The 41477-nt window shown below is 33.9% G+C and carries 48 protein-coding genes and 1 tRNA gene; 26 read left to right on the top strand and 23 right to left on the bottom strand.

Translation table 11 applies throughout. The annotated features are described in order from the left end of the window. The 3 genes from K5781_RS06510 to K5781_RS06500 form a co-directional block, all read right to left on the bottom strand. A partial coding sequence (locus K5781_RS06510; RefSeq protein WP_297441959.1) for a 50S ribosomal protein L31e occupies positions 1-369 on the bottom strand: 369 nt, incomplete at its 3' end. Continuing rightward, the gene (locus K5781_RS06505) at positions 370-528 is read right to left on the bottom strand and encodes a 50S ribosomal protein L39e (protein WP_297441957.1); all 159 of its coding nucleotides are present in this window, start codon (positions 526-528) and stop codon (positions 370-372) included. Positions 529-565: 37 nt separating this feature from the next. Continuing rightward, complete coding sequence (locus tag K5781_RS06500) at positions 566-1114, bottom strand: CoA pyrophosphatase (protein WP_297441955.1); 549 nt, start codon at positions 1112-1114, stop codon at positions 566-568. A 74-nt stretch (positions 1115-1188) separates the two neighbouring features. Here K5781_RS06500 and K5781_RS06495 point away from each other — a divergent pair, with 74 nt between their 5' ends. Continuing rightward, positions 1189-1926 (top strand): 5,10-methenyltetrahydrofolate synthetase, encoded by a 738-nt coding sequence (locus K5781_RS06495; RefSeq protein WP_297441953.1) that lies wholly within the window; start codon positions 1189-1191, stop codon positions 1924-1926. Here the strand turns inward: K5781_RS06495 and K5781_RS06490 are convergent. Both K5781_RS06490 and K5781_RS06485 read right to left on the bottom strand, forming a co-directional pair. Then, a complete protein-coding gene (locus K5781_RS06490) occupies positions 1923-4421 on the bottom strand; it encodes a dihydropteroate synthase (RefSeq protein WP_297441950.1) in 2499 nt (832 codons plus the stop codon). The genes K5781_RS06495 and K5781_RS06490 overlap by 4 nt on opposite strands. A gap of 32 nt (positions 4422-4453) precedes the next feature. Next, positions 4454-5416 (bottom strand): homocysteine S-methyltransferase family protein, encoded by a 963-nt coding sequence (locus K5781_RS06485; protein ID WP_297441948.1) that lies wholly within the window; start codon positions 5414-5416, stop codon positions 4454-4456. Between the two features lie 107 nt (positions 5417-5523). Between K5781_RS06485 and K5781_RS06480 the strand changes: the two genes are divergently transcribed. Beyond that, positions 5524-6642, top strand: coding sequence for an MFS transporter (locus K5781_RS06480; RefSeq protein ID WP_297441946.1), 1119 nt, complete (start codon positions 5524-5526; stop codon positions 6640-6642). A 38-nt stretch (positions 6643-6680) separates the two neighbouring features. On the opposite strand, the gene K5781_RS06475 is transcribed toward K5781_RS06480, so the two are convergent. Further along, positions 6681-6980 (bottom strand): hypothetical protein, encoded by a 300-nt coding sequence (locus tag K5781_RS06475; protein WP_297441944.1) that lies wholly within the window; start codon positions 6978-6980, stop codon positions 6681-6683. A gap of 103 nt (positions 6981-7083) precedes the next feature. On the opposite strand from K5781_RS06475, the gene K5781_RS06470 reads away from it, so the two are divergent. Continuing rightward, positions 7084-7518 carry a universal stress protein gene (locus K5781_RS06470; RefSeq protein ID WP_297441942.1) on the top strand — a complete coding sequence of 145 codons (435 nt, stop codon included), beginning with the start codon at positions 7084-7086 and terminating at the stop codon, positions 7516-7518. A 38-nt stretch (positions 7519-7556) separates the two neighbouring features. On the opposite strand, the gene K5781_RS06465 is transcribed toward K5781_RS06470, so the two are convergent. Genes K5781_RS06465 through K5781_RS06455 form a run of 3 tightly spaced genes read right to left on the bottom strand, consistent with a single transcriptional unit; the run spans position 7557 to position 10106 of the window. Then, positions 7557-8315, bottom strand: coding sequence for an ABC transporter permease (locus K5781_RS06465; protein ID WP_297441941.1), 759 nt, complete (start codon positions 8313-8315; stop codon positions 7557-7559). Positions 8316-8320: 5 nt separating this feature from the next. Beyond that, positions 8321-9085, bottom strand: a complete 765-nt coding sequence (locus K5781_RS06460; protein WP_297441939.1) for an ABC transporter ATP-binding protein — start codon at positions 9083-9085, stop codon at positions 8321-8323. After that, positions 9072-10106: an ABC transporter substrate-binding protein gene (locus tag K5781_RS06455; protein ID WP_297441937.1), complete on the bottom strand. Its 1035-nt coding sequence runs from the start codon at positions 10104-10106 to the stop codon at positions 9072-9074. The genes K5781_RS06460 and K5781_RS06455 overlap by 14 nt, the downstream gene beginning before the upstream one ends. A gap of 132 nt (positions 10107-10238) precedes the next feature. Here K5781_RS06455 and K5781_RS06450 point away from each other — a divergent pair, with 132 nt between their 5' ends. From K5781_RS06450 to K5781_RS06390, 13 genes are all read left to right on the top strand, one after another. Beyond that, on the top strand, positions 10239-11438 hold the full coding sequence (locus K5781_RS06450) for an argininosuccinate synthase (RefSeq protein ID WP_297441935.1): 1200 nt from the start codon (positions 10239-10241) through the stop codon (positions 11436-11438). After that, entirely contained in the window at positions 11435-11602 is a 168-nt protein-coding gene (locus tag K5781_RS06445) for an alpha-aminoadipate/glutamate carrier protein LysW (RefSeq protein ID WP_297441934.1), read from the top strand. Before K5781_RS06450 ends, K5781_RS06445 begins: the two co-directional genes overlap by 4 nt. Beyond that, positions 11602-12459 (top strand): lysine biosynthesis protein LysX, encoded by an 858-nt coding sequence (gene lysX / locus K5781_RS06440; protein WP_297441932.1) that lies wholly within the window; start codon positions 11602-11604, stop codon positions 12457-12459. The genes K5781_RS06445 and lysX (K5781_RS06440) overlap by 1 nt, the downstream gene beginning before the upstream one ends. A 28-nt stretch (positions 12460-12487) precedes the next feature. Beyond that, entirely contained in the window at positions 12488-13534 is a 1047-nt protein-coding gene (argC, locus tag K5781_RS06435; RefSeq protein ID WP_297441930.1) for an N-acetyl-gamma-glutamyl-phosphate reductase, read from the top strand. A gap of 2 nt (positions 13535-13536) precedes the next feature. Then, positions 13537-14340: a [LysW]-aminoadipate/[LysW]-glutamate kinase gene (locus K5781_RS06430; RefSeq protein ID WP_297441928.1), complete on the top strand. Its 804-nt coding sequence runs from the start codon at positions 13537-13539 to the stop codon at positions 14338-14340. After that, on the top strand, positions 14333-15514 hold the full coding sequence (locus K5781_RS06425) for an acetylornithine/succinylornithine family transaminase (RefSeq protein WP_297441926.1): 1182 nt from the start codon (positions 14333-14335) through the stop codon (positions 15512-15514). The genes K5781_RS06430 and K5781_RS06425 overlap by 8 nt, the downstream gene beginning before the upstream one ends. After that, complete coding sequence (gene lysM, locus K5781_RS06420; RefSeq protein ID WP_179360415.1) at positions 15501-15920, top strand: HTH-type transcriptional regulator LysM; 420 nt, start codon at positions 15501-15503, stop codon at positions 15918-15920. Before K5781_RS06425 ends, lysM begins: the two co-directional genes overlap by 14 nt. Positions 15921-16037: 117 nt before the next feature. Then, a complete protein-coding gene (locus K5781_RS06415; RefSeq protein ID WP_297441923.1) occupies positions 16038-17204 on the top strand; it encodes a 2-isopropylmalate synthase in 1167 nt (388 codons plus the stop codon). 22 nt (positions 17205-17226) lie between these two features. Beyond that, the gene (locus K5781_RS06410) at positions 17227-17394 is read left to right on the top strand and encodes an alpha-aminoadipate/glutamate carrier protein LysW (protein ID WP_179360417.1); all 168 of its coding nucleotides are present in this window, start codon (positions 17227-17229) and stop codon (positions 17392-17394) included. Further along, on the top strand, positions 17391-18233 hold the full coding sequence (lysX, locus tag K5781_RS06405; RefSeq protein WP_297441920.1) for a lysine biosynthesis protein LysX: 843 nt from the start codon (positions 17391-17393) through the stop codon (positions 18231-18233). The genes K5781_RS06410 and lysX (K5781_RS06405) overlap by 4 nt, the downstream gene beginning before the upstream one ends. A gap of 3 nt (positions 18234-18236) precedes the next feature. Next, positions 18237-19364 (top strand): M20/M25/M40 family metallo-hydrolase, encoded by a 1128-nt coding sequence (locus K5781_RS06400; protein ID WP_297441918.1) that lies wholly within the window; start codon positions 18237-18239, stop codon positions 19362-19364. Beyond that, complete coding sequence (dph5, locus tag K5781_RS06395; RefSeq protein WP_297441916.1) at positions 19364-20401, top strand: diphthine synthase; 1038 nt, start codon at positions 19364-19366, stop codon at positions 20399-20401. Before K5781_RS06400 ends, dph5 begins: the two co-directional genes overlap by 1 nt. A 44-nt stretch (positions 20402-20445) precedes the next feature. Continuing rightward, entirely contained in the window at positions 20446-21063 is a 618-nt protein-coding gene (locus K5781_RS06390; protein WP_297441914.1) for an FAD synthase, read from the top strand. Here the strand turns inward: K5781_RS06390 and K5781_RS06385 are convergent. From K5781_RS06385 to K5781_RS06360, 6 genes are all read right to left on the bottom strand, one after another. Next, the gene (locus K5781_RS06385) at positions 21060-21743 is read right to left on the bottom strand and encodes a DUF120 domain-containing protein (RefSeq protein ID WP_297441912.1); all 684 of its coding nucleotides are present in this window, start codon (positions 21741-21743) and stop codon (positions 21060-21062) included. The genes K5781_RS06390 and K5781_RS06385 overlap by 4 nt on opposite strands. Positions 21744-21748: 5 nt before the next feature. Continuing rightward, entirely contained in the window at positions 21749-22891 is a 1143-nt protein-coding gene (gene dnaG, locus K5781_RS06380; RefSeq protein WP_297441910.1) for a DNA primase DnaG, read from the bottom strand. 133 nt (positions 22892-23024) lie between these two features. After that, the gene (gene erpA, locus K5781_RS06375) at positions 23025-23375 is read right to left on the bottom strand and encodes an iron-sulfur cluster insertion protein ErpA (RefSeq protein WP_297441908.1); all 351 of its coding nucleotides are present in this window, start codon (positions 23373-23375) and stop codon (positions 23025-23027) included. A gap of 91 nt (positions 23376-23466) precedes the next feature. Continuing rightward, entirely contained in the window at positions 23467-23868 is a 402-nt protein-coding gene (locus tag K5781_RS06370; RefSeq protein WP_297441906.1) for a CBS domain-containing protein, read from the bottom strand. 44 nt (positions 23869-23912) lie between these two features. Continuing rightward, the gene (locus tag K5781_RS06365; RefSeq protein WP_297441904.1) at positions 23913-24515 is read right to left on the bottom strand and encodes a hypothetical protein; all 603 of its coding nucleotides are present in this window, start codon (positions 24513-24515) and stop codon (positions 23913-23915) included. A gap of 24 nt (positions 24516-24539) precedes the next feature. Continuing rightward, complete coding sequence (locus K5781_RS06360; RefSeq protein WP_297441902.1) at positions 24540-24881, bottom strand: ArsR family transcriptional regulator; 342 nt, start codon at positions 24879-24881, stop codon at positions 24540-24542. A 95-nt stretch (positions 24882-24976) separates the two neighbouring features. Between K5781_RS06360 and K5781_RS06355 the strand changes: the two genes are divergently transcribed. Beyond that, positions 24977-25501 carry a plastocyanin/azurin family copper-binding protein gene (locus K5781_RS06355; RefSeq protein ID WP_297441900.1) on the top strand — a complete coding sequence of 175 codons (525 nt, stop codon included), beginning with the start codon at positions 24977-24979 and terminating at the stop codon, positions 25499-25501. Between the two features lie 55 nt (positions 25502-25556). Here K5781_RS06355 and K5781_RS06350 read toward each other — a convergent pair whose 3' ends face one another. From K5781_RS06350 to K5781_RS06335, 4 genes are read right to left on the bottom strand one after another with little or no spacing between them, the layout of a single operon-like run. Further along, complete coding sequence (locus tag K5781_RS06350) at positions 25557-26318, bottom strand: enoyl-CoA hydratase-related protein (protein ID WP_297441898.1); 762 nt, start codon at positions 26316-26318, stop codon at positions 25557-25559. Positions 26319-26354: 36 nt separating this feature from the next. Beyond that, complete coding sequence (locus K5781_RS06345; RefSeq protein WP_297441896.1) at positions 26355-28472, bottom strand: 3-hydroxypropionate--CoA ligase; 2118 nt, start codon at positions 28470-28472, stop codon at positions 26355-26357. Between the two features lie 42 nt (positions 28473-28514). Then, the gene (locus tag K5781_RS06340; protein ID WP_366848031.1) at positions 28515-29198 is read right to left on the bottom strand and encodes a type 1 glutamine amidotransferase; all 684 of its coding nucleotides are present in this window, start codon (positions 29196-29198) and stop codon (positions 28515-28517) included. 3 nt (positions 29199-29201) lie between these two features. Further along, positions 29202-29342, bottom strand: coding sequence for a hypothetical protein (locus K5781_RS06335; RefSeq protein ID WP_297441892.1), 141 nt, complete (start codon positions 29340-29342; stop codon positions 29202-29204). A 97-nt stretch (positions 29343-29439) separates the two neighbouring features. Here K5781_RS06335 and K5781_RS06330 point away from each other — a divergent pair, with 97 nt between their 5' ends. Next, the gene (locus tag K5781_RS06330) at positions 29440-29817 is read left to right on the top strand and encodes a toprim domain-containing protein (protein WP_297441890.1); all 378 of its coding nucleotides are present in this window, start codon (positions 29440-29442) and stop codon (positions 29815-29817) included. A gap of 2 nt (positions 29818-29819) precedes the next feature. Here the strand turns inward: K5781_RS06330 and K5781_RS06325 are convergent, their stop codons facing one another. Together K5781_RS06325 and K5781_RS06320 are read right to left on the bottom strand one after the other, a co-directional pair. Beyond that, positions 29820-31094 (bottom strand): Glu/Leu/Phe/Val dehydrogenase, encoded by a 1275-nt coding sequence (locus K5781_RS06325; RefSeq protein WP_297441888.1) that lies wholly within the window; start codon positions 31092-31094, stop codon positions 29820-29822. A gap of 70 nt (positions 31095-31164) precedes the next feature. Next, positions 31165-31548, bottom strand: coding sequence for a winged helix-turn-helix domain-containing protein (locus tag K5781_RS06320; protein ID WP_297441886.1), 384 nt, complete (start codon positions 31546-31548; stop codon positions 31165-31167). A gap of 110 nt (positions 31549-31658) precedes the next feature. On the opposite strand from K5781_RS06320, the gene K5781_RS06315 reads away from it, so the two are divergent. From K5781_RS06315 to K5781_RS06305, 3 genes are read left to right on the top strand one after another with little or no spacing between them, the layout of a single operon-like run. Beyond that, the gene (locus K5781_RS06315) at positions 31659-32384 is read left to right on the top strand and encodes an archaeal proteasome endopeptidase complex subunit alpha (RefSeq protein WP_297441884.1); all 726 of its coding nucleotides are present in this window, start codon (positions 31659-31661) and stop codon (positions 32382-32384) included. Between the two features lie 49 nt (positions 32385-32433). After that, the gene (locus K5781_RS06310) at positions 32434-33123 is read left to right on the top strand and encodes a class I SAM-dependent methyltransferase (RefSeq protein ID WP_297441881.1); all 690 of its coding nucleotides are present in this window, start codon (positions 32434-32436) and stop codon (positions 33121-33123) included. Further along, positions 33120-34268: an MFS transporter gene (locus tag K5781_RS06305; RefSeq protein ID WP_297441879.1), complete on the top strand. Its 1149-nt coding sequence runs from the start codon at positions 33120-33122 to the stop codon at positions 34266-34268. The genes K5781_RS06310 and K5781_RS06305 overlap by 4 nt, the downstream gene beginning before the upstream one ends. A gap of 2 nt (positions 34269-34270) precedes the next feature. On the opposite strand, the gene K5781_RS06300 is transcribed toward K5781_RS06305, so the two are convergent. After that, positions 34271-34585: a P-II family nitrogen regulator gene (locus tag K5781_RS06300; RefSeq protein WP_297441878.1), complete on the bottom strand. Its 315-nt coding sequence runs from the start codon at positions 34583-34585 to the stop codon at positions 34271-34273. Positions 34586-34710: 125 nt separating this feature from the next. Here K5781_RS06300 and K5781_RS06295 point away from each other — a divergent pair, with 125 nt between their 5' ends. After that, positions 34711-35058 carry a twin-arginine translocase TatA/TatE family subunit gene (locus K5781_RS06295; protein ID WP_297441877.1) on the top strand — a complete coding sequence of 116 codons (348 nt, stop codon included), beginning with the start codon at positions 34711-34713 and terminating at the stop codon, positions 35056-35058. Here K5781_RS06295 and K5781_RS06290 read toward each other — a convergent pair whose 3' ends face one another. Next, a complete protein-coding gene (locus K5781_RS06290; protein WP_297441876.1) occupies positions 35059-35835 on the bottom strand; it encodes a site-specific DNA-methyltransferase in 777 nt (258 codons plus the stop codon). 94 nt (positions 35836-35929) lie between these two features. Here K5781_RS06290 and K5781_RS06285 point away from each other — a divergent pair, with 94 nt between their 5' ends. From K5781_RS06285 to K5781_RS06270, 4 genes are all read left to right on the top strand, one after another. Beyond that, positions 35930-38440: a DEAD/DEAH box helicase gene (locus tag K5781_RS06285; protein WP_366848026.1), complete on the top strand. Its 2511-nt coding sequence runs from the start codon at positions 35930-35932 to the stop codon at positions 38438-38440. A 42-nt stretch (positions 38441-38482) separates the two neighbouring features. After that, positions 38483-39313, top strand: a complete 831-nt coding sequence (locus tag K5781_RS06280; protein WP_297441874.1) for an SDR family oxidoreductase — start codon at positions 38483-38485, stop codon at positions 39311-39313. Positions 39314-39388: 75 nt separating this feature from the next. Beyond that, positions 39389-41056: a DNA topoisomerase I gene (locus tag K5781_RS06275; protein ID WP_297441873.1), complete on the top strand. Its 1668-nt coding sequence runs from the start codon at positions 39389-39391 to the stop codon at positions 41054-41056. A 37-nt stretch (positions 41057-41093) separates the two neighbouring features. Continuing rightward, positions 41094-41208, top strand: a tRNA-Met gene (locus K5781_RS06270). Positions 41209-41477 lie beyond the last annotated feature (269 nt).

Genomic DNA, 41477 nt, shown 5'->3' with positions numbered 1-41477 from the left:
TGGTGCTTCTTTAGCTGGTTCTTCTTTCTTTGGTGCTTCTTTAGCTGGTTCTTCTACCTTATCAGAAACTTTTTTGGTTTCTTTTTCAGGAGTTACTTTAGATTCAGCATCTTCATCATATCTAGAAACAAGAACATAACCATCCTCAGTTTTACTCATTCTAACTCTAATTTTTCTTGGAGGATTACGAACTCCTTTTGACCAAACTTCATGAGCTAAATCTTCTTCAATTTTGATTGTCTCAACTTTCATGTGATGTTGAGCAAATTCTCTAATCATGTTAATTGCTCTTACAGATCTATGTTGGGATTGTGAAAGCTTTACTTTACCTAAATTAATTGTATAAACGCGTTCTAATTCTTGAGACATCTATCCTACCTCCACATCAGTTGATCTCCAAGCTCTGCGCTTTGGATTTGTTCTGACACTTCTCTTAGTTTTCAGAATAATCCATGCAGGTACTGCTGAAGCTTGCTTAGTTTTTTTAAGCAAACGAATTTTCCTTGGAGAGGACTTACGTGCAGCCATAGATTTTCAGGCACGTGGAGCTCTTTTTAAATGAATCTCAGGTGTTCAGGCAATCTTGAATCTGTTTTAAGATTCTAGCCGATGCTCCCCATACAATTTGGTTTTTGTATTCAAAGGTATACATTTCTTGTATACGATTATGATATGGATCGGGATCTTTTGTCTGAGTTTGTAAAAATGGCTCTAAAGGGATATGAAAAATTTTTTCAACTTCAGCATTTGCAGATAGTTTTGGAATTTCATTGACTATAGAAACAAAGGGGAGAATCATAAAACCAGAGTTTAACGTAACAACGGGTTCTAGTTGTCCAATTACTTTTGATTTTGGTATTTCCAATCCAATTTCTTCACTTGTTTCACGCAATGCAGTTTCTAAAAGATTCGAATCATTTGATTCAAGTTTTCCACCAGGAAATGAAATTTCACCAGCATGAAATGTCATATGTTTTGGTTTTTCAGTCATTACAACAATTGGCTCATTACCATAAATCACTACAAGTATTGATGCCAAACGATATTTGTCATCAAATTTAATTTCAGGATTAATAGTATTAGAAAGGCGAGACTTTAATTCATCCAATTTCATTGTGGTTCGTTCCTACTATTCCATATGGGTTTTGGTATTCAAAGGTTTTAACCAAGAAGAAAAGAAATCAGATTATGACTGTCAGATATGAAGCAAATCCGCCCAAAATTTTACCGAATATTGACACAAATGAATCAATTCAAAAATTTGTAGATAAGATTAAGATTATTTCAAAGAAATGTGATGCAATTCACTTAACTGAAAATGTTTTAGGATTTCAAAGAGTTTCACCTATTGAAGTAGGTAAAATAATTCGAAAAGAAATACCAAAGTTACCAATTACTGTAAGTCTCAGAGTAAGAGACAAAACAGAAAAAGAAATTTTTGAGTTTGTAAATAATTGTATTTCAATAGGGTTTTCAGGGATTTTAATTTTGATGGGAGATCCATCTCAAACAGGAAAAAAAGACTCAGGACAAATTCCAAGTGAGGTTGTAAAAAGATTAAGAGAGCAAGGAATAGATTCAAAGATTGATCTATACTTGTCAATTTCAAATAAACCAAATTTTTCAAAAATAAACAAAAAATTGGATGCAAAACCCAAAGGGTTCATGACTCAAGTTATACAAAATGCATCACAAGTTCAAGAATTATTTGAAAATCTCAAAGAATTTTCAATCATTCCAATTCTTTTGTACCCTTCACCTAAAAATGAAAAATCAGCAAAATTTTTGAATTTAGATTTGTCATCATATAGTCAAGAATTTGAAGAATTACTCAAAGTAACACTAAGTATTACTGGAGATGTTTTGCTTACTTCACCTAGCGATTTTAGTAGTCTAAATGATTTTTTGGAAAAATCAAAGGATTAGAGCACAAAATATTTTGCATCAGGATGATGCACTACTATTGCAGCAGTAGATTGTTCAGGAATGATTTGGCCTGATTCAGTTAAAGTCATTCCAGATTTTTCTGGTTTTAGTAATTTCCATACTAGATGATGTTGAGACACATCAGGGCAACTTGGAAATCCCCAGCTATATCTCAAGCCACCTTTTACAAGATTTAGTTCAGATTTAATTTTTCGATTTACCCATTCAGCTAACGCTTCTGCAACTTCAACAGCTAACCCATGAAGATAATATGCATCAGTATACTTGTCTTCTTTATTCCATTGTTCAATAATTTCAGCAACTTTGTTTCCAACAGTAACTGATTGTAATGCTACTACATCATCATCACCAAAATAATCAGTCAAACACAAATGTTCAGGTTTAGTAGAACGTGGAAACTCTAATTCGACGTCATTACCGTCTGGATTTTCAATAAGTAATTTCCTATCTTTGTTATGACATTTGAAATACCCATACACAACTTCAGGTTCAAAAAGTTTTTCTCGAATTATGCGTATTTTCCATTCAGACAATAATTGTTCATGGTCAGATTCAGATTCAGATCCAGCCTTTCCACGCAACCCCCAGGATAATTTGAATAGAGATTTTTTATCAATCATAGTCCAAACTTCAGCCATATTGATTTGATCTGATTTTAACCGAATTGGAACTCCAACATCTTTGGGGGTTGGAGGTAAAACTGGTTTTGTGTCACTTTTTGGGAGAGTGTCAGGGTCAATTTCTGCAGAAGATTTTTCTTTCCAGTTTTCTAGTTTTTCTTTCCATTCAGCTAAAAGTTTTGGTTTTTCATCTGAGATTAAAACATCCATTGTTTTAAGACCTTCAAACATAGTATTACAATAAAAAACACCATGTTCGTAAATTCCATCTTCTTTTGCAATTCTGTTAATGTAATTACTGTTAATTGCAGCACCACCACAAAGAATAGGAATAGTCATGTTGTTTTTTCTTGCATGTTCTACGAAGAATTTCATCTGTTTTGAAGTAGACACCAATAATGCAGATAGCCCTATTGCATCAGGATTTGTTTCGTCAATTTTTTCAAGAAATTTTTGTAGCGGAACTTGTTTTCCTAAATCATGTACGGTATAACCATTATTTTGAAAAATAGTTTTGACAAGATTTTTACCAATATCATGAACGTCTCCATAAACAGTTCCTAACACAAGTGTCCCCTTACTAGTTCCCTCTTCTTTGACCAAATATTTTTCCAATTCCCCAACTGCAGCCTTCATACATTCAGCTGATTTTAAAACAAATGGAAGAATTAGTTCGCCTGCACCAAATTTATCACCTACTTCCTTCATTGCAGGAAGTAAATCCTCATTGAGGGTTTTAATGGCACCATCATGAGTGACTTCGGGAGCAGCATCAAGAGACAACACACCATCAGTATTTTTTATTATATCTAATGTTCCAAGTTTTTCTGCAATAGATGAAACAACATCATTTTGAATTCCATCTTTAAGTCTGTTGACTATTCGAAAGTTTGCACGTTTTCCTGCAGGCCAGGAAGGATCTACATCTACTTTCTTTGAAATAGTTCCACTTTTAGGTCCAGCATTCTCAAAATATGCAATCAAATTAGATAAAGCATCAGGATAAGTATTGAAGATCAAATCTTCTGCAAGTTTTTTCTCTTTCTCATCAATCTCCCCATACGGAATAATCTCTTTTGCATTAACAATTGCAGTGTCAAGACCGACTTTAACTGCATGATATAGAAATACAGAATTCAAAATCTTTCGAGCATACGGAGCCAAGCCAAAACTAATGTTACTTAATCCCAAAGTAGTAAACGAATTAGGAAATTTTTCCTTAACCAATCGAATTCCTTCAAGAGTGTTTTTACCTGCGTCTAAAAATTCATCTTCTCCAGTAGCCAAAGTAAATGTAAGAACATCAAAAATAAATTGTTCAATTTTTAATCCATATTTTTTTCCAGTCTCATAAAGTAATTCAGCAGTATCAACTTTTTGTTGAGGAGTTTTTGCCATACCATCAGGACCAATACATAATGCAATTGCAGGTAATCCATATTTAGCCATAAGAGGAGCTAATTTTTCAAATCTGCTTCCATCACCTTCAAGATTAATGGAGTTGATGATTGGCCTTCCAGGAATTTGAGTAACAGCAGCTTCTATTACTTCAGGATCTGTAGAATCAATTACAAGAGGAGCATCAATTTCCAAACTTAGTCGTTTTACTAAATTTAACATAAATTCACGTTCATCAGCGCGTTCTGTGGTTGCAACACAAACATCAAGACAATGAGCACCATCTTCAACTTGGATTCGTCCTAGCTCAACTAAACCATCATAATCATCATCAAGAACTAATTTCTTTGCTTTACGAGATCCCTGAGTATTGATTCTCTCTCCAATAATCAGTGGAGCAGGAACTTGTTTTAGATCTACTGCCTTTAATGCAGAGCTAACTCTTGGAACTGTCAACGTAGTAAAATCACATCTGTTTTTCTAAATACTTAACCCTCGACAGAGTTGGCTTTTTCGTCAATTACTTTCCTTAATGCTCTGATATGTTCAGGATTTGTCCCACAACAACCGCCAATAATTCGAACTTTTTTGTATTCATTAAGAAAATCACCTAATGCATCACCCATTTTTTCAGGAGTCATCTTGTAAACTGCTTGTCCTCCATCATTTTCAGGCATACCAGCATTTGGAACTACCAAAAGATTATGCTCATTTTGTTCATCTAACCATCTAACACTTGGAGTCATTTCAATTGGACCAGTAGAACAATTCAATCCAAATACATCAATTCCCATATCAGACACTGTGGTATATGCAGCTTGAATATTAGTTCCCAACAACATTTTACCATATTGATCTAATGTAGTATTTGCAATAATTGGAACTTTTTTGCCAGTTTTTGAAAAAGCTTCGTGACATGCCTCAATAACTAATTTTACTTCCAATATGTCTTGGCTAGTTTCAACAAGTAATGCATCAACACCACCAAGAATTAATCCTTCAGCTTGTAACTCAAAGGCTTCTCTAATTTCATCAAGAGGTTTCTGCCCTAAATCAGGATCATTAGAACTTGGAAGATAACCAGTAGGACCCATAGAGCCAATCACATATCTTGGTTTGTCAGTATATTCATCACATACTTCTGATGCAAGTTTTGCTATTTTTTTATTAAATTCAATTGTTTGATCTCCAAAACCATATTCATCTAGCTTAATTTTGTTGGAACCGAAAGAATTTGTTTCAATACAATCAGCACCAGCATCTAAATAATTTCTATGGATTTGTTTTATCCATTCAGGATGTGTTATTACTAACCCATCATTAAATCCATCTTGATTGTTTGGAAAATCTTCAGGCTTTGGATCATGTCGTTGAATTTCAGTACCCATTGCGCCATCAAACAACAAAATTCTTTTCTTTAGTGCATCAAGAAAAGGTTCTTTTTCTGTCAATCTAAATTTAAGATATCTCTACACAGTTTAACTCTTTTCAGAAAAACCAGAGATGCAATATTGATACGTATATTGAAATTAGGCGGAAACTTATTTCATGTATATTTATGCAAAAGTCTCAAGTTAACAATTTAGTTCGTAGTGCAACATTTTTTCAGCATGCCGGAATCTCGATAATCTTTGTGTTTATGCCCATAATTGCAAAAGGAGTAACAGACTCTATTTTTGAAATTGGACTTTTGGTGGCATCATTTAGTTTTGCTCAGATTTTATCTGAAATTTATTTTGGAAGGCATTCAGACAAGAAAGGAACTAGGCTCAAATTCATTAGAATTGGATTCATCGGATGCGCAATTGCGTTTGGATTACACTATTTTGCAGATGATCTTGGTATGTTTTTCTTGGTTAGAATTGCCGCTGGAATTGCTAGTGGAATCATGATTCCTGCTATGATTGCATATACCTATGAAGCAAATATTGACAAAAAGAGAGCAGCCACAGTAATTTCATTTCATGCATTAGGATGGCTTGCTGGAATTGCAGCTGCTGGAATTGCAAATGATCTTAAATTAATTTTTGTGTTAAGTGCAGTATCATTTCTTATCGGATTACTTTTTACAATAAAACTACCAAATCCAGAACAAGTTAAAGAACTAACTCCAGGAACCACAAAAAAAGTAATTTCAAAAAACAAATTTCTTTTCTTGTCATTATTACTAAGACATATTGGGGCATCAGCTGTGTGGGTTATTCTTCCAATAATGATTGTGGAGAGACTTGGAGGTGAATTATATCACATTTCAATAGTATATGTTGCAAATACGCTAACAGCATTTATTTTAATGAATGTAATGGCAAGCAAGATTCATCTCTCAAATATCACTAAATTCAAAATTGGTATTGGTTGCACAACATTTGTTTTTGTTGGATTATCCATAGTTACAGAATGGTGGATGGCAATGCCATTTATGGCATTAGTTGGTGCAACATGGGCATTTTTGTTTATTGGAGGAAACTTTCATCTTATGGAAAACAATCCTCGTTCAACATCTACTGGAATCTTTAGTTCTACTTTGTCAATTGCAACAGTTGTTGGGCCTGTAATTGCTGGAAGTATCGCATATGCATTTGACTATGTATCAGTAATGTACTTTGCAATTATCATAATAGTTTGTGCATTTGCAGTATCATTAAAAATAAAAAAAGAAGAACCTCAATTACAATAAGGAATCTCTGTAAATTTTAATTAAAATATAGTTATCAACTATAGTTTTTCGCACAATCCACCTACTTTTTTCCAGCTTTTTCCACCCTTACTTCTACATTGAGTTTTTGTAACTTTTCTAGATAGAACACCTTTGCAATCTTTTTCAAGATAGCAAGTTCCCAAAGGAGTTTTAGTTGTTTTTTTACTTTTCAGGGGTTTTGTGGGATTAATTGTAGATTTGATTCTCCCCAATGCAAGAGAGGGAGATTTTTTTACAATACGTTTTCGTTTAGAAATCAGAGGTTTCTTTATTTTAGGAACTTTCGGTTTTCTGATTACAGGTTTACGTATCGACATAAATAATATTTCTTAATCAAGTATTAAAAAATTTGATGATTTTAAAAAATTCCACTAGAATGAATTTTTTAATTATTAAATAGAATAAAGAGACATAGAAATTATGAAAATTGAAAAAATATTGGTACCTTATGATGCAACTCCCAGTAGTGAAAAAGCAATAAAGAAAATTTTTGCATTAATTGAAAATCAAGGTTCAAAAGTGGTGTTATTATCATGTATTAGAGATAAAGCAACATTTGGTTTTTTTAAAACAAAATCAGATAAAAAAGAGATAGAACAGGAGAAGAACAAGGCAAAAAAATATCACGAAATAATAAAAAAAGTTGCTGAAAAACAAGGAATTTTGATGAATTCAAAAATTATCAAGAGTGATTTAGAATCACAGTCAATCATCGAATATGCAAAAAAGGAAAAAGTAGACATGATAGTTATGAGCAGATCAAAATTATCCACTCATGCGGAAAAAATGTATTACAACAGCACAGTAGATGCAGTTTTTAAAAATGCACCATGTCCATTTCTTTACATTCCTTAGAATATTCAGAGAGATACCAATTGGAATTATTTTCTAAATTATCGTAAGCCCCATCTAGACATTACTTTATTTTCTACTCTTTTGAAAAAGACTCCATCAATTGCAAGTCCAATTCCCATGATGACAACCATAATTCCAATTACTTGCGAGACATCATTTAGTGAACGGCCGGCATTAAGCAAGAATCCCAATCCTAAGAATGAAAACAAGATTTCGGCGCCTATAACGCCCCTCCAGGCAAATGCCCAGCCTTGCTTAAAGCCAGAAATCATGTATGGAAAGGCTGCAGGAATCAAAACGGCAGTAATTAATTGACTTCCCTTGGCACCCATATTTCTTGCAGCCTCAATAAAGTGAGGATCTATGTTTTTGACTCCAGTGTACGTATTGATGGTAACTGCAAATATGGCACCTATTGCAGTAACAAAAATAATTCCTCCATCAGTTAACCCAAACCAAAGTATTGCTAATGGAACCCAAGCTATAGAAGGAATAGATTGCAATCCTAAAACAAGAGAGCCAACAGTTTGATTGATAACTTCCACTCTTGCCATAAATATTCCAAGTACAATTCCTCCACCAATTGCAATGGCTAAACCAACAGATAGCCTCCACATACTTGTTGCAATTCCATACAACAGACTACCATCAGATATACCGTATGCCAAATCTTCTGCAACTTCATAAGGAGAGGGAAAAATATTTTCAGGCCATATTCCAACTGTTGCAATTATTTGCCACACTATGATAATTCCAATGTAAAACGCAATTCTATGTGGAGTATAGTTTTTTACCATCACAATCACTCTTTACTTTTTTTTACCTCAGGTCGTAGTTCTGATAAAATATCTTGTTGAAATTTTAACAAGGATTCATCTTCAGATATTCTTGGACGTGGGAAATTATTGTCAACTTCTTTTTTGATTACAGAGGGTCTGTTACTAAAAATTGCAACTTTGGTTCCAAGAACTGCAGCTTCCGAAACACTATGAGTGACAAACAAAATTGTCTTTTTTGTTTTCTCCCAAATTAATTGCATTTCAACTAACAGCAAATCACGAGTTTGTGCATCAAGTGCTGCAAATGGTTCATCCATTAATAACACATCAGGATCCATTACAAGAGCTCTTGCAATAGCTACACGTTGTTTCATTCCAGTTGAAAGTTGATAAGTGTAAGAATCCGCAAATTTGGTTAACTGCATCATATCCAAATATCTATGAGATATCTTAGCTCGTTCCTCTTTTGGAATACCAGCCATTTTTAATCCAAATTCAACATTATCTTGAACTTTCAGCCATGGGAATAATGCACCCTCCTGAAAAACCATGATTCTTTCAGGTCCAGTCTCAGTTACATTATGACCATCAAACAGGATTTGACCATCATCAGGTTTCTCCAAGCCTGCAACTATACGTAAAAAGGTAGATTTTCCACAACCTGATGGCCCTACTAAACATACAAAATCTCCAGCCTCAACTTTGAGGTTTACTCCACCAAGAGCTGTGAGTTTATGAGAATCATGGCGAAAATATTTTACAATATTTTTAGCCTCAAGTTTTGTCATGGATTATTTCCTCCTTTATGGAATTTGTATCAAAATAGTAAAAAATACCAGACAAATCATATCCATTTCTTCCAAGATATCCTAGTGCATCTGCCTTTTCAGCAAATGAATAAATTGAATCAGAGATAGGATCTGCAGTAATTTGAAGATTAGATAATGAGATATCTACTACATCATCAGATAAGGATTGACCTAAATGAGACTTTAAAAAAGTATTAAACACATTTCTAGTTTCGGTAGGATTTTGATTTATCCATGCAACTGTTTGACGATGGGATTCTAAGAGTTTTGATGCCAAAATAGGATTTTTTTCTACAAAATTTGTATTTGCAATTAATAGAACAGAAGCAAATTCTTGATTAGGCCAAAGGGATTCCTCATGGAATAATCTTTTTCCATTTAGTTCAGTTTCCAAAATTGTTGCCCATGGTTCTGCAACCCATGCTCCGTCAATATCTCCTTTTACAAACAATGTGTAAATGTCAGGGTTTGGAATATTATACACAATAACAGAGCCTCCCTTTTCAGCAGTTTTTAATCCATGTTCTGAAAGATAATGACGTAATGATACGTCTTGTGTATTTCCAATCTGAGGCGCAGCAATTTTCTTTCCAACAAAATCATCTACAGAATTTATTTCAGAATCAGGATGAACAATAAAACTTGCTCCACCACTTGCAGCACCAGCAAGAATTTTTACATTATGATTTTCAGAATTCAGAAATCCATTGATGGCAGGACCAGGACCAACATATGCAAAATCAACAGAATTAGCAAATAAGGATTCTATTGCCTGAGGACCATTATCAAAAACACGAGTTTCAATTTTTGTATGATTTCCAATATGTGCTTCAAAGAAACCTTTTTCCATACCTACAATCGGAATGGCATGTCCAATATTTGGAAAATATGCAATACGAATTTTTGTTTCAGATTCTGCATCAGAAGATAAAGTAAATGCTAGTATCGACAGCACAGAAATAGTCACAATACCTCCAAAAATTACCGATCGCGTTTTCATAAAACAGCGTTATATTTGGCTGTTAAATAATCATCGAATTTTAGCTCAAGCTAGTCATAAATTATCTAAAAATAATTTAATTTTTGGTCATCACAAAAGATAAATTCCAAAATACGACGGAAAAGATGTTTTATGACTCAAAAAGGAATTCTTGCATTTTCAGGTGGATTAGATACATCAGTTGTTGTGAAGTATCTTCAAGATGAACACGACATGGATGTCATTACAGTTACTGTAGATGTTGGACAAGGCGATGACTGGAAAAAAATTGCAGCAAAAGCAAAAAAACTTGGAGTAAAAAAACACTACAATATTGATGCAAAAAAAGAATTTGTCAAAGATTACATTTTTCCATCAATCAAAGCAAATGCTCTTTATCAAAAGAAATATTGTCTTGCGACAGCACTAGCCAGACCATTAATTGCAGAAAAAGTTTTAGAGATTGCAAAAAAAGAAAAGGTCACATCACTTGCACACGGTTGTTCTGGAAAAGGCAATGATCAAGTTAGATTCGACATTACATTACGTTCTGGTTCTGATCTTCCCATCATAGCTCCAATCAGAGATAAAAATTTGGACAGAGATACGGAATTAAAATTTGCAAAAAAACATGGGATTGAAATTGATACGGTTGCCAAAAAATTTAGTATTGATCAAAATTTGTGGGGACGTGCAATAGAAGGAGGAGTGCTAGAAGATCCATATAATGAACCACCAGATGATGCATTCATTTGGGTTAAAACAAAAAACTTACCAGACAAACCAACATACTTAGAAATCAAATTCAACAAAGGAATTCCAATTGGAGTAGATGGTAAATCAATGGGGCCCCTAAAACTAATTGAATACATCAACAAAAAAGCAGGAAATGCAGGTGTGGGAATAGTTGATCATATTGAAGATAGAGTAGTAGGAATCAAATCTCGTGAAGTATATGAAACTCCTGCTGCAACATGTCTAATTGAAGCCCATACGGATTTAGAAAAAATGGTTCACACTAAACATGAAAACAAATTCAAATCGATGATAGATGATGAATGGGCATATTTGGTCTATTCAGGACTTTGGCAAGATCCTCTAAAAACAGATCTAGACGGATTTATAGAAACATCACAAAAACCAGTCTCAGGAACGGTGAAACTAAAGATGTACAAGGGAAGTCTCAGAGTAGTAGGAAGAAAATCAAATAATTCATTGTATAGTCACGATATTGCAACTTATGGTGTGGAATCAACTTTTGATCAGAGACTAGCCAAAGGATTTGTGGAATTATGGGGAATGCAATCAACAGAAGCTAATAAATTACAAAAGAAAAGGTCAACAAAAACATGAACTGCCCAGAATGTGATGCAACACTAAACATCCCAGACGATGCCTCAGTAGGAGAAATTGTCTCCTGTCCTGATTGTGGCGCTGACTTTGAAATCGCAAAAAAAGACGGATCAAATGTTGAGCTTAAACAAGCAGAAACCGTAGGCGAAGACTGGGGAGAGTAATGTCAAAAGTTTGTATCGTGTTTGACCGCTTAAGAGCGGAAGAAAAGATGCTTCAGAAAGAAGCGTCTGAACTAGGACACGATGCATTAATGTTAGATGCAAAAATCACCCAAATTAATACAGACAGCAAAAAAGAGGATTATGGTTTAGGAGATGTTGTTTTAGAAAGATGTGTTAGTTATTTTAGAGGACTTCACTTTACTGCAAGTTTAGAATTCATGGATATTCCAGTTCTAAATAAATTTGAAGTTGCAAATATTTGTGGAAATAAAATGTTTATGACATTACTTTTAAAGAAAAATAACATTCCAACACCAAAAACATATTTTTCATTTTCAAGTGAAAGTGCAGCTGAAAATTTAGAAAAGGTAGGATTTCCATTAGTGATTAAACCAGTAATTGGTAGTTGGGGAAGAGGAGTAATGCCATTAAAAGATAAAGACACTATGGAAGCTGTTTTTGAAATTAGAGATATTACAGATAGTCCTCATGATAGAATATACTATTTGCAAGAATTAATCAAAAGACCACCACGAGACATCAGAGTAATTACGATAGGTGATGAACCTATTGCAGCTATGTATAGAAAATCATCAGGAGGATTTAAGACGAATATAGCACTCGGAGCAGATCCAGAACTATGTGAGATCACAAAAGAGATGGAAGATATGGCTGCAAAAGCATCAAAAGCCATGGGTGGTGGGATCTTAGGAATTGACATGATGGAAGATGAGGAAAACGGGTTGGTTGTACATGAAGTAAACAATACAGTAGAATTCAAAGGATTGGCAAGAGTTGCACAACGAAATATACCAAAAGAAATGGTAGAATTCGCCATAAACTACGTTAGGAAATAAATTATACTCCATTACGAGGAGGTTTATCATGAAAGTAGGTGTTGTAGGAGCATCAGGTTATGTAGGAGGAGAGACACTTCGTCTGCTAGTTAATCACCCAGATGTAGAGATTACCACAGTAACATCAAGACAACACGTAGGCGAATATTTACACAGAGTTCAACCAAGTTTGAAAGGATTTACCGATCTGACATTCTCAGAATTAGATTATGATAAATTAACAGATCAATGTGATCTAGTTTTCACAGCTGTTCCTCATGGAACTGCAACTGAGATTGTAAAAGCACTCTATGACAGAGGTGTAAAAATCATTGATTTGAGTGCAGATTATAGATTACACAACCAGGATGCATATGACAAATGGTATGGATGGGAACACCCACATCCAGATTATTTAGAAAAATCAGTTTTTGGTGTACCAGAATTACACAGAGAACAAATTAAAAATGCTCAACTAGTTTCTTGTCCTGGATGTATGGCTGTAACATCAATGCTAGCATTAGCTCCATTAATTCGAAATGACATTATTGATACTGAACATATTGTAGTAGATTCTAAAATTGGTTCATCCGGAGCTGGTTCAGGTTCAGGAACTGCACATGCAATGAGAGCAGGAGTAATTAGACCATACAAACCAGCAAAGCACAGACACACAGGTGAAATTGAACAAGAATTAAGCGAAATTGCAGGAAAGAAAATCCATGTTTCAATGAGTCCACATGCAGTAGATGTAGTTCGTGGAATTTTATGTACTAATCACACATTTATGAAAAAAGATATTGAAGAAAAAGAATTGTGGAAACTATATCGTCAAACATATGGTGATGAGAGATTTGTCAGATTAATTAGAGATAAAAAAGGATTATACAAATTCCCAGATCCAAAATTCTTAGTTGGTTCAAACTTTTGTGATATAGGATTTGATTTAGATGAAGATAACAACAGATTGATTGCATTGTCTGCATCAGATAATTTGATGAAAGGTGCAGCAGGTTCAGCCATTCAAAACATGAACGTAATGTGTGGTTTTGATGAAATGGATGGATTAAGATATACACCATTAACTCCTGTTTAGAAATGATTACTATCAAAATTGGTGGAAGTGTAGTAGACGATTTACATTCATCAACAATTTCAGATATTAAAAAAATAGCTGAAACTGAAGGGATAATTATAGTTCATGGGGGTGGAAAAGAAGTTACCAAAGTTTGCGAACAGCTTGGAAAAGAGCCAAAGTTTGTTACATCCCCAAGTGGAATCAAAAGTAGATACACAGACAAAGAAACTGCAGAAATATTCACCATGGTAATGTCAGGCAGAATCAACAAAACCATTGTTCAAATGCTTCAAAAAAATGGCATTAATGCAATTGGTCTTTCTGGAGTAGATGCCAAAGTGATTCAAGCAGATAGAAAGAAAAAATTGCTAATTATGAATGAAAAAGGAAGAAAACAAGCAATAGATGGAGGATATACAGGAAAAATTAAAGAGGTAAATTCAAAATTCATCAGATCTCTTTTAGAGCAAGGTCTTACGCCAGTGATTTCACCCATAGCAATGAGTGAAGAATCAGAGTTTCTCAACATAGATGGAGACAGAGCCGCAGCATATGTTGCAGGCAAGGTAGGATGTGATAAAGTATTATTCATCACAAATGTTGACGGATTATTGATGGAGGATAAATTGGTTCCAAAACTTACATTGGCAGAAGCAAAAGAAATCAGGCCAAAAATAGGACCAGGTATGGAAAAGAAAATTTTGGCATCAACTGAAGCATTAGATATGGGAGTAAAAGAAGCATTGATTGGTAATGGTCAAAGAGAAAATCCAATATCATCAGCTATTGCACATGATAATTGTACGGTGATTGAACATGAGTGAAGATCAATTTATGGGAAATCTTTATCAGAGATTTCCAGTTACGGTTGAAAAAGGAGTAGGATCTCATGTATGGGATACAGATGGAAAAGAATACATCGATTGCATGGGAGGATATGGAGTAGCTTTAGTAGGTCACAAAAATGAGAGAGTCAATAATGCAATCAAAGAACAAATCGACAAAATAATTACAGTACATAGTTCTCTGTATAACAAAACACGAGAAGAATTTTTGTCCACACTAATCGGCTTAGCACCAAAAGGTCTAACACAAGTTCATCTAAACAACAGTGGTGCTGAAGCAATAGAGGCAGCCATGAAGTTTGCAAGAAAATTTACGGGAAAAACCGGAATGATTGCAATGAAAGGATCTTACCATGGAAAATCATTTGGAGCATTATCATTAACATTTAATCCAAAATACAGAAAAGCATTTGCACCACTTGTAGAGAAAGTTTCATTTGCATCTTACGGAGATATAGAATCTTTACGTTCAGTCATAGATGAAGATACAGCATTTGTAATCTTGGAACCAATTCAAGGAGAAAGTGGAATAATTGTTGCTCCAGACGGATTCTTACAAGATGTTAGAAAATTATGTGATGAAAAAGGAATTGTGTTAATTTTTGACGAAATACAAGCTGGTCTAGGCAGAACTGGACGATTATGGGCATGTGATCATTGGAATACTGTTCCAGACATACTATGTCTAGCAAAAGGAATTGCAGGAGGTGTGCCAATGGGAGCAACTCTAGTAAAACCAGAAATCTTATCTTCAATTAACAAAGGAGAACATTCATCCACTTTTGGCGGAAACCCGATATCTTGTGCTGCAGGGATTGCAGCACTAAAAGCAATTACAGAAGACGGATTGATTGAAAATTCCGAAAAGATGGGAAAAATATTCAGAGAAGGATTAGAAAAATTAAAAGAAAAACACACGATGATTAGAGAAATTAGAGGCAAAGGACTAATGATCGGAGTTGAAATGAAATTTGAAGTTAAAGATATCCTAATGGGGTTAATCAAGAAAGGAGTTCTAATGTTATATTCTGGAAGAAATATTCTAAGAATTCTTCCACCATTAGTGATATCAGAAGACGATGTAACAAAAGTTTTACATGCTCTAGATATAGTACTAACTGAAGAGGAAGAAAAAAGAAATGTACAAGGATAAAGTTGATGAAAAGATTATTGGATATCTAAAAGAGGATTCTAGAGAATCGTTTGTAGATATTGGTAAAAAATTAAAGTTATCAGAATCAGCGGTAAGAAGACGAGTAAAAAATCTTGTAGATAGCGGAACCATCAAAAAATTCACTTTAGAATTAGGTGAAGAAAATACAACCAGTGCAATTGTTTTAGTTTCAGTAGATTCTGCTACAGACACTTCCAAAGTATCACTAAAACTTGCAAAATTAGACGGAGTTAAAACAGTCTATGAAATTACAGGCCAATACGACATAACTACAATAATGAGTGCAACAAGCATTACAGAAATCAACAACAGTATTGACGCATTAAGAAAAATTCCAGGCGTTGTAGATACAAACACCGTCATAATCTTAAGAAAAATTATCTAAATACGACTTTCGTTTCATAATTTAATTTCCAAACTAATTTAGGATCATAATTAGAAATTTCTAACGAAGATAGTACGAATATGTTTATATCATCAATTTTAGGTAGCGATATCAGTAATGAAAGATCCGAATCACTATGCAAATCTGTATAATGCATATGAAAAAAATCCAAAGAGAATTAGAATTCTTGATAGCACTCTAAGAGAAGGAGAGCAACACCCAGGTGTTTCATTTACAAATAAACAAAGAATCCAAATCGCATGGATGTTAGATTATTTCGGAGTGGATCAAATTGAAATTTCACCAGTAGTATCAAATGATCATAAAGAAGCTACTAAGACAATTATCAAACAAGGACTAAAGGCAGATATCGTATCACATGGACGTGCTTTAAAACAAGATATTGATATTTCGTTAGATTGTGATGCCAAATGGTGTGCAGCATATTTAGGAATTTCAGACATTCACCTAAAAGAAAAATTACGAATTTCAAGAGAAGAAGCACTTGAAAGAGCTGTTGAAACAGTAGAGTATGCAAAATCACATGGACTCAAAATTAGATTTACCGTTGAAGATGGTAGTAGAGCAGAACCAGAATTCTTACTAAAAGTTTGTAAAGCTATTGAAGAAGCAGGAGTAGACAGAATCAGTCTTCCAGATACAGTTGGTATTTTACGTCCGATTGGAATGTATAATTTTGTTAAAAAAGTAAGAGAAGTAGTGGACGTACCATTAGATGCCCATGTTCATAATGATATTGGTTTTGCAGTTGCAAATGCTTTTTCAGCATGTGATGCAGGAGTGGATCAAATTCATACAACCATAGATGGGATTGGAGAAAGAACTGGAATTCCTCCATTAGCAGAAGTTGCAGTGGCATTGACCTACCTATACAAGTCTCCAAATGATTTCAGATTAGACATGTTGCTTGATTTATCAAGATTAATTGAAAATTACACATCCATCAAACCATATGATTCAAAACCAATTGTAGGTTCATCAGCATACAAACATAAAGCAGGAACACACCTAGCAGCAATTCTCAAGAATCCAGCAGCCTATGAACCAATTCCGCCAAGAGCAGTAGGGAATAGAAGAAGAATAGTATTTGGAGAGCTGGCAGGAAAAACAGGTGCTGCATATTTGATGTCATTGTTAGGATTAGAAAAAGATGAAGAAGGTGCAAAAGCTGTTGCTGCAGGACTAAAAGGTCTGAGAATGGGAGATCTTATAGAAATTCCACTAGAAGATAGACTTGAAAAAAAGATAATTAATGATAAATAAAGAGGAGTAATGAAGAGAAAATATGTCAAAATGTGAAGAATGTGATGCAGATATTTCCATTCCAAGTGATGCACTTGAAGGAGAAATCGTAACATGTCCGGAATGTGGCGCAAGTTTTGAATTAGCTAAAGGTTCAAATGGTTTCGATCTAAAGCCTGCCCAAACGGTTGGCGAGGATTGGGGACAGTGAATCCTGACGTTACCATTCTTTACGATACAATCCGTTGGGAAGAAAAAGCTCTACTAGAAGCCGGTAAAAAAAAGAACATTAACATCCAGATGGTTGATTGTAAAAAATTGGCAATAGATTTAGAAAAAAAACCTGAAGACTATGGAATTGTAATTCAAAGATGTGTAAGTTACTACAGAAATCTACATTCAACTGCAGCACTTGAAGGAATTGGTGTTAAAGTAATTAATTGTCTTAACACAGGGGTTTTTGCAGGAAATAAATTATTTACACATATGTTGTTAAAAAAATTTGGAGTTCCAACACCAGATGCAACAGTTGCATTTTCAAAAGAAGCTGCATTAGAAGCATTAGATTCACAAGGATACCCCAAAGTAATCAAACCAACTGTTGGTAGTTGGGGAAGATTGATTTCAAAATTAAATGACAGAGATTCAGCCGAAGGCATTATTGAAAGTAGAGAAAATATGTATCCAATATACCAAGTTCATTATTTAGAAGAGTTTGTAAAAAGACCACCACGAGATATCAGAGCTATAATGGTAGGAGATAAAATAGTTGCAGCAATTTATCGTTCATCTAAACATTGGAAAACAAACATGGCACTTGGAGGAACAGCTGAGCCATGTAAAGTTACACAAGAGATGGAAGAAATGTGTATAAAGGCAAAACATGCAATTGAAGGAGATATCGTAGGTGTAGATTTGATGGAAAGTGATGAGAAAGGATTAGTTGTACACGAAGTGAACAATACAACTGAATACAAAAACACAGTAAGAGTCTGTGAAGTAGACATTCCTTCCTTAATGCTAGATTATGCACTGAAGATAGAAAAGTAAGAATTGGACACTCATTTTACAGTTACACCAAGATTTGCAGTAAAGATGTTAGAGAAAGCATTGAGACTCTATACACCATCTCTAAGTGAAAAACCAATGGCAGAATTTTTAGCCGACAAATGTGATGATTTAGGTTTTGAAGATATTCAAATTGACGAAGTCGGAAATATGATAGCAAAGAAGGGTTCAGGATCTCCTAAAATTATGTTATGCGGACACATGGACGTAGTTCCTGGAAAAGTCAAAGTAAGAAAAGAGGGAGATTCTCTATATGGTAGAGGAGCATCAGATGCTAAGGCTCCACTAATGGCAATGTTATTTGCTGCAGCATCAATCCAAAACAATAATGGAACTATAATTTTTGTTGGTGCAGTTGATGAAGAAGGAAATGCAACAGGAATCAAAAATTTAGTTAAGAAAAAAATGGATATCGATTATGCTGTTTTTGGAGAACCAAGTGGGATCAAACAAGTAACAATTGCATACAAAGGAAGACTAGCAATCAATCTCAAAATCAGTGTTCCAGATAGTTCTCATGCAAGTGCACCTTGGTTATCAAAAAACGCAATTTTAGAGTCAATGATTTTTGCTAGAGAATTAAAAGACAAGTTAGAAGCAAATCAAGAAGATAGAACTAAAGGGATGTTATTAACTGCCACAATGACAGAAGTCAAAGGAGGAACTAGTCACAATGTTACACCTAAAGATTGTGAAACAACTTTTGATATCAGAATTCCTGTAGATATGAATTGCAAATCCATTGAACAAAAAATTGCAACTCTAGTAAAAGAAATTTCGCAAGAAAGAGAAGTTGAAGCATTTTATTCAATTTTGGATGAAACTGAACCATTCGAGGCTCCACACAATTCACCATTGGTTAGAGCATTCACTCTAGGAATAATGGAAACTGAACATTCCAGACCAACTTTAATCAGAAAAACAGGAACAGGAGACATGAATGTTCTTGGAAATCAATGGGGAATTCCAGTAGTGACATATGGTCCAGGAGATCCACACGAGGCACATACTATTGATGAAAAAGTTTCAGTGGACGAATATCTTAGAGGGATAGAAATTCTAAAGAAAACACTACAGCATTTAAAAAGACTTCATGACAAAAAGATGAAGTAATGCTGTGGTTTGTAGGTTTAGGAATTTCGGGATTTAAATCAATTCCAAGTGAAGCATTAGACGTGTTGCTAAAAGCAGATATTGTATACTTGGAGCAATTTACCAGTCCAATTGGAAAATCAGATTTAACTAAAATCAAGAATTCAACAAAAGGAGAATTCAAACTAGCAAAAAGATGGCTTGTTGAAGACGGCAGGGAAATTTTAGAAAATGCAAAGAAAAAGAAAGTGGTATTATTAGCATATGGTGACCCATACATTGCCACTACACATATAGAATTGAAAACTAGAGCTATGGAAGAAAAAATTAAAACTCATTCAATTCATGCATCATCTTCTCTTACTTCAATGATTGGAGAATGTGGTTTGCATTTTTACAAAGTTGGAAGAATTGCAACAATCATGAGTGAGATGAAATCATTGACGACCCCATACTATGTAATATACAAAAACATCATAGAAGGAAACCACACAATACTTCTTTTAGAATATAATCAGGACAAGGATTTTTTCTTAGATCCTAATGATGCCTTAAAGGGGTTATTAGAAACTGAAAAAGGACAGATTAGAAAGGTTATCAGTTCATCTACATTTGCAATAGTAGCATCAAGAATTGGATTCAAAGATCAAAGCATCATATCAGGTAAAATATCCAGTTTAAAAAAAATAGATTTTGGAAAACCTCCACATACAATAATTATTACTGGAAGATTACATTTTACAGAATCAGATGCATTGAAAATATTTGGCAAATGTATAGATGAACCATTTGATAATACAGAAAAAACAGAAAAAATTTCAATTCAAATGATGAAAAAATATGTTCCAATGGTCAGGGAAGCTCTTGATGAAGTTAAACCTCTATACAAAGATCAGAAAGAATTTCAAGATATTTTAGAAAACGCCGAACTATATGTAAAAGATGCAGAAAAATTTCTGGAAGATGGGCAAGATGAGGTAGCTATTTTGAGTATTGGTTATGCAGATGGTCTTGTAGATGCATTAAGAATAGCAAAAGGCCTTGATCCCAAGATGTAATTTTTAGCGATGAATTAAAGAGAGGGACAGAAATACAAAAAATATTGGAACAAACAGAAAAAACAATTCTAGTCACAATGTATACCTGTCAAATTGAGGGTAAAAAGCCAATTGATGAGATAAAGAAAAACACGATACTTTCTGAAGACATTATTAATTCAAAGATTGATGAATTAATCAAAAAAGAATTGGTAAATGAAGATAGAGAAACTCTCACAAATGCAGGGAGAAATTCATTATGTGTAGTTTTAGCTGGAGGTGTATTTGACATCATTCATCCAGGACATATTTACACCTTGAATGCAGCAAAAGAATTAGGAGATGTGTTAGTAGTAGTAGTAGCAACTGACAATACAGCAGTGAAAATGAAGAAGAGAAAACCCCTTCATACACAAAAACAGAGACAAGAATTAGTCAATTCATTGTCAGCAGTTGATCTTTGCTTAATTGGACAAGAAGATGATATTTTCAAGACTGTAAATCATGTGAGACCACAAATTATTGCACTTGGATATGATCAAGTTCATCAAGAAAAATTCATTACAGAAGGGTGTAAAAAAATAAAACTTGACGCCAAAGTTGCAAGATTGCAATCTCCTATTCCTGAAAGCTCTAGTTCAAAAATTCAAAAAGAATATGGAGAATCTATCCACGGAATTTAGGAATTTATCGGAATTTTTATTGAAACTTTTGATCCATCTTTTAACTTGGCGGTTTTTCGTAAACAATATTTTGATATTAATTCAATTATAGAATCATCATGATGTGTACGTTCAAGAATAATTAATTCACAAATTGTAGAATTATTTAGTTTAGCATTAAAGCATTTTACCCATCCATAGGTTCGTTTCCCATCAGAGAAACTCTTAATTTTGATCCCATTCAAAGTTTCAAATTGTTTAATGGCTTCTTGGTGAATTTTTTGATCTAATCTAACGTTTAATGTTCCAGGATACGGAACATATCCAATTTTTGATTGAAATTGTTTTGTATATCCCTTTAATCCCATGTAATATGCTCCTTCACCCATTCCAGAAACCAAAGTACCTTTCAATTCAACGTAAGAAGGAGATGAATCAAGGCTTTTTTGTAATATTGCAGACAATTTTACCATTTCAGAAAAACCTTTTGATGTAATTTTTACAGAAATATTTCGTCCATTAATTATACGTTCAATGAATTGATTTTGTTCCAATTCAAGAAGATGTTTGGATGCAGCCTGTTGTGATTTTTTGATATTTTTTCCTAGAAATGAAGTAGTTATGGAGACGTAATTGTATTTAGCTCCCTTTGAAAGCAGGTAAGACAGAGTTAGGAGGTGCTGAATTTTTAGTTCAGTCATCTATTCTAAGATACGCCTAAGTCACTAAAGGTTTTCAGTTTCATTCCATCAGAGTTTGATAATTTTGCAACTCTGTGTCCAATAACGCATTCAACACCAGCATTTTTGGCACCCTCTAAAAGTCTCTGAGTGATAATTCCATCCAATAGAAGATATTTGATTCCAGATTGGGATGATAATTTACTTACTACTTCACTGATTGGAACTTTGAAAATTTCATTTTCATCACTGTCTAATGCAATGGCTTCAAGAGTTTCATTTAGATTTGGAAATATTTTTGTGGCCATTTCTGCAACAGGTTTATCATCTTCACTTTTTAGCGCAGGTGCAGGTTTACCATGTTTAATTTCATCAGCAATAGGTCGCAGTATTTCGTCAATTCTTTGAGGAGTTAATTCTTCAACTTCAACGCCAGAATCTGCTTGAATTTCATAATCTAAAGTAACAAAGGATTTGAGTTCTTTTAGAATAAATCCACCAGATCTGTCACCGTCAAGAAAAGCAACTACAGTATCTTTAGAATTACACAATTCTTTAATAGATTCATCAATTTTTGCACCTTCAATTGCAAGTACATTGTCATATCCTGCTCTCAAAAGATTGATTACATCAGCTCTTCCTTCAACAAGAATTACCCAATTGGAATCGGCAAGACCTGAACTACATGTTAGTTTTGAAGGACCATATGTAGATAATTTACCACTGTCACCTTGGTGAACATCATTTAACATGCTTTCACCTTCACTTACGGTTTTAGTTGCCCATTTTTGTTTGATTTCTTTTGCTCGTTTAACAATATCGTCTTTCTTTGCTGCTCTTACATCATCAATAGCTTCTAATTTGAATGCACAATCAAAAGGTCCTACTTTGTCAATGCTTTCAATACCTGCAGCAATTAATGCACAAGTATCAATATCAGTACTCATTGGAATTAATGCATCGCCACTTGTAGTATTAGATGTGGATTTTGCGTTTACTTCAATACGACCAACTTTAGAAACTCGTTGCAGTTCATTCAGATTCATCTCTGGGCCTAACAGTCCTTCTGTTTGGCCAAAAATGGCTCCGATTATATCTGCTCTTTCAACAAGTCCATCGACTTCATAGGAAAGTTTAACGTGATATTTGACAATTCCTGATTGAGGCATAAACTATTCATCTCCTTTATTATCATATTTTGAGGTTCTACCTGCGATATATGAGGGTATCGCAAAAATTTGTATTAAAAATATGAAATAGCAAACGCTAAGATAAAATCTAAAAATGAAAAATAATCTAGTTTTATTCTGTGCTAAATGAGTGACCACACGAACAGGATTTTGTAACATTTGGATTGTTAATTTTGAATCCAGAGCCCATTAGGCTTTCAATATAGTCTACGTTTGCACCTTGCAAATGATCAACGCTGTAGCTGTCAATTAGGAGTTTGACTCCATTTTCTTCCAAGACAAGATCATCTTCTTCTGGTGCTTTTTCAAAGCCCATCCCATAAGATAGACCAGAACAACCGCCACCTTGAACATATACTCTAAGATATTCAGGAGATTCTGCTTCTTCTTTCATGAATTCTTGGATCTTTTCAGCTGCTTTTGCTGTAACTGTGACCATCTTTTGTGTTTGCTCAGTTGCCATTATAAACAAAAATGATGGTTCAAATTATAATAAGTTTTTCCCACCAGACATACTAGTAATTCAAGAAATGAGATTAATTTCAACCTGAATTTCAGTGATCAGCTATATGTTTAACCAAATCACTAGAGGTTAAAATTCCAACCACTTTATCATCATCAATTACAGGTAATTTTCTAACATTTCTAGTGGACATCAAATCAGATGCCACCCACAAATCAGAATTTGGATCAATGGATATGAGAGGAGAGGACATAATTCTTCTAACAGGAGTGTCAATAGGATAAGAATGAGCTGCAATCTTTATTGCAAAATCTCTATCAGTGACAATTCCTACAGGTAAATTATTTTCTAAAACTACAATAGAACCTACTCCTGTATCTTCCATCATCTTTGCTGCATTAGTTGCGGTGACTGATGAATCAACTGAGACAATTGAATTACTCATAATTTGTTTAACCCAAGTTTTTTTTTGGATAGGATCAGACGAATTCATGGATTGATTTAGGTAAAGTAATATTTCAAATGAGGAATTAAATTTCAGTAATGATAATCATGCTCGTTAAAATCAGAACCTAATGATACAGATAAGATAACAGTTGTTTCAGTAGTTTGAAATTTCAATTCTTTTTCAGGTAAGAAACTTCTAAAAACTTGAGTAAGTAGTTGTTCTGTAAATACAGACCATTTCAATCCCAAATCATGTTGAATTAAAAATATATGAATATCACCTTCGACTCTATGATCAGAATTCATTCCAGATGCTCGCATATAATCTTCTAATGTTTCAATACATCGTTTAAGATCATAACCACCTTTGATAAATAAAACAGTGTCTTTGATCAAAGGAAACATCAAAGTGATAATTTCATCAATATCTTTGCCATCTAATTCTCCTCCAAGAGACTCTAGAATTCCTTTGGGAACTGGAATCATCCCAATCTTACTTGAAAATCTATCCCATTGAACATACTTTTCTAAAATCTGTCTAACAAGAACATTTTGTGAAATTCCTTTCTGTGTAGATTCAGTTTCTAATTCAGTAACAAGTTTTTCTGGAAGGCGATATGTAATACTTCTAGTAGATTCTTTTTTAGAAGAATGTATTTGTCGCTTTGTAGAAGTCTGATTATTGTCCATCATTTTATTCTACAGTGACTCCAAAGTTTAATCTACACGTGAAGAATTGGGTACAAGTTCAATAGAAGTTATTTCTAAATCACATTTTAGAGAAATAGATTTTACTTTACTCTTGTACAGAAAGTATTTTTTGCCATCCTGATTTATGGAACCAGAAATTGCGAGTAATTTTGCATCATATAGGGTCTGAAGTCTTCTATATACAGTACTAATAGGAATCTTTTTTTCACTAGATATTTCCATAGCAGATTTTGGTTTTTCTAAAGTATTATGGAGGATTAATTTACAATATTTGTCAGCAAGGATTTCCAAAATTACTTGCTTTCTTTCATCATCCATTATCTTTTGGGATTGAATTAGTTCTTGCATGAAAAAACAGGTTCAAAATTAGTTATAATGAATTAGTCTGCAGTGCAAGACAATGTATACTCATGGGATAAATCATTTCACAGACATTTTTGAGTATGAAACACAGATCAATAAAAATATCAATTATAACAATGATATTTTCAATTCTACTAGTTTCATTAACAGCTAATGAGGCAGCTGCAGAATCAGTTCCAGAATGGGTAAAAAATAATGCATTATGGTATGGTCAAGGAGATATTTCTGAGACAGAGTTTCTCAATGCAATAAAATTTTTGATAGAAACTGGAGTAATAGTGATTGAATCTGCCGAAGATGTTGTTGCAGAAATTATGGAAGCAGAGATCATAATTCCTAATGGAAATTCAGATGTATCAGGTAGTGGATTTTACTTGCCACTGAATCTAGAAATAAGTGAAAATACCAAAGTGACATGGGTAAATGATGATTCAGTTCCTCATAACATCCAAAGTCAAGACAACATGGGAAAAGTAAGTGATTTGTTCAATAGTCCCCCACTTCAAACAGGAGACAGATTTGAGTTCACATTTGAAGAAAGCGGAGTTTACAATTATTATTGTTCATTCCATCCATGGAGAGTAGGAGTAGTTACAGTAAAATAGAGTTTCAAAAACTCTAATTTTTTTAATAAATAAAATAAGAAAGAAATTTGAATAGCTATTTTTTTGACTTGTTAACAAATGCGGTCATGCGCTCTTCTCTATCAGGATGAGTAAAGCAGTTTCTCCAAGCAAGAAGTTCTAATGCAAGTCCAGTGTCAAGATCTGCATTTCTTCCTTTGTTAATTGCAACTTTGGACATTAAAACACCCATAGTAGAGTTTCCAGCAATTTGTTGTGCCATTTTCAAAGCTTCTTCTTGTAATGAAGCAAGCGGAACTACTTGGTTAACTAAACCAATTTCTTTTGCCTCATCTGCTTTGACCATTTTACCTGTGTAAACAAGTTCCTTTGCCTTTGCTATTCCCACAATTCTCATCAATCTTTGTGTACCACCCCATCCAGGAGGAACACCAATTGTTACTTCTGGTTGACCTAGTCTAGCAGTATCAGCTGCTATTCTAATATCACAAGACATTGCAAGTTCACAACCACCACCTAGTGCAAAACCATTAACTGCTGCAATAGTTGGTTGTTTTACCAATTCGACAGTTGCAGTAACAAGTTGACCTGTTTTTGCATATTCAACTGATTCATCTGCAGAGATTTTTGACATGTATTCAATATCTGCACCAGCAGAAAATGCCTTATCTCCTTCACCAGTCAAAATGATAACTTTGACATCATCATTATGGTTTAGTTCTTCAAAAGTTTTGATTAGTTCTTTTGCAACATCAGTATTCATGGCATTGAGTTTGTCAGGTCTGTTAATCTTGACAGTGCAAATGCCATCAGAAGTAGATGTAGTAACTAGTGACATAGTAATTTTTCAAGTTATGAGAAACTTAAATGTTATCTATTTTTTGGATATTTTTCCCCATTGATGCAATGCAGATGCTGCTGCAACCCAAGTTCTAAGATCTTGGTACACTGGGACATTATGTTTTTCAATTAATTTAATCATTTTTTCAGTATATGGTCCACCATTCCCTCCAGCCAAAATTGGTTTCTTTCGTTTCTTTTGGAAATCTGCTAGATAATCAACAATGGTTTCTTCCAGTGGATCATCTTGGAAAACAAACCAAGGCATTGCAATATCAATATTTTTTTCATCCATAAATTGTTGAATAACAAACCTATAATCATCAGCAGTTGCACCGCCACCTACATCTGCAGGATTTCCATTATGGATAGGAACAGCAGGTGGGAAGCGAGATTTCATTTTCTTAAGAAGATTTGGAGACAATTTTCCTATTGTAAGACCGAATTTTTCTAATTGGTCAATTCCGCCAATCATAGGTCCTGCACCATTACTAGTCATAGCAACTTTGTTACCTTTTGCAGCTGGTTGCCATGCTAATGCCTTTAGAACTCCAGCTAGTTCTTGATAACTATCAACTGAAATAATTCCTGCTTGTTTGAATGCACCCATAATGATTGCATTTGAGCCTCCAAGCGAACCGGTATGTGATGCAGCTTGTTTTGCTCCAGCAGCAGTTCTTCCACTCTTCCAAATGACAATAGGTTTCTTCTTCTCTTTCATTACACGTTTTGCAACATTGATGAATTTTCTACCATCGCCAAATCCTTCAACATATAATCCGATAACTTTGGTTTGAGGATCATTTGCAGCATACCAAATCATATCTGCTTCATCTACATCAGAACGGTTACCAAAACTAATCATCTTAGATAAACCAAATACATCGGCACTTTCCAACATACTAATTCCCATAGTTCCACTTTGTGAGAAGAATGCAACTGGACCCAATTGAGAACGTACCATTCTTTCCTGTCCTTGGAATGCACAGTCAAGACGATTGGCTGCATTAAACATTCCAATACAGTTTGGACCAATAATTCGAATTTTGTATTTTTTAGATAATCTTGCCACTTCAGCCTCATATGCCGCTCTTTCTCCACCAAGTTCTTTTCCTCCACCAGATACAATCACAACACTGTGTACTCCTTTCTTTGCACAATCTTCTAAAACAGGAGGAGTCATAGACAAGTCAACTGAAACTACAACCAGATCAACAGTTCCAGGAATTGCTGAAACTGATGGATAACATTTCTGTCCAAATATTTTATCGGCTTTTGGATTAATTGGGTAAACTTTTCCTTTAAAATCATAATTTACTAAACTATCTAAAATAGAATTTCCAATTTTTCCAGGAGTTGCAGATGCACCAACTAATGCTACAGATTTTGGAGTGAAGAAAGTCTCCATGTTGTCTTTGTTTGGTTTTGCTTTTGAGATAGAATTTTTCTTTATCTCTTTATTTAGAATAATTTTTGCGTCAACTACAAAATGTGATTTTGGATATACGATTACTGGGTTAAAGTCAATACTGTTAATATAATCTGCATTTTCTACGCCTAATTTGCCAATGTTTACTAACATTTTTGCAACCATGTTAGTATCAATTGGCTCACTACCTCTGAATCCTTTAAGAAGTTTGGAACCCTTTAGTTCATTTAACATTGATTTTGCATCTGAAGTTGTAATGGGCAACATTCTAAATGCAACATCCTTCATAACCTCAGTCATGATTCCACCCAGTCCAACCATAATGATAGGACCAAATTGAGAATCATTTTGAATTCCTACAATTAGTTCAACTCCTTTTGGAACCATTTTTTCTAAAAGAATTCCTTTAACAGTAACTCCTTTCTTTTTAGAAAGTCGACCATACATGTCATTAAAGGTCTTTTTTACATCGTTTACATTATCTAAACCAACTTTTACTCCACCAACATCAGTTTTGTGTAAAATTTGTGGAGAAACTACTTTCATTACAAGTGGAAAGCCAATCTTCTTGGCTTGTTTTGCAGCTTCATCTGCAGAAGTAACCAATGCATAAGGAGGTACTTTAACACCATACGTTTTGAGAATAGATTTGGAGGACTCTTCTGTGATGACTTTGTGATCAGTTTGAATAATTTCATCAAAAATTTTCTTGACTGCAGTCATCGTTCGATCGATAAAATTAGATTTAACTATATTAAACTTTGGTCAAAGACCAAATGCAAATTTGAAATTGTTGTAAAAATTATTCATATTTGATTTTACCATTGAAATATTTTCAACAATATCTGAACGAATTTTTTGAGGATCGATGTATGGGATTTTTTGTAATTTCTCTTCAGTATTATCAAGCCACAAATTGACCATATCCTCATTGACTTCTAAATGAAATTGTAGACCTATTGCACTTTTGAATTGAAATGCCTGATTTGGATAATAATCAGATGAGGCCAATTTAATTGAACCCAATGGCAAATCAAACGTATCACCATGCCAATGAAATACAGTAAAAGGATTTTTGAATCCTTTGAAAAAAGGAGAATCATTACTAATTTTCAGATCATTATAAAATCCAATTTCTTTTCTTGGTCCACTATACACTTTAGCACCAAATGTTTTAGCAATCAACTGTGAACCCAGACAAATTCCTAGCACAGGAATATTTTTTTCAACAGAATTTTTGATTAACTGTTGCTCAGTGCGAAGATACGGTAAATCATCATTTGCACTTTCGGGGGCACCTAGAATCACAACTAAAGAAAAATCTTGATCAGGAAGTCTTTCATGTTTAGCATTTACGGATGTAATTTCAAATCCGTCATTTTGTAGCAGTTCGCCCAAGTATCCAGAACCCTCAATCCGAGTATTTTGTACTAGTAAGACCTTAGACATTTTTTAAACATCTTGTCCTGTAACTACCCATTCAAGACATCTAAGGACACCTTGATAGTATTTCATGGCATCCATTGATTCAGACTTTACTAATCTTTCTTCAATCACTTTTCTATATTCAGCAATTTCTATTTCAGTTTTCATTTAGCATCATTAGTTTATCAGAATGAATTAATTTATTGTTTTTTAACATGATGTTTTTTAACATGATGTATTTTAACAGAGATAAAGGAATTAAGATGTGTTAATATCAGAACAAGAAATTTTAGAATTGAAAAATTTTGTATTTGATTTAAACACTTTGAAAAACAGCATAGTGATTGTTGAAGGTAAAAGGGATTCAAATGCATTAAGAAGAATAGGATACAAAGGTAAAATTTTAGAATTTCACAAGTTTGCAGGAATGGTAGATTTTGCAGATTTTGTTGCAAAATATGAAAGAGTGATTATTCTTTTTGACAGAGATAAAAAAGGGAGAGCATTAACAGCGAAAATAATTCAATTATTACAAAGAAGAACAAAGATAGATCTGTCGTTTAAGAGAAAACTTCGTAAAATTACAAAAGGGAAAATAATGTTTGTTGAACAATTAGTAAATTATGAAGATTATCTAGCTTAAGACTATGGCCAAATGCCTTTTTGATCAAAGGCTTCCAGCACTCTTTCAACGGCCAAAACCATGGTTGCCTTTCTCATGTCAATTTTGTGTTTTTTACTAAGGGCATAAGCATCCTTGAATCCTTTTGTGATATTTGCTTCCATTTTGTTTGCAACCTCATCAAAAGTCCAATAGTAACCCATGTTATTTTGTACCCATTCTAAATACGAAATACAAACACCTCCAGAATTTGCCAAGATGTCAGGAATTACTAGAATTTTTTTTTGATAGATAATAGGATCTGCTTCAGGTAACGTAGGACCATTGGCAGCTTCTGCAATGATTTTACATTTGAGATTCTTTGCAATCTTTGCATCGATTTGATTCTCAAGTGCACCTGGAACTAGAATATCACATTTAGTAGTAAGTAGTTCTTCAGTAGAGATTTTTTTACTTCCAGGAAATCCAACAACAGAACCTTTCTTTTGTTTATGAGCTAAAATTGCACTTGTTTTAGCACCTTTAGGAATTGAAATTGAACCTTTAGAGTCACTAACAGCAATAACTTTTGCACCCATTTTTTCAAGATATTCACCAGCAAATGTTGATGCATTTCCAAAACCTTGTAAAACTACTTTTGCACCTTTCAAATTAACTTTCAATGTCTTAGCAGCTTCTCTAACAGTATATGCTGCACCTAATCCAGTAGCAACATTTCTTGCAAGAGAACCTCCCATGGAAATTGGTTTACCTGTAATCACACCTGGAGAATATTCATTACCATTTAGTTTACTAAAAGTATCCATGATTTGTGTCATCTCTTTACCTGTTGTGTAAACATCAGGAGCTGGAATGTCTTTGTTGGGACCAATTATTTCAGAGATCTTAAATGCAAATCCACGAGTTAATCTATCAAGTTCTGCTTCACTGAGTTTTTCGGTTTTAGGATTAACATAGATTCCACCCTTTCCTCCACCAAGTGGAACGTCAACAATAGCACATTTCCATGTCATCCATGAAGATAATGCCATGACTTCTCTTTCCATGTACTCAACTCCACCTTCTGGATTGAAGTAACGAATACCACCTTTGTATGGACCTCTGTCATTGTTATGTTGACTTCTAAAACCTGTGAAAATTCTAATTTTACCATTATCCATCTTTACTGGGATTTTTACTCTCAAAACTTTGTTAGGAATTGCAAGATATTCACGAATTCCTTTGTCCTTTATTCCTAGTATATCACATGCATCATTAACTTGTTTTGTTGCATTTGCAAATGGATCATTCTTGACCAAGATAATTTTGAAAACGGAGCATATTATATTAAGTTTAGTTCATAAAATCAGATCGCAAATTAAGAAACTATCACATGTAAATTTTGGTGTGATTCATCTTTCTATCTAATTTGTCAATTGCTTCATCAAGTGCTCCAATATTTATCTCCAGGAAATTAGACAGATGAAAGATAGCACCATATTTTTCACCTATTCTTGAAACCATGTTATTTTTTTCTAGTACTTTCATGTGATGTTGGATTGCCTTGTAATCAAGATCTAATTCTTTAGCCAATTGATGAGTATTGTATGGTTTCTCAAGAAGGTGAATGATTATTCGTAATCTTGTAAATCCTCCCCTTGTACTTGTAAACAAATACAACAAAAGCTTCCTAGTCTGTTTATCGGTTTTTCTTTGCTCTGAAATCTGTTTTGACTTGATGATTTCTTTGAATTCTAGTAGTTGGTTAACCATATTTCTTGAATTAATTTAGTCAATTTTGCTTAAAACAGTATTTCCAGATCTCATCCAAATTCAGGCAGGACAATTACCCTTAAATTGACTGAGAAAGAACTCGTGATATTATGATGGCATCACGTGGGTATGATATGACTCCAACCATGTATTCTCCAGACGGTAGAATTTACCAAGTTGAATATGCTATTGAGACCGTAAAAAGAGGAACTTTAGCAATAGGCATTGCCACTAAACAAGGAGTAATCATGGCAGTTGAAGAAAAACCACGAACTTTACAAACTAGCAATGTTACTCAGAAAATTTTTCAAGTTGATTATCACATTGGAGTTGCAGCAGCAGGTTACATTCCAGATGCACGTGTTCAAGTAGATGGTGCAAGGTTTTTCTCACAAGGAAATAGAATGACATATGATGAATCTGTAGAAGTTGCAACAGTTGCTAAACATTTAGCTGATCAAGCACATCAGTTTACACAATATGGAGGAGTGCGACCAAATGGAGTCTCTATGATCATTGCAGGAATTGATCAAAAAGGAGAATCAATCTATGTGACTGATCCTAGTGGAACATATGTTCAATTTGCAGCGATTGCAATTGGTGCAGGTTCTGATGATGTTAATGCATTCTTGGAAAAACATTACAACAATGATTTGAGTTTAGAAGATGCAGCGTCTTTGGCAATAGCAGCAATTAATCTTAAAACAGAAGCAAAAGAAGGAATTAATCATATCAAAATGGCCAAAGTTACATCTGAAGCAAAAGTCTTTGAGAAAGTTTCAGAATCGGATTTACAAAATTATTCTCAAAATTCATCAAAGTTTGCTTCACAGTAAACTCTTTGATTTGAAAACTATTCAAACAAGTATACTGAGACGATAGATTATGGGTTTAGGAAGTTATTGGGGAGAAGTAATGGAAGTACTTCGAGAAATCATTCCAATTTATGATAAAGTAAATTCAATTATTTCACTAGGTAAAGACAAAGAACATAGAGTTAGAGGAATTTCAAAAAGAGTCCTTCCAGGAAACAAAATCTTAGATGCAGGGTCTGGTTTTGGAAATATGTCTAAAACAGCTTCAAGACTTACAGGGGGTAAGATCTCAATTACACTATATGATCCTCTGGTACCCATGTTAAAAAATACAGGTACATTTTTTGAGAAAACTCCAGACATGGCAAATGGTGTTTTTGAACATATTCCATTCAAAGATGAAGAATTTGATGCGGTATTATGCGGGTACTCATTAAGAGATGCAATTAATCTAAGAATAGCAATTTCTGAAATTCACAGGGTGTTGAAGAAAGGAGGAAGATTTGTGATTGTGGATTTAGGAAAACCAGATGAATCATTCTTCAGAGCAGGAGTTTCATTTTATCTCAGATGTATTCTGCCGATTCTAGCATTTGCAGCAGGGGGCAGATTAGGATTAAAATTTGGAACTTTGTATGGAACATACAAAAGATGGCCACAAAATAAAAAACTGGAAAGACTAATTCTTGAAAAATTTTCAAGAGTAGAGTTTGAGAAAGATCTTATGGGCGGAGCAATAATGGTTGCCGCATACAAATGAACAAAGTTCTCATACTAATCAATATCACAGGTTTAATCATTGGAATTTCATATGGATTACATGGTCCAATTCTTCCAGTATTTGCAAAAAATATCATAGGTGCAACATATTCTGAATTAGGATTAATCGGATTAACAAATTTCATCCCATACATGTTCATTCCTCTTTTTGTAGGAATTTTACTTGATAGATTCAACAATGGGTATTTGTTATCTTTAGGAGTTGCAATAAATTCTGCATCGATCTATCTTCTGTCAATAGCACAATCAGTTCCAGAAATAATGGGATTTAGAATCATGACCGGAATTGCTCATGCATTTTTTTGGCCTCCTTGTGAAGCAATTATCTCAAATCAAAGTTCGGAGCAAAATAGAGTAAAACACATCTCATGGTTTACAATGTTTTTTGTAATTGGGTTTATGGCAGGGCCATTATTAGGCACAGTTTTGCTGGAAGGATTGGATACAACATATAGAATTCTGTTCCAAATTGCAGCATTTATCCTCGCTGCAGCAATAATCACCTCTCTATTAGCATCACAAAAGAGCGTAAAAAAACATCATGAAAGATTTTCATTTTCATCAATTAAGGAAATGAAACGATTTCCCGAAGTAATTATTTTGTTGATATTTTGTACTTCATCTTTTGGAATTATTCTAACAATATATCCAGCTTTTCTCAATGACAACGGAATGTCTGCATCAGACATTTTGTTATTGTATTTTATTTTTGGAATCTCACGTGTGGCATCTCTTGCACTGGTAGGAAAATTTGCAAGAAGAACGAGTCAAACGTTGATTGCAGGAACAATAGCAGTTTCTGCAGGATTGGCACTATCAGTCGTTGCAGATTCAATTATTACTTTTGGAATAGCTTTAGTTTTGATGGGGTTTGGATTTAGCATATTTTTCCCATTAACATTAGAAATAATTTTGAGTAAAACACGTAAAGGAATTTCAGGTAAAATTATTGGTGCATATGAAACAATATTTGGTATGGGATGGGCTATAGGACCAACCATAGGAGGTCCCATTACACAGTCATTTGGAAATGAAACACCATATGTTGTCTTTTGTATCATAGGAATTGGTGTTTCACTATTTGCAATAAATGCGAGAAAGAAACTAGAACCACAGAGAATCTAAAATTAGATATCCATTGTTCCACGTTTTTTAGTGCAAAGATCAAGTGCATCATCAATAGGAGTCACAAAGACTTTGCCATCTCCTTTAGTTCCAGTACAAGCAACATTTGCTATTGCATCTAAGATTTCATCCAGTTTAGGATCATCAACAACACAGATTATCATATCTCTGCTGAAGAACTGTCCAACCAAAGGAGGATCCTGAGCACCTTGCCCTTGAACTTGATGTACAGTTACACCGCCAACACCAACTTTTTTGATTGCAGCAATAACTGCATCTTTTAAATCAGTTCGAACAATCGCTTCGATTTTTTTCATAAGAATTCATAGTTCTGAATTTATTTAAATCAATTAGTCCTTCTCAGTAATGATATTCAATAAATTACTAATTTAGGCATAGATTGAGACATTAGGTTTAATTTCAAATTAAAGATCATCAAAACATGTTAGAAAATTCACTAAACATTGGTGGAAGTGAATGGATGATTATAATTTTTGTAGCGCTGGTTTTGATTTTGGGAACAGGTAAACTTCCAGGAGCAGCAAAGAAAATGGGAAAAGCAGTCAATGAATATAACAAAGCTAAAAACGAAATTCAAGAGCAGATGAAAGAAGTCACAGAAGAAACTCCCAAAATTTCAGGTCCAGTTGAATCAGAACGTGAGAAATTAGAAATGATTGCAAAATCAGCAGGAGTGAAAATTGAAGGCAAGACAGATGATGAGTTGCGACAAAGTATTGCTTCAAAAATTGGTCAAAAAAGAACAGATGAAGTAGAAGAGAAAAAATAATTATTTTGACTTTTTGATCCTGTAACTATCAGTATCAAGTCGTTTTTTAGCAAATTTGTAATAATCTGGAACAATTTCAAATCCCAGAAACTTTCTCTTAAGAGACTTGCTTACTACTGCCACTTGTCCAGAACCAAGAAATGGATCAAATATAAGATCATTTTTTTCACTTGAATATTCTAATAATTTTTGAATTATTTCAGAAGGAAGTTTCGTGGGGGTTTTTTCATCTCCTGTCCAGTATTCCCTTTTGATATTCCAAACATCTTCTTTGTCTTTATAATGAAGGCTGCGTCCATCTTTAGTTTTATCATCTTTTTTGAATCTAGTAAAGGGAAAGAATTTTCGTTTCTTATCATTTTTACAAACATAAAGACAGTGATAGTGGGAAGTTACAAATTTTCTTTTAGTAACAACACCAAATTGGTATTTCCAAATTATATGATTTACAGTGGTAAATCCAACATCATCCAATACACGTAAAATATCCTTTAGATTATTCCATCCAGAAAAAACATACATGCTTCCAGAATCTTTTAGAATTCGATATACCTCACTCATCCAATCAAATGTAAAATCATAATAGTCTTGAGGCTTTATCTCATTATAGCCAGATAATACTCTAGACGAGGTTCTGTTATAATTTGCCTTTTTTGCCTTAAAATCAATAGCGAATGGCGGATCAGTAATGACAAGGTCAATTTTATTTTTAGGAATTAAACTCATTCCTTCTATACAATTTTGATTGTAAATTTTGTTAATTTCTATTTTTTTCATTTTTAAATTCAACACTCCGTCCTATCTTAATAATGTCATGGGTCATAAACCTCATCAACCAATAAATCATGAATCTTCTCTAGCTAAATAGATCTTGAAATTTTCATGTCCCAAATGCAAATCAAAAATTGAAATCCAAAAAACATTCAACAAAAAAATGCACGTCTCATGTGAAAAATGTGGGATCGAGGATTTGTTGGAATTCTCAAAAAATGTAGACGAGGTTTTTCTTGAATTCTTATCCAGATTCGACAAGGGATTAGTCACAAAAGAAGGATTGTCTGAAGGACTAAAAGATGAAGGAATCGTAAGAGGAGAAAGCGAAATTAAAGAAATGATTGGCAAAAACAAGCCAGACAAAATCACTGAGGAAATTCTTTATTCAAAAAAAGATTACATTTCACAATACAAAATATTGAGTAATCCTGAGCCTAAAATGGGCTGTAAAGTAGAAGATTTAGGACTAGATGAATCAATAACACAACATCTCACAGAATTAAAAATTGAGCAATTTTATAAATTCCAACAAGAAGCAATTGAAGAAATTTCATTTGGAGAAAATGTGATCATAGAAGCACCTACAGCATCTGGGAAAACTGAAGCATTTTTGATTCCCGTTATTCAAAGAATAAAAAAAGATGCAAACGAAGGAAATGTTTTTGCAATTTTTGTATATCCCACAAAAGCATTATCACGTGATCAATATCCAAAAATCCAAAAATTTGCAGAAAAAATTGATGTTGAAGTAAAAGTCTTTGATGGAGATACTAAAATAAATGAAAGAAGAGAAATAATAGACAATCCTCCTCAAATACTAATTACAAATTTTGATGTACTACATTATCACATGTGGCACCAAACAAAGTTTTCAACATTGTTAACATCAGTTAGAATTCTTGTAACAGATGAAGCCCATGTATATTCAGGAATTTTTGGAACAAATGTACATTACATCATAAAACGATTAAAGAGGATTTGTACTAACAAACTACAATTTGTCGCAGCATCAGCAACACTTGATGATGCAAAAGAATTTTGTCAAAAATTATTTGGAGAAAAAATGAATAAGATTCAAGGTTCGGGCAAAAAAGGAAAAACAGATTTTGCAATGTTATTTCCATCTCTTCGAACACAAAGGGCACTTATGGTAGAATTAACAAAAAAACTCACCCAGAAAAATCATAAGACAATGGTGTTTAACAACTCTCATCTAAACTCAGAACTTCTAGCAATGCAGGCAAAAAGACAAAAAGTAAACATCAAAGTTCATCGAGCTGGTTTAATGGCAAATTATAGAACATCAGTTGAGAAACAATTCAAAGAAGATAAACTGCAAGCAATTTCATGCACACCTACGCTTGAATTAGGCATAGACGTAGGAAATGTCGACTGTGTAATATCATCAACAATTCCAGTGAATAGACTAATTCAAAGGATAGGAAGAGCTGCAAGAAAAGGACAAAGAGGATATGCATTCTTAGCATTAGGAAATGATCCGATATCACAATATTACAAAAATCATCCTGATGATTATTTTGAAGATATTGAAAAAACATACATAGATCCCAAAAACCCCTTTGTGGAAGAATTTCAGGTTTTAGCAATGGCATGTGATAGACCAATATCAAAACATGAGCTTAAAGAACACCAAGAGATTATAGAACGTCACATCATAAATGAAAATTTAAAAGAATTCAATAATAGAATAATTCCAAATTTTGATAAAATTAATTCAATGCTAAACGAATACAGCATCAGAGGGATTGGAAAATCAATTGATATTTTCTTAGATGGAAAAAAAGTTGGAGACAGAGTGTTGCCAATCGCATTAGAAGAATTACATAAAGATGCAATCTATTTTCTAGCTGGAATTCGTTATAGGGTGAAAGAATTTGATTATCCAAAAAACAATTATGTAGAATTGGAAAGAATTCCAAGAGATTATCCATACTATACAAAGTCATTAACTGAAGAATGGCCAACAATTGAAACCATCTACGAGAGAAGAAAAGCTAATGGCATAGAAATTGCGTTTTGTAAATTACATATTGAGAAAAAAGTATACGGTTATGTCAACATAGAGTTAGGGCAAGAAATCACTCAGGGAGAAAAAGTTCAACTAGACATCCCATTAGAATATGATTTTATTACAAAGGGAATTGTATTTCATGCACCAAGACCAATGAAAACAATGGATGAAGCAGAAGATGAAGAATATACTGAAGCTAGTGGATATCATGCAACAGAACATGTAGTAATTGAGGGCAGCAACATGATAACAGGAGGGGTTTCTCAAGATTTAGGAGGCATATCATTAGGCACCTCAGGCTTAATTTTCATTTACGATGGAGCAATTGGAGGCAGCGGAGCCAGTAAAGCCCTTTACGACAGATTTGAAAAATCATTAGAAAGAAGTATGTTTATTGTCAAAGAATGCCCATGCAAAAATGAATCAGGTTGTCCCAGATGTACATTTTCATACAGATGTGGAAACAACAATGAATATCTTCACAAACATTCAGCATTAGAGATTTTGGAGCGGATAAATGATGGAGAGAAAACAGAATTGGTTGATCCTCTTGAAGGAGACAAGCCACTTGTGTAATTAATCAAAATGGGATAAATATAACAAGAATTTACAATCAATATGGAAAAAGTTGCTCTTGTCACAGGCAGTTCATCCGGAATCGGTTTAGAGACTGCGTTATCACTAGCAAGAGAAGGATATCATACATTTGCAAGTATGAGAGATGTTAAAAAATCAGGAGAGTTAAAACATGCAGCAGAAAAAGAAAATCTTCCAATAGAAGTAATTGAATTGGATGTAGATAAAGAAGAATCAATCATTTCTGCAATTAAAAAAATCATTGAAGATAGTGGAAGATTAGACGTACTAGTTAACAATGCAGGATATGGTCAGTTTGGATGTACTGAGGATCTAGCAGTAGATGATTTTAGAAAACAGTTTGAAACAAATTTTTTTAGCATTGTAAGAATAATTCAAGAAGTTGCCCCAATTATGCGAAAACAAAATTCTGGCAAGATAATTAACATCAGTTCAGTTGTAGGACGAATGGGATTACCAGGTTCTCCAGCTTATATCAGCTCAAAATTTGCATTGGAAGGATTAGGAGAATGTCTAAGATATGAGCTTGGTCAATTTGGAATCAAGACCACCATGATAGAGCCAGGAGTTATCAAAACAAACTTTTTTAATTCAATGAAAGTTCCAGAATCAAAAATAGATCCAAAATACAAGACATTAACAGACAATATTTTAGCAGGACTGAAAATGATGGTAGAAATGGGAACTGCGCCTTCGCAAGTAGCAGATGTGGTTATGAAAGCAATTCATGATGATGAAATGTTGCCTAGATACGTGGTAGGTACTGATGCTGCGATGTTTATGGAGGCAAAAAAGATGAAAACAGACCTAGAATTTGAAAAATACATGAGTAAAGAGCTATTTCCTAGCTGACATCGTACTTGTACGCTAAATTGATATACAGATAGGATAGAATTTCATCAAAGTCCACAATTTTAGTGAAATGATATGAAATGGAAAACTCTGCAACATAATGGAATTTTGTTTCCGCCTGCATACGAGGCTCAAGGAATCAAGATCAAGATAAAAGGAGAGACAGTAAATCTTGATCTAAACCAGGAAGAAATGGTGTATCAATGGGCAAAAAAGAAAGACACCCCGTATGCACAAGACAAAGTTTTTCAGAAAAACTTTACAGCAGATTTTGCAAAAACGTTAGATTCTAAATTTAAAAAAATATCTTATGAAGATATTGATTTTTCAAACGCATACAAAATTGTTGACAAAGAAAAAGATCTCAAAGAGATGATGAGTAAGGAAGAAAAGAAATCCCTTGCTGCAAAAAGAAAAGAATTACGAGAAAAATTAAAGGCAAAATATGGAATCGCCATCATGGACGGAAAAGAAGTTGAAGTTGGAAATTACATGGCAGAACCACCTGGAATATTTATCGGAAGAGGAGAACATCCACTGAGAGGAAGATGGAAACCAAGAGTTACTGCAAAAGATGTCACATTAAACCTTGGAAAAGAAGCCAAAGTTCCAGAAGGGAAATGGGGAAAGATCATTCATGATAAAAATTCAATGTGGTTAGCTAGTTGGATGGACTTTCTTACACAAAAAAGAAAATACGTCTGGCTGGCAGATACTGCAGGACTAAAACAAGACAGAGACAAAGAAAAGTACGAAAAAGCTGTTAAACTTGCAAGAGAAATTGAAAAAATCAAAGACAGAATTGTCAAAGACATGAAAAGTAAAGATCCTAAAATCAGTAGGATTGCTACTGCATGTTATTTAATTTATAGAACTGCAATGAGAGTGGGAGACGAGAAAGATCCAGATGAAGCTGATACAGTAGGTGCTACAACCCTAAGAAAAGAACATATCAAAATCACACCAAATTCCATTGAATTTGATTTCCTAGGTAAAGATAGTGTCAGATGGCAAGAGACAGTAGTTGCAGAAGGTCACGATAAACAGTTTCATGAAAATCTCAAGAAACTAGTTGAAAAGAAAAAACCAAAGGATGAAATTTTTGACGATATCACATCAAGACATGTTAATCAATACTATTCTAGTATTGTAAAAGGTCTCACGGCAAAAGTGTTCAGAACATATCTAGCAACAACAGTAGTCAAAGACTATCTTATCAAACACGATAATATGAAAGGCAAGACTGCAACTGAGAAAATATACCATGCAAAATTGGCAAATCTTGAAGCTGCTATGATGTGTAATCATAAAAGAACAATTCCAAAAACATTTGAGCAATCATTACAAAAGAAACGAGATACTCTCAAAAAGGTAGAAAAAGATCAAGTTTGGAAGAAAACACAAGAAACTCTCAGAAAGGTAGAATCAAGTGAGCCTAAAACAGAAACTCAAAAGAAAAGCAAAACAAAAAGAATCAAGACATTAAATGAACAAATTAAAAAGCAAAAAACAAAACACAAAGAAAGACTGGAAAAATTAGAGTTGCAAATCGATTTATCTGAAAAAACTAAAGATTACAACATCGGCACATCTTTAAGAAATTACATTGATCCACGTGTCTTTAAGGCATGGACTGATGAAGTTGGTGCCGAATGGGAAAAATTGTACACATCAGCACTACAAAAGAAATTCCTCTGGGTAAAAAATGAGAATGCGTCTTGGAATGAAATAAAACAAAATTAGAATCATTTAATTTCCCAAATTTTTAGGCATTAATTATGCCGGGGTAGCTCAGCCTGGTTAGAGTGCCAGTTAAATTGGTAAACTCTAACGGTTCTCCAACTAAGGCAATACTCATAATCTGGAGGTCGCGAGTTCGAAACTCGCCCCCGGCACACAAAATTCTACAACATCAAGTGCAAGATCTCACATTACAGGTTCAAAACTATGCCAAACTATGCCATTTTTGGAAAATACATAGTTTGAAACCCAATCAGAGTATACAACTATGCAAAACTAGGCAGTTTTTTACGGTATCAAACTAAAACTTCAACACCGCAAATGAGTTCAACTTCATGTGGACTCAGTTATTGTTTTGGGGATGAAAATGGACGCAGATAGACATGAAAGTTATTTTTCATCATTTACTACAAAATATCTCACA

Source organism: Nitrosopumilus sp., from assembly GCF_025699255.1.
In the GTDB taxonomy this organism is placed as follows: Archaea; Thermoproteota; Nitrososphaeria; order Nitrososphaerales; family Nitrosopumilaceae; genus Nitrosopumilus.
The sequence above is the reverse complement of the archived record's forward strand: the minus strand, read 5'-3'. Positions and strand labels throughout refer to the sequence as shown.

Coding starts and splice junctions, on each gene's coding strand:
- K5781_RS06505 (WP_297441957.1), bottom strand. CDS start 528: ATGGCTGCACGTAAGTCCTCTCCAAGGAAAATTCGTTTGCTTAAAAAA.
- K5781_RS06500 (WP_297441955.1), bottom strand. CDS start 1,114: ATGAAATTGGATGAATTAAAGTCTCGCCTTTCTAATACTATTAATCCT.
- K5781_RS06495 (WP_297441953.1), top strand. CDS start 1,189: ATGACTGTCAGATATGAAGCAAATCCGCCCAAAATTTTACCGAATATT.
- K5781_RS06480 (WP_297441946.1), top strand. CDS start 5,524: ATGCAAAAGTCTCAAGTTAACAATTTAGTTCGTAGTGCAACATTTTTT.
- K5781_RS06475 (WP_297441944.1), bottom strand. CDS start 6,980: ATGTCGATACGTAAACCTGTAATCAGAAAACCGAAAGTTCCTAAAATA.
- K5781_RS06470 (WP_297441942.1), top strand. CDS start 7,084: ATGAAAATTGAAAAAATATTGGTACCTTATGATGCAACTCCCAGTAGT.
- K5781_RS06465 (WP_297441941.1), bottom strand. CDS start 8,315: ATGGTAAAAAACTATACTCCACATAGAATTGCGTTTTACATTGGAATT.
- K5781_RS06460 (WP_297441939.1), bottom strand. CDS start 9,085: ATGACAAAACTTGAGGCTAAAAATATTGTAAAATATTTTCGCCATGAT.
- K5781_RS06455 (WP_297441937.1), bottom strand. CDS start 10,106: ATGAAAACGCGATCGGTAATTTTTGGAGGTATTGTGACTATTTCTGTG.
- K5781_RS06450 (WP_297441935.1), top strand. CDS start 10,239: ATGACTCAAAAAGGAATTCTTGCATTTTCAGGTGGATTAGATACATCA.
- K5781_RS06445 (WP_297441934.1), top strand. CDS start 11,435: ATGAACTGCCCAGAATGTGATGCAACACTAAACATCCCAGACGATGCC.
- lysX (WP_297441932.1), top strand. CDS start 11,602: ATGTCAAAAGTTTGTATCGTGTTTGACCGCTTAAGAGCGGAAGAAAAG.
- argC (WP_297441930.1), top strand. CDS start 12,488: ATGAAAGTAGGTGTTGTAGGAGCATCAGGTTATGTAGGAGGAGAGACA.
- K5781_RS06430 (WP_297441928.1), top strand. CDS start 13,537: ATGATTACTATCAAAATTGGTGGAAGTGTAGTAGACGATTTACATTCA.
- K5781_RS06425 (WP_297441926.1), top strand. CDS start 14,333: ATGAGTGAAGATCAATTTATGGGAAATCTTTATCAGAGATTTCCAGTT.
- lysM (WP_179360415.1), top strand. CDS start 15,501: ATGTACAAGGATAAAGTTGATGAAAAGATTATTGGATATCTAAAAGAG.
- K5781_RS06415 (WP_297441923.1), top strand. CDS start 16,038: ATGAAAGATCCGAATCACTATGCAAATCTGTATAATGCATATGAAAAA.
- K5781_RS06410 (WP_179360417.1), top strand. CDS start 17,227: ATGTCAAAATGTGAAGAATGTGATGCAGATATTTCCATTCCAAGTGAT.
- dph5 (WP_297441916.1), top strand. CDS start 19,364: ATGCTGTGGTTTGTAGGTTTAGGAATTTCGGGATTTAAATCAATTCCA.
- K5781_RS06385 (WP_297441912.1), bottom strand. CDS start 21,743: ATGACTGAACTAAAAATTCAGCACCTCCTAACTCTGTCTTACCTGCTT.
- dnaG (WP_297441910.1), bottom strand. CDS start 22,891: ATGCCTCAATCAGGAATTGTCAAATATCACGTTAAACTTTCCTATGAA.
- erpA (WP_297441908.1), bottom strand. CDS start 23,375: ATGGCAACTGAGCAAACACAAAAGATGGTCACAGTTACAGCAAAAGCA.
- K5781_RS06370 (WP_297441906.1), bottom strand. CDS start 23,868: ATGAATTCGTCTGATCCTATCCAAAAAAAAACTTGGGTTAAACAAATT.
- K5781_RS06365 (WP_297441904.1), bottom strand. CDS start 24,515: ATGATGGACAATAATCAGACTTCTACAAAGCGACAAATACATTCTTCT.
- K5781_RS06360 (WP_297441902.1), bottom strand. CDS start 24,881: ATGCAAGAACTAATTCAATCCCAAAAGATAATGGATGATGAAAGAAAG.
- K5781_RS06355 (WP_297441900.1), top strand. CDS start 24,977: ATGAAACACAGATCAATAAAAATATCAATTATAACAATGATATTTTCA.
- K5781_RS06350 (WP_297441898.1), bottom strand. CDS start 26,318: ATGTCACTAGTTACTACATCTACTTCTGATGGCATTTGCACTGTCAAG.
- K5781_RS06345 (WP_297441896.1), bottom strand. CDS start 28,472: ATGACTGCAGTCAAGAAAATTTTTGATGAAATTATTCAAACTGATCAC.
- K5781_RS06340 (WP_366848031.1), bottom strand. CDS start 29,198: ATGTCTAAGGTCTTACTAGTACAAAATACTCGGATTGAGGGTTCTGGA.
- K5781_RS06335 (WP_297441892.1), bottom strand. CDS start 29,342: ATGAAAACTGAAATAGAAATTGCTGAATATAGAAAAGTGATTGAAGAA.
- K5781_RS06320 (WP_297441886.1), bottom strand. CDS start 31,548: ATGGTTAACCAACTACTAGAATTCAAAGAAATCATCAAGTCAAAACAG.
- K5781_RS06315 (WP_297441884.1), top strand. CDS start 31,659: ATGATGGCATCACGTGGGTATGATATGACTCCAACCATGTATTCTCCA.
- K5781_RS06310 (WP_297441881.1), top strand. CDS start 32,434: ATGGGTTTAGGAAGTTATTGGGGAGAAGTAATGGAAGTACTTCGAGAA.
- K5781_RS06305 (WP_297441879.1), top strand. CDS start 33,120: ATGAACAAAGTTCTCATACTAATCAATATCACAGGTTTAATCATTGGA.
- K5781_RS06300 (WP_297441878.1), bottom strand. CDS start 34,585: ATGAAAAAAATCGAAGCGATTGTTCGAACTGATTTAAAAGATGCAGTT.
- K5781_RS06295 (WP_297441877.1), top strand. CDS start 34,711: ATGTTAGAAAATTCACTAAACATTGGTGGAAGTGAATGGATGATTATA.
- K5781_RS06290 (WP_297441876.1), bottom strand. CDS start 35,835: ATGAAAAAAATAGAAATTAACAAAATTTACAATCAAAATTGTATAGAA.
- K5781_RS06280 (WP_297441874.1), top strand. CDS start 38,483: ATGGAAAAAGTTGCTCTTGTCACAGGCAGTTCATCCGGAATCGGTTTA.
- K5781_RS06275 (WP_297441873.1), top strand. CDS start 39,389: ATGAAATGGAAAACTCTGCAACATAATGGAATTTTGTTTCCGCCTGCA.